Raw genomic sequence first — 57,053 nt, 5'->3', positions numbered from 1 at the left:
GCTGACAGCTGCGGTCGCGATGCCGACCACACGGGCCGCGAGGTCCAGCACGGCGCGGCGGCTGTCGGCGTCCAGTGCGGCTGCTGACCAGCTGCGTTGGGCTTGGCCTGGGTGGGCTTGGGGTTGCGTGGGGGGTGGTGGGGCTGCTGAGGTTCGTCGGGTGATTTCTTGTCTGGCGCCATCCGGTGCAGCAGGTTCGCCTGGCAGGCAGATTCGGTTACTCGGGGCGCTCCGGCCTGCGCGGAACGCGGGGGCGCTTGGCGCGCGCTCGGTTGCGGCCCGGCACACTTTAGGGGTGGGAGAGGCCTGGAGATGACTGGGACGACGAACGACTCGACGGTGCTGAAGGCGATCGCGGACCTCGCGCCGCTGTGGCTGCCGGGGTGTGTCGTCGACACCGCGGACCGGACGGTCGAGGTCGGGTGGGGACGCGGCGCGCTGCAGATGTCGGCGGTCGTCGGGCTCGGCGAGATCATCGACCGGTGCCGTCAGCTGCCGCAGCAACTCTGGGCGGAGCAGATCGAGGCGTGGCTGCGGGCGGTCGTCGCGGAGGGTGAACTGGCCACCGAGGAGCACCGCTTCGGCGACGTCGCGGTGCGGCAGCGCGCGATGCTCCTGCAGCGCGGCTGGTCCGCGCGGACGTCCGGTCCGGTGGCGGACGCGCTGATCCCGTTCGGCGACCACTTCGAGGTCGTGGTGTTCATCGGCACCGGCGCGGACTACCGGCGGTTGACCGTCGTCCGGCGGTCGATGCTCGGCCTCGGCGACCCGGACGTCCCGTCGCCGGTGCAGTTGACGCTCGAACACATCGCGGATCTGCGGCCGGTCGAGCACGACGGCTTCTCGGTGCTCACCCGCGACGACGACCCGCTGGTGTCGATGGCGATCGTCGACCGCGAGAACCTGCTGCCGGCGGCCGCGATCGGGCTCGGCGTGCTGGTCGGCGTGCCGCGGCTGAGCACCGTCGCGTTCTGCGCCGCCGACGCCGGGCAGGAGGCTGCGGACCGGCTGGCCCAGTACGTCGCCGACACCTATCGCGACGCACCGGACCAGTGCAGTCCCGACCTGTACTGGCTCCAGGGCGACCGCATGGTCCAGGTCCCGGTGACGCTGGCAACACCGCCGACAGTCATGCTGCCGGCGGCATTACTCCCAACCCCGCGGCGCACCTGGCTCCGTCACCTCTGGCAGCAACTCTTCCGCCGCTGACCAGTGGCCGGCTGATCAGCCGGCTACACGCTTCCGGGTCGTCGCCGTCTTCTTCGCCGGAGCCTTCTTGGCCGCCGTCTTCTTGGCAGCCGCCTTCTTCGCCGGGGCAGCCTTCTTCGCGACGGCCTTCTTCGCCGGCACCGACTTCGCCGCGGCCTTCCTCGCGCTCGGCTTGGCCGCCCGGCCCTCGAGGATCTCGGCGAGGAACTGCCCGGTGTACGACGCGGGGTTGGCCGCGACCTGCTCCGGGGTACCCTCCGCGACCAGCGTGCCACCGCGGCGGCCGCCGTCGGGGCCGAGGTCGATGAGCCAGTCGGCAGTCTTGATGACGTCGAGGTTGTGCTCGATGACCAGCACCGAGTTGCCCTTGTCGACCAGCCCGCTGAGGACCCCGAGCAGCTTGCGGATGTCCTCGAAGTGCAGACCCGTGGTCGGCTCGTCGAGCACATACACCGTGCGGCCCGTCGACCGCCGCTGCAGCTCGGACGCCAGCTTGACCCGCTGCGCCTCACCGCCGGACAGCGTCGGCGCCGGCTGACCGAGTCGCACATACCCCAGGCCGACCTCGACGAGCGTCTTCAGGTGCCGCGAGATCGCCGGGATCGCCGCGAAGAACTCCGACGCCTCCTCGATCGGCATGTCCAGCACGTCGGCGACCGTCTTGCCCTTGTAGTGCACCTCGAGCGTCTCGCGGTTGTACCGCGCGCCGTGGCACACCTCGCACGGGACATACACGTCCGGCAGGAAGTTCATCTCGATCTTCAGGGTGCCGTCACCCGAGCACGCCTCGCAGCGGCCGCCCTTGACGTTGAACGAGAACCGGCCCTGCTGGTACCCGCGGACCTTCGCCTCCGGCGTCTCCGCGAACAACTTGCGGACGTGGTCCCAAACCCCGGTGTACGTCGCCGGGTTGGACCGCGGCGTCCGGCCGATCGGCGACTGGTCGACGTGGATGACCTTGTCGACCAGCTCCATCCCGGAGATCTTCGTGTGCCGGCCGGGCACCGCGCGGGCGCCGTAGATCTGCCGGGCGAGCGACGTGTAGAGGATGTCGTTGACCAGCGTCGACTTGCCCGAGCCGGACACGCCGGTGACCGCGACGAACACCCCGAGCGGGATGGTCACGTCGAGGTCCTTCAGGTTGTTCTGCCGGGCGCCGTACACGGTCAGCTCGCGGCCCTCGGTCAGCGGCCGCCGGACCTCCGGGATCGGGATCTCCCGCCGGCCGGAGACATACGCGCCGGTGATCGAGTCCGGGTGGTTGCGCAGGTCCTCGACGGTGCCGGACACGACCACCTGGCCGCCGTGCTCGCCGGCGCCGGGGCCGATGTCGACGACCCAGTCCGCGTGGTCGATGGTGTCCTCGTCGTGCTCGACGACGATCAGCGTGTTGCCGAGCTCCTTGAGCCGGACCAGAGTGTCGATCAGCCGCCGGTTGTCCCGCTGGTGCAGGCCGATCGACGGCTCGTCCAGCACATACAGCACGCCGACCAGGCCGGATCCGATCTGGGTCGCCAGCCGGATCCGCTGCGCCTCACCGCCGGACAGCGAACCCGCCGGCCGGCTGAGCGCGAGGTAGTCCAGGCCGACGTCGAGCAGGAACCGCAGCCGCTCGCCGATCTCCTTGACCACCCGCTCCGCGATCTGCTTCTCCCGCGGCGACAGCTCCATCTGCGACAGGAAGCCGTGCACCTCGTCGATCGACATCGCGCTGATCTCGGCGATGTTCTTCCCGCCGAGCGTGACCGCGAGCGAGATCGGCTTCAGCCGCGCACCGTTGCAGGCCAGGCAAGGCACCTCGCGCATGTACTCCTCGAAGCGCTCCCGCCCGGTGTCGCTGGACGCCTCCGCGTGCCGGCGCTCGACGTACGGGATGACGCCTTCGAAGCTCGTGTAATACGACCGCTCGCGGCCGTAGCGGTTCTGGTACGAGACGTGGACCTGCTTGTCGTGGCCGGTGAGCAGCGCCTTCTTCGCCTTCGCCGGCAGCTCGCCGAACGGCGTGCTGGTCTTGAACTTCAGGTCCTTCGCCAACGCGTCCAGCAGCCGCTCGAAGTACTGCGAGACGTTCTGCCCCGCCCACGGCTGGATCGCGCCCTCGTCGAGGGACTTGGACGGGTCCGGCACCAGCAGCTCCGGGTCGACCTCCATCCGGGTCCCCAGACCGGTGCAGACCGGGCACGCGCCGTACGGCGAGTTGAACGAGAACGACCGCGGCTCGAGCTCGTCGATCGCGAGCGGATGATCGTTCGGGCAGGCGAGCTTCTCGGAGAACCGGCGCTCGCGGTGCGGGTCGTCCTCCGGGAGGTCGACGAAGTCCAGCACCACCAGACCGCTGGCCAGCCCGAGCGCGGTCTCGACCGAGTCGGTCAGCCGCTGCTTGGCCGACTCCTTCACCGCGAGCCGGTCGACGACCACGTCGATGCTGTGCTTCTTCTGCTTCTCCAGCTTCGGCGGGTCGGTCAGCTGGATGGTCTCGCCGTCGACCCGGGCCCGCGAGAACCCCTGACCGGTCAGCTGCCGGAAGAGGTCGACGTACTCCCCCTTGCGGCTGCGGACAACCGGCGCGAGCACCTGGAACCTGGTACCCTCCTCCAGCTCGAGCACCCGGTCGACGATCTGCTGCGGCGTCTGCCGCGCGATCGGCTCGCCGCACTCCGGACAATGCGGCCGCCCGGCGCGCGCGAACAGCAGCCGGAGGTAGTCGTACACCTCGGTGATCGTGCCGACCGTGGAGCGCGGGTTCCGTGAGGTGGACTTCTGGTCGATCGAGACGGCCGGCGACAACCCCTCGATGAAGTCGACGTCCGGCTTGTCCATCTGGCCGAGGAACTGCCGCGCATACGCCGAGAGGGACTCGACGTAGCGCCGCTGACCCTCGGCGAAGATCGTGTCGAAGGCCAGGCTGGACTTCCCGGACCCCGACAGGCCGGTGAAGACGATCATGGCGTCCCGCGGCAGGTCGACCGAGACGTCCTTCAGGTTGTGCTCACGCGCTCCGCGCACGATCAGACGGTCAGACACAAGCTCACTCTCAGCCGTTCTCGAGGGGTTCCAGGTGGTTCTCCGACTTGCCCGGTCATGCTAACGAGGCCCACCGACAAAAACTTCCGCCGCCGGATCCGGCGACCGTTTCGAAAGTATATTCGATCGCGGACCGTGCTCGATGCAACCGGGCCGGAGGTGCAAGGATCGGCGGTGACATCTGGATGTCACCGAGAGCAGGGAGAGGCGAGAGATGCCGGAGTACCACGGGAACGTGAAGGTCGGCGGGCCGGCGCAGACCCACGAGCTGGCCAAGCTGATGATCACCAAGGTCGCGGTCGGGCCGATGGACAACAACGCCTACCTGCTGCGCTGCCGACAGACCGACGAGCAGGTGCTGATCGACGCCGCGAACGAGGCGGACACGCTGCTCCGCCTGATCGGCGACGGCGGCCTGGCGCGGGTGATCACCACGCACCGCCACCAGGACCATTGGGAGGCGCTCGCCGAGGTCGTCGCCCGGACCGGCGCCACCACGGTCGCCGGCCGCCACGACGCCGAGGGCATCCCGGTCCCGACCGACCAGCTCGTCGACGACGGCGACCACATCGCGGTCGGCAGCTGCAGCCTGCGCGTCATCCACCTGGTCGGCCACACCCCCGGCTCGATCGCACTGCTGTACGACGACCCGGACGGCGCGCCGCACCTGTTCACCGGCGACTCGCTGTTCCCCGGCGGCGTCGGCAACACCCAGGGCGACGCCGAGCGCTTCACGTCGCTCATCAACGACGTCGAGACCAAGCTCTTCAACGAGCTCCCCGGCGAGACCTGGGTCTACCCCGGCCACGGGTCCGACACCAGCCTCGGCGCCGAACGCCCCCATGTCGCCGAATGGCGCGCACGCGGCTGGTAGTCGTCAGATCCGTGCGCGCGCCGCTTCGATCTGCTCGCTGATCTTCGCGGCGCCGGCCGACGCGGCCAGGGATGCGGCCTCGTCGGCCAGGGCGCGGGCGTCGTCTGGGCGGTTCTGGGCGACGGCCAGGTAGACGAGGCCGACCAGGTTGGCGGCGACGCCTGCGGTGAAGCCGAGGGTGCGGCGGAGGGCGGTGGACTCCTCCAGCAACTCGCGGGCCTCGAGGAGGTTGCCGGACATCTGCGCGGCGACGCCGAGGTGGCGGAGGGCGTAGGAGAGGGTGAGGTCGTCCCCGGTCTTGCGGGACAGCTCGACGGACGCGGTCAGGAACGGTACGGCGGTCGCGTTGTCGTCGCCGACGACCTGGTGGAAGCAGCCGATCCAGAACCGCGCCAGGGCCTCGCCGCGGTCGTCGCCGGCGCCGCGGTACAGCTCGGCCGCGCGTTCGAAGTACCCGAGCTCCTCCGGCGGTTCGACGCCGGACTCCATGAAACCGCAGTGCAGGATGCGTCCCCGCTGGAGCAGCAGCGCCGCCTCCACCCGGTCGAGCGCACGATCCGCCTCGGGCAGGTCGTCGTACTCACCGCCGAAGATCGCCCGCTCGTACAGTCCGTCGACCTGTCGCATCAGCTCGTCCACCCGCCCGATCCTAGGGTGATACGGGCTCGACGCGGTGCTCGACCTCTACCAGAGCTTGAGGTTCCGCGGGCTCATCCGTCACCTCACGTTCTCCTCGAGGTCCACCAGAGCCTGGCGGCGGCGTTAGCATCGCGTTCATGACGACCTGGCAGGACGTTTGTGCGCTGGCCGAGCGGCTGCCTGACGCGCGGCTCAGTGAGGCGCACGAGGGGTCGCCGGCCTGGTTCGCCGGCCGACACCAGTTCGCGCGGCTCCGGTGGGACGACGCCGGCCGCGAACTGCTGCAGGTGTGGACCGGCGACATGACCACCCAGGCCGCGCTGGCCGAGCGCCGGGACGTGTTCCGGTCGTCCACACCTTCCAGTACCGGGTTACGTGCTGGGGCTACCTCGACCGGATCGATCTGCGCGAGGCCGCCGAGCTGCTACTGGACTCGTACACGATCCGCGGCGGACCGAAGCGCGGGCAGGCCGTCGATCCGGCGGAGTTCCTGCCGCCGCCAAGCTAGCGGTCGGTGAGTTCGGCCGGATAGGCGATCACGTCGACGAGCGCGTTGTTGCGGATCGCGGTGATCTCGGTCCGGCGCGCGATCGCGTCCTCGAACAGCTGCCGTTGCAGCGACTGCGCGTCACGGAGCGGTACGCCGTTCACCGCCAGCACGAGATCCCCCTGACGCAGCCCCGCTGCCGCCGCCGGGCTGGCGGGGATGACCTCGACGACCCGGAGCGCCGCCCGCTGATCGAAGCGCTGCGCGAGTGCTGGGTGCAGCGGCGCGGGCGTCGTCACGAGCCCGAGGTACGCGCGCCGTACGCGGCCGTCGTGGAGCAGTGCGTAGATGATCCGCCGGGTGGTCGGGTTGACCGGGACCGCGAGCCCCAGCCCGATCCCGGCGACCGCGGTGTTGATGCCGATCACCCGCCCGTTGCCGTCGGCAAGCGCCCCGCCGGAGTTGCCCGGATTCAGCGCCGCGTCCGTCTGGATCACGTCCTCGATGATCCGGTGCGCCGAGCCGCTGCGGACCGGCAGCGACCGGCCGAGGGCGCTCACCACGCCGGCGGTCACGCTGCCGGCCAGCCCGAGCGGATTGCCGACGGCAACCACCAGGTTGCCGACCTTCAACAGGTCCGCGTCGCCGTACTCGGGCGGGTCCGGGATCTCCCGGTCGGCCCGCAGGACGGCGAGATCGGACAGCTGGTCCACGCCGACCACGCGCGCCTGCGCCGTCGTACCGTCCGCGAACTCGGCTGACGCCTCGGACCCGTCGCCGACCACATGTGCGTTCGTGAGCAGGTGCCCGTCGCCGGTCAGCACCACGGCCGAGCCTGACGAGTCGCCGCGCCGGCTGTGGATCCGCAGGCTCGCGACCCGCGGGATCAGGTGGGCCGCCACACCCGAGACCACTCGGGAGTAGGCATCCAGGACGTCGTCCCCGGCCATCTCGTCAGCCATCGCCCTCACCTCCTGAATTACATCATTACACCGAAAGCAAGAACGTGAACCCGGCCACAAAACTGACCGATCGGTTGAAAACTGGCCGATCGGTCAGTCAAGATGCGTGACATGGCAGTCACCACCCCCGCCCGGGAGCGGACCAGGCGCGAGATCGTGCGCCAGGCGATGGCTCTGTTCCAGGCCGGCGGCTACAACGCGACGTCGCTGCAGGACATCGCGACCGCGGCGGGCTGCTCGAAGGCAACCGTGCTGTACCACTTCAGCGGCAAGCCCGCCGTGCTGGCCGCCGTGCTCGAACCGGCCGCCGCGGACCTGGCCGAGCTGGTCGCCGCCGCGGCCGAGCTGCCCCGCGCGGCGGCACAGGACCTCACGATCCAGCGCTTCATCGACCTCGCCGTCGAGCACCGCGGCGTCGTGGACGTGCTCCAGGACGTGATCCCGGTGATCGAGCAGATGCCCGAGGTCGCCCCGCTGGTGGCCGACGGCCTGCGCATGACGGAGTACATGGCCGGATCCGACGACCCGCTCGAGCAGGACCTGGCCAAGTTCGCGATCAACGGCCTGCTCGGCGAGTGCCGGCACTCCGACGAGCGCACCGACGACGACCTCCGACGACTCTGCGACATCGCGCTGCGAAGACTCCTCCGCCGCGCCTGACCGCGACACCCAAACGACCCGCCGCCGCGCGGGTGGTCGACCCTGCCCTGAACGACACGGAAACGGAACCCGATGGCCAACTTCCTGTACCGGCTCGGCCGGTTCTCGTACCAGCGTCGCCGCCTCGTCGCCGCCGTCTGGGCGCTGTTCCTCGTCCTGCTGGGCGTCGGCGCGCTCACGCTCGGCGGCAAGACCGCGAACACGTTCTCGATCCCGGGCACCGAGTCGCAGCGCGCGCTCGACGCGCTGAAGCAGGAATTGCCGGCCGCCAGCGGCGCGTCCGCGACGGTCGTCGTGAAGGCGCCCGACGGCAAGACGCTCGCCGACCCGACCGTGAAGGCCGCCGTCGGCGCCACCGTCGCCAAGGTCGCGAAGGTGCCCGAGGTGATCGCGGCGATCGACCCGTTCACGAGCAAGGCGATCAGCCCGGACGGTACGACGGGGCTGATCAGCGTCCAGTTCGACAAGCCGGCCGACGAGCTGTCGCACGAGAGCAGCGACGGGTACGACGGGCTGAGCGCGCTGAGCTCGGGTGATCTCCAGGTCGTGCCCGGCGGGCAGATCAAAGCCGGGGTCCCAGAGATCGGTGCGACCGAGGTGATCGGCGTGGCGGTCGCGGCCGTCGTATTGGTCGTGACGTTCGGGTCGCTGGTCGCGGCCGGGATGACGCTAGTGACGGCGTTGCTCGGCGTGCTGGCCGGGATGGCGGGCTTGTTCATCGTGACCGCGTTCACCGATGTGTCCTCGACGGCGCCGATCCTGGCGCTGATGCTCGGCCTCGCGGTCGGTATCGACTATGCGTTGTTCATCAGCTCGCGGCACCGGTCGCAGCTCGGCGAAGGCATGGATCCGGAGGAGTCGGTGGCGCGGGCGACCGCGACGGCCGGGTCGGCGGTGCTGTTCGCGGGCGCGACTGTGGTCATCGCGCTCGCCGGGCTGTCGGTCGTCGGCGTACCGTTCCTGACCGCGATGGGCCTGGCCGCGGCGGCGACGGTGCTGACCGCCGTACTGGTGGCGTTGACGTTGCTGCCGGCGCTGCTCGGCTTCGTGGGGAACCGGGTGCTGCCGCGCAAGCTCCGGAAGGCGCCGGTCGCTGTGGCGCCGGTCGAGGGCTTTGGCTTCCGATGGGGGCGGCTGGTGACGCGGTTGCGGGTGCCGATCGTTGCTGTCGGCATCATCGGCTTGGGGTTGCTGGCGATTCCGGCGAAGGACATGCAGCTCGCGCTGCCCGACGGCGCCTCGGCGGCGGCCGGGAGCAATCAGCGGGTTGCGTACGACCTGACCGCCGCGGCATTCGGGCCGGGCGCCAACGGGCCGCTGGTGGTTGTTGTGAAGAGCAACGACGCGGCGACGTCGAACACGCTCGTACAGCAGGTGCTCGGCAAGACGCAGGGGCTCCCCGACGTGGTGGCGGCCCAGCCCGCGGCGGCGAGTCAAGACGGTACGACGCGGTTGCTGCAGGTGATCCCGCGGAGCGGGCCGGCGAGCGAGGAGACCGCCGACCTGGTGAAGAACCTGCGGTCCGCGGTGAAGCCGCTCGCCACGGGTGACGCCGGTATCTCGGTGACCGGGAACACGGCGGTCGGCATCGACGTGTCGAACAAGCTGTCCGATGCGTTGCCGACGTACCTGTTCGTGGTGATCGGGCTTTCGTTCCTGCTGTTGCTGCTCGCATTCCGGTCGGTGCTGGTGCCGTTGAAGGCGACGCTCGGGTTCGTGCTGACGATCGGGGCGACGTTCGGCATCACGGTCGCGGTGTTCCAGGAAGGGCACCTCGCGAGCTGGGTCGGGGTCGACTCCCCCGGTCCGCTGGTGAGCTTCCTGCCGATCATCATGATGGGCATCCTGTTCGGGCTGGCGATGGACTACGAGGTGTTCATCGTGTCCCGGGTGCGCGAGGAGTTCGTGCACGGCCGGCACGCGAACGACGCCACCGTCCAGGGCCTCGGCCACGGCGCCCGCGTCGTCACCGCCGCCGCCCTGATCATGGCGTCGGTCTTCGCCGGCTTCATCCTGGTCGAGGACCCGATCATCAAGGCCATCGGCTTCGGCCTCACCATCGGCGTCCTGATCGACGCCTTCGTGGTCCGCATGACCCTCGTCCCCGCCATCCTCAGCCTCCTCGGCGACCGAGCCTGGTGGTTCCCCCGCTGGCTAGACCGCCTCACCCCCCGCGTAGACATCGAAGGCGAAACCCTGCGGGTCGAAGCTCCGAAGCCCAAGGAACTCGCGGACGTACGCTGACCCGCGTGTTGGGGCGTCGGCGTCCGCCGCCGCCCCACCACGCAGCAGGCTCGACGCATCACCCACGCGGTAGGCCGTGTAGCTCTCAGCCGAGATGCTTACCCGCCCCGCCAGCACCGAGCTCGGGATGACGTAGATGCTGCCGTCACCGAGCACGATGAAGAACAGGTCGATCGTGTCGGGATCGTAAGGCATCTTGCCGGCCGTTTTGTCGAGCACATACGGCCGTCTTCCGATCCCGACATCCCAGTACCCCCGCCCGTTCCGTGAGGCGCACGACTTCACCTGCACGCGCTGGATGCCGTCCGTCGTGGTCACCAGCAGGTCGTAGACCTCCGGCTCCATCGGCAGCGCCACCGCACAGCCGTGCAACGTGAACCAGGCCATGGCAAGTGCCGGCGCCGCCGCTCGCAGCATCTCTGGACGGAGCGTCAACTGGAACGGCTCGGCGGTCGGCTGGGAAGACGGGGACGGCCGCAGCTTCGAACTGTCCAGGCCTAGCCGGACCGCGTGCCCCTTGATGCGGACGCGGGACTCGGCACCGTCGCTGACGCCCAGTCCGGCGATCACGTCGGCCCAGCAGGTCGCGTCGCGCATCACCTCACGCAACTTCCGGTCGGACCACTGCCGCTGGCCGGTGAAGTGCGCCGTGTCGAGCGCGAGCCGCTCGGCGTGCTTCTTCAGCGAGCGCACAGTGCCTGCAGATGTGCCTTTCAGTCCCAGTGCGCGGGCGACGCCACGCCATGAATGGTTCTCGGCTGCAGCCTGGCGGAGGTCGTCGTCGTTCCAGGTTCGTCTGTCACCCCAGGTCGTCATGGGGCCAACGTAACGAGGGGCACCGACAGAATCGGTGCCCCTCGAGGGGTCGGGCTGACAGGATTTGAACCTGCGATCTTTCGGCCCCCAGCCGAACGCGTTACCAAACTACGCCACAGCCCGCCGAACCGCCCCGAAGGGCGAACCGGGGTAAACCATACCCCATCAACTGGGGCAGCACTTACCGGGTCCGGTCAGCGTTTCTTGTTCTTTTGGCGGGCTCGGATCTGGACGTGGACGGGGCTGCCGACGAAGCCGAAGTCCTCGCGGAGGCGGCGTTCGATGAAGCGCTGGTAGGAGGGTTCGATCTGGCCGGAGGTGAAGATCGCGAAGGTCGGGGGCATCGTGGTGGCCTGGGTGCCGAACAGGATCTTCGGCTGCTTGCCGGAGCGGACCGGGTGCGGGTGCGCGGCGACCAGGCGGCCGAGGAAGGCGTTCAGCTGGCCGGTCGGGACGCGGGTCTGCCAGCCCTCCAGCGCCGCCTCGATCGCGGGCACCATCTTCTCCATGTGCCGGCCGGTGAGCGCGCTGATGTTGACCCGCGGCGCCCAGCGGAACTGGACCAGGTCGCGGTCGATCTCGCGCTCCAGGTAGTAGCGGCGCTCCTCGTCGACCAGGTCCCACTTGTTGTACGCGATCACGAGCGCCTTGCCGGCCTCCTCGACCGCGTTCATGATCCGCAGGTCCTGCTCGGAGATCGACTCCGAGGCGTCGATCACGACCACCACGACCTCGGCACGCTCGATCGCCGCGTTGGTCCGCAGCGAGGCGTAGTACTCGTGGCCTTGGGCGTTCTTCACCTTGCGCCGGATGCCGGCGGTGTCGATGAACCGCCACTCCTGCCCGCCGAGCGTGATCAGCTCGTCGACCGGGTCGACCGTCGTCCCGGCGACGTCGCTGACGACGACCCGGTCCTCCTTGGCGACCTTGTTGAGCAGTGACGACTTGCCCACGTTCGGTTTGCCGACGATCGCGACCCGGCGCGGGCCGCCGACCTCGTCGTCGCGCTCCGCGGGCGCCTCGGGCAGGGCGGCCAGTACGGCGTCGAGCATGTCACCGGTCCCCCGGCCGTGCATGGCCGAGATCGGGAACGGTTCGCCGATGCCGAGCGCCCACAGGTTCATCGCCTCGGACTCGATCCGCTGGTCGTCGACCTTGTTCGCGGCCAGGACCACCGGCTTGCCGGACTTGCGCAGCACCCGGACCACGGCCTCGTCCGCGTCGGTGATGCCGACCACGGCGTCGACCACGAACAGCACCGCGTCGGCGGCGTTGATCGCGACCTCGGCCTGGGCCGCGACCAGCGCGGCCATGCCGACCGCGTCCGGGTCCCAGCCGCCGGTGTCGACGACCGTGAACTCGCGGCCGGCCCAGTTGGCGTCGTACGACACGCGGTCCCGGGTGACGCCCGGGGTGTCCTCGACGACCGCCTCGCGGCGGCCGATGATGCGGTTGACCAGCGTGGACTTGCCCACGTTCGGCCGCCCGACGATCGCAAGGACGGGCAGCGGCCCGGTGTCCTCCCGGTCGTGCGTCGGTACTTCGGTGGGCAGGTCAGTCATCAGGGTCCTTCGGGTCTCGCCAGCCCGGGAGCGGGTGGCCGGTTTCTTCGACGGCCGCCTTCACATGGGCGCGCAGCACGTCCCCGATGTGGCCGGTGACCGCCTGTACGTCGGAATGTCTCCTGGGAAAGGGTACGCGCTCGACGGCGAAAGGCTCGCCGTACACCACGTCGATCCGGCTTCCGGCCGGCGGATAGCCCTCCACGTCGCCGCCCGCCAGCCGCGTCCCCATCAGCGCGACCGGCAGGATCGGCGCGCCGGTGACCATCGCCAGGTACGCCAGGCCGACCTTGATCCGGCTGAAGTCGCCGGGCCCGCGGGTGCCCTCCGGGTAGATGTTCAGCACCCGCCCGTCGCGCAGCACCTGGATCGACTTGCGGACCGCGAGCGGGTCGTACGACGAGCGGTCGACCGGGATCTGCCCGATCAGGTGCAGGAACCTGCCCTGCAGCCCGCCGAACACCTCGATCTTGCCGAGCTGGTGCAGCATCCGCGGCGCGAGCGCGCCGAGCAGCGGCGCGTCCAGCAGGCTCAGGTGGTTCGGGGCCATCAGCAGCGGCCCGGTCAGCGGGAACCGGTCCTCGTGGTGGATGGTCAGGTTGTACTTGCGCCGGAAGTACGGCGCGGCGACCTTCCGCAGCGGGACCGCGAACCGGTACGGCAGCGCGGGCAGGTCGTCGGTGCGAGGCAGATCCTTGTGCCCGGTGACTTCCGCGGTCATAGGGCTTCCCGGTCTGGACTGAGGAGCGCAGGGAGCGCAGCGACCGGAGCGACGAGGGAAGACCGGAAATCAAAGCCCCATGACCCACCGCGCCGGAGGCGCGGCATGGGTACAGTCATAGCTCCCGGCCCTGAGGAACGGTCTCCTTGGCGAGCCGGCTGATCACGTCGATGACCTCCTCAAGGGTCAGATGGGTGGAATCGACGGTGACGGCTCCGTCGGAGGCGACCAGGAACTGCGAGACCGTCGCGTCGTCGGCGTCGCGGCGGACGATCTGGTCCCGCAACTGCTCCGCGCTGACCGCACCGGACCCCAGCTCGGCGCCGCGCCGGGACAGCCGGGCGTCCTGGTCGGCGGTCAGGTGCACCTTGAGCTCGGCGTCCGGGGCGACCACGGTGGCGATGTCGCGGCCCTCGACCACGATCCCGCCGCCGTCCTGCGCGGCGTCGATGACGGCTCGCTGCCGCCGGACCAGCTCGTGGCGGACGTCCAGGTTGGTGGCGATCTTCGACACCACCTCGCTGATCCGGGGCTCCCGGATCGCGGCGGTGATGTCGGTCCCATCGGCGATCACGAACTGGCGGCCCGGGTCGGTGCTGATCTCCAGCTCCAGCTCCCGCGCGCGCTGCGCGACCGCCGCCGTGTCGTCCAGGTCCAGACCGCGGTCGACGGCCGACCAGGTCACCGCGCGGTACGTCGCCCCGGTGTCCAGGTAGCGCAGTCCGAGCCGGGTGGCCACTCCGCGCGCGGTGCTCGACTTACCGGAGCCGCTCGGCCCGTCCACAGCGATGATCATGCCCCGAAGATTACCTTCGCGCGGGGACAAGCTAGCGGTGGACTACCCACCCGCGCTCGGTGAGGACGTCGACCAGCTGGTCGACCGAGCCGGGCTTGACGGCGAGCTCGACCTCACCGGCCGGGCGGCCGGGGCTGTGGTCGATGCGCAGGTCCTCGACGTTGGCGCCGGACTCGGCGGCGTCGGCGAACAGCCGGGCCAGCTGACCCGGGCGGTCCGGGATCGTGACGAGCACCGTGACCAGGTCGATGTGCGGCGTACCGTGTTTGCCCGGCACCCGCACGGCGCCGGACACGCCCTGGCCGAGGATCGCGGTCAGCTCGTCGGCCGCCTCCTCCTTGCCGAGGGCAACGAGCAGCCGGTCGAGCTCGCCGCGGATCTGCTCCAGCAGGCCGGTCAGCGCGGTCGAGTTCGCCGACACGATCTGGGTCCACAGCCGCGGGTCGCCGGCCGCGATCCGGGTCACGTCGCGGACGCCCTGACCGGACAGCTCGAGGTGCGAGGACGGCGCGTCCGCGAGGGTGCCCGCGGCAAGCGCCGACATCAGATGCGGAAGGTGCGAGACCCGGGCGACGCCCAGGTCGTGGTCCTCGACGGACAGCTCGACCGTCCGCGCGCCGCAGGCCTCGGCGAGCCGCCGGACCAGATCGACCGCCTCCGGGGCGCTCGTCGCGTGCGGGGTGATCGCCCAGGTGGCGCCGTCGAACAGGTCCGCGCGGGCCGCCAGTGGGCCGTTGCGCTCGGAGCCCGCCATCGGGTGGCTGCCGACGTACCGGCTGACGTCGTCGATCAGGCCGCGCGCGTCGGTCAGCGGCTTCGACTTCACACTGGCCGCGTCCGTGACGATCGCCCGGGTCTGCTGCAGCTGCTCGGCGACGACGGCGCCGACATGGTCCGGCGGTACGGCGACCACGACCAGCTGCGGCTCGATGTCGACCGTCCGCGCGCCGGCGCCGATCCGCTCGGCCATCAGCGCGTTGTCCGGGTTCCCGTCGACGAGCTCGACGACCACGCCGAGCCGCGCCAAGGCGAGGCCGATCGACGTGCCGATCAGCCCGGTGCCGACGATGCGGACCGGGCCGCGAAGCTCGGTCATTGGGCGCCGGTCAGGTCCGGACGGAGCGCGACCGCGCCGTGCAGGTAGACGTGCTGGATCTTGTCCCGGGACCGGGATGTCTCGGTGTGCACCATCAGCCGGACGACCCGCGGCAGCGCGTGCGGCACCGGGATCTCCTGCATGCACATCAGCGGTACGTCGGTGAGCCCGATCTGCCGCCCCGCGACGGCGGGGAACTCCGAGCGCAGGTCCGACGTGACGGTGAACAGGATGCTGATCAGATCCTCGTTCTCCAGATCGTTCGCCTCCAGGACCGCCTTCACCAGCTCCGCGGACCGCTCGAGCAGGTGCTCGCGCTCGTCCACGTCCAGCTGGGTGGCACCCCGGATCGCCCGTACCGCCACGTGCTGCCTCCTTCTTTTCGTCTCACCCAACCCTAGGCCACGGTCGCCAAGGACTGGACAGCCGTCTCGGATCGTGCACGCTGGGTCAGCTGTTCCGGGCGGCGTCGAGGAGCCGGCGGGCCATCGGCAGCAGTCCGGCCGCGCGCACCGGCGCCAGTGGATCGGACAGCTGCCGGCGGCGACGGAACGTTCCCGGCGGGTCGCCGTACGCCAGCGAGAACCGGCGCGAGAAGTGGTACGGATTGCTGTAACCGCAGTCGGCCGCGATCTCCGCGATCGTGGCGTTGGTGCCCAGCAGCGCGGTAGCGGCCCGGGCCAGCCGGATCAGATCCAGCGCGTACGCCGGTCCGCACCCGTACTCCTGCCGGAACAGCCGGTGCAGATGCCCCGCGGACAGATTCGCCGTGCCTGCCAGCTCCGCGACGCCGACGATCCGGGGACCACCGTTGGCCCACACGGTTGCCACGTGATCGACCAGGCGCCGGACGGCGGCTGGCAGGTCGGCATGTGGCGGGCCGGCCGGAGCGCTGACGAAGACCTCGAGCATCGTCGCGACCAGCCGGTCGCTGTGGCCCCGGGCCGGCGTCGGAACGTCCAGCAAGTAGCTGCACAGCTCCGCGAGCAGGCCCGGATCAGACATCGACCGCACCCAGGGCCAATCAGCCGGATCGCCGAGGTCGCCGAGGTCCTCGATCTGGAAGTGCACGTACGCATGCCGCGATCCGCGATCACAGTCCCAGCTATAGGCGTCCCGATTCCCGCGCTTGGCGAGTGCGAGCGAGCCGGGCCGGAGCTCGCGCTCGACCGTCGCCTGCCGGACACCCGCGTCGTCGTACACCTCGGTTCGCCAGAGCGCGGAACCGTGGAGGATCCAGAGCAGTTCGAAGTTCGGCAGGCGGCGCGGCCCGTAGGTCGCTCCGGGAGCGTAGTCCGCGATCTGGATCGGCGAGTTCACGCTGATCACCGGCGATCGCAAGATCATGAACAGATAGTAGAGCGCTCGTCTGCGACATTGGCCGGCTCCGCGTGCTCCGCGACAGTGGCTGAATGCACTTCACCGAGATCACCGACGAGCTGGTCGAGTCCTACCGGCGGGACGGCTTCGTCGTCCTCGATCAGGCCCTCCCACCCGAAGAGGTCACCGCGCTCCACACTGCCGCCGAGCAGCTCTGCCGCGGCGACCTCGGCACCGTCGAGGGCGCTCCGGACACGGAGTCCACCGACGACGTCCTGCGGCAGTTCCTCTGCATCCACCACCCGCACAAGGCGTCCGACGTCGCGCTCGCCGCCCTGCACGCGCCGCGCGTGGTCGAGACGTTGACCGCGGTCATCGGGCCGAACGTCAAGGCGATGCAGTCCATGCTGTTCATCAAGGCCGAGGGCAGGCCGGGCCAGGCGTGGCATCAGGACGAGTTCTTCATCCCGACCAGGGACCGCTCGCTGACCGCGGCCTGGATCGCACTCGACGACGCCACCGTGGAGAACGGCTGCCTGTGGGTCTTGCCGGGCTCGCACCGGCGTGGGGTCATCTATCCCGATCGGGAGCAGGACGATCTCCGCTTCGACTGCACGGTGGAGGCATTCGACTTCCCGTACTCCGACGACGACGCCGTACCGGTCGAGGTGCCGGCCGGCTCGGCGGTGATCTTCAACGGCTACCTCCTGCACCGATCACTGCCGAACACCGGCCGCCGCGGTCTCCGCCGCGCGCTCGCCAACCACTACATGAGCGCCGAGTCGCTGCTCCCCTGGCACTCCGTGCCGGACGGCGTTCACGTCGCCAAGCACGACTACCGCGACATCGTCATGGTCGCCGGCACCGACCCGTACGCCTACAAAGGCCTCGACGACATCGCCCGGCCGCACTCCCGCCCGGACAAGGACGGCGGCTGCGACCGCTAGGACACGCCCTACCGCAGCTGGGCCTCGGCGGCGTCGGCGGTTTGCTCCAGGAGGAGGGCGATCGTCATCGGCCCGACGCCGCCCGGGACCGGCGTGATCAGCCGGGCGACCTCGGCCGCCTCCGCGAAGTGCACGTCACCGACGTTGCCCTCGTTGTAGCCGGCGTCGACCACCACGGCGCCGGGCTTCAGCCAGTCACCGCGGACGAAGTTCGCCTTGCCGACGGCGGCGATCACGACGTCCGCGGTCCGGACCAGTTCCGGCAGGTCGCGCGTCCGGGAGTGCGCGTACGTGACGGTCGCATTCGATGCCAGCAGCAACATGCCGGCCGGCTTGCCGAGGATCGGGCTGCGGCCGATCACCACCGCGTGCGCCCCTTCGAGCGGGACGTCGTACGCCGCGAGCAGTCGCATGATCCCGCCGGGCGTCGCGGACCGGAACCCCGGGTCCTTGGTGTCGTTGAACGCCATCGCCGCGAACGAGCGCATGGTCACGCCGTCGACGTCCTTCGCCGGGTCGATCGCCTCGAACGCGGCCCGCTCGTCGATCTGCGCCGGCACCGGGTGCTGCAGCAGGATCCCGTGCACCGCCGGGTCGCCGGACAGCTTGGTGATCTCCGCGACGAGTTCGGCGGTGGTCGTCGTGGCCGGCAGTACGACGCTGCGCGACGCGATCCCGGCCTTCTTCGACCGGTTCTGCTTCATCCGCACGTACGTCGCCGACGCCGGGTCGTCACCCACCAGAACGGTCGCCAGGCACGGCTGGACGCCGTACTGCTCCTGCAGGGCGCGGGCGCGCTCTGCAGTCTTGGCGACCATCTCGGCCGCGAGATCGGTCCCGATCATGAGATCAGCGGTCATCTGGAGCACTCCTGTGTCGCAGAAGGTGCCCAGGCGCGCGGCGAAGCCGGATGGCAGACCGTTCCCCGGTGGTCGTCCACCTCAGCGCCAGTCGCGGTCCGCCGCCAGGATACCGGCCCCTTACGCGCGCTTCAGCGCGAGGACGGGGATGGTCCGGACACCGGCGGTCCGGCGTTCGTAGTCGGCGAAGCCCGGGTAGCGGCGCGCCTGCTCGGCGTAGATGCGGTCGCGCTCGCCGCCGGTCACGTCGGTGACCGTGACGTCGTGCTTCTCGGTGCCGATCTCGACGGTGCCCTTACCGGCGGCGACGAGGTTGCGGTACCACTCCGGGTCGGTGGGCGCGCCGCCCTTGCTGGCGAAGACGTAGATCACGTCCGGGTCGGTCTCGTCGGCGAGATACATCGTCGGAGCGACGTACTCCTGCCCGCTCTTGCGGCCGTAGTGGTGCAGCAACACCATCGGTGCACCCTCGAACTGGCCTCCGACCTTGCCTTCGTTGGCCCGGAACTCCTCGATGACGTTCGCGTTCCAGTCGCTCATATCGATCCTCCGCAGTGTGTCAAAGCAATCCTGCGTGGTCCAACGCCAGATAGGCCGCGTCGATTCCGGTCATCGCACCGGGAGTGCGCAGCTCGGCGCGGAACGCGTCCACGGTCAGCTCGACCGGGACACAGTCCTCGGTCTCGTCCAGCTGCTGCTTCCCGTCCGGGCGGCAGCCGCGCGCGATCCCGACGTACTTGCGGTACGTCGAGGACGCCGACGACCACTGCCAGCCGACGATGTCGAGCGACTCACAGAGGTAGCCGGTCTCCTCCTCGAGCTCCCGGGCGCCGGCGAGCGCGGGGTCTTCGCCCGGCTCGACGTAGCCGCCCGGCAGGTTGGTGACGACCCGGTCCGGACCGGCCCGGAACATCCGCACCGTCACGATCCGGCCTTCGGGGGTCAACGGCAGCACCGTCACACCGGACGTGATCCCGGCCGCGGACCTCGGGCCGAATACGTCCCAGTCGACCTCGCGACCGTCCGGCATCCGGTAGCGGCGCAGGTTCACCGTCAGGAACCGGTGGAAGCCGGGCTCCTCCCCCAGCAGCTCCCACGGCTCCGGATCCCCGACCCGGGCGACAGTCAACTGGCCCGAGAACTGCTCAGCCGCCACCTCGTCGGTAGCGGCTGAGCTCTCGTTCCGGTCCGTCACAGCGGACGGTCGGTGTCGGGATCCTCCGGCGGCGCGACCGGCGCGTCGTCCTCCGCCGGGGCCACCGGAGCCTCGTCGGCCGGCGACTCGCCCGATGCCTCAGACTCCTCCTCGGCCGGCTCCGTGGGAGCCTCGGCCGGGCGGGACTCGCTCAGGATGCCGGCGAGCGTCTCCTCGGACATCCGCTTGAACTTGCGCACCTGCGACCGGGTCCGGTCCAGAACCGCGACCTCGAGCTGGTCCGGCGTCAGCTCCCGGACCTCGGTGCCGTCGTGGCCGAGCGCGTCCACGGCGAGCCGGAGCGCGCCGGCCAGCGAGATGCCCTCGCTGTAGTGCTCGCCGACGTAGTCCGCGACCTGCTCGGCCGGGCCGCCCATCACGGCGTACCCCCGGACGTCGGCGATCGAGCCGTCGTACGTCAGCCGGTAGATCTGGTCCTCGGCCGGGCTCGCGCCGATCTCGGCGACCAGGATCTCGACCTCGAGCGGCTTCTCACCGCCGGAGGAGAAGATCGCGCCGAGGGTCTGCGCGTAGGCGTTGGCCAGCGCCCGGCCGGTGACGTCGCGGCGGTCGTAGGAGTACCCGCGCATGTCGGCGAGCCGGACGCCGGCGATCCGCAGGTTCTCGAACTCGTTGTACCGCCCGACAGCGGCGAACGCCATCCGGTCGTAGATCTCCGCGACCTTGTGCAGTGCAGGCGAGCGGTTCTCCGCGACGAACAGGATGCCGTCGGCATATTGCAGCGCGATCGCGCTGCGGCCCTTGGCGATGCCTTTGCGGGCGAAGTCCGCCCGGTCCCGCATCAGCTGCTCGGGCGAGACGTAGAAGGGAACGCTCATCGAAGGTGTCGTCCTCGTCAGTCGATCGAGATCTTGGTCAGGTCAGGGACGCCGAGGCCGGGCCGTCGGGACGCTGGTGCCGCTGGCTCCAGGCCGCGTCGACGAGCGTCGCGACCTCGTCCTCCGGCAGCCGCCGGTACCCGTCCGCGGTGACCACGCCGACCACCGGGAAGATCCGCCGGAGCATGTCCGGGCCGCCGGTCGCAGAGTCGTCGTCGGCCGCGTCGATCAGCGACTGGATCGCCACCGTCGCGCAGTCGGTCTCGGACAGGTCCTCGCGGTACAGCTTCTTCAGCGCGCCGCGGGCGAACAGCGAGCCCGAGCCGACGCTGTAGAAGTGGGTCTCCTCGTACCGACCGCCGGTCGGGTCGTAGGAGAAGATCCGGCCGCCCTTGATGTCCTCGTCGTAGCCCGCGAACAGCGGCACCACGGTGAGGCCCTGCATGGCCATCGGCAGATTGCCGCGGATCAGCGCGCTCAGCCGGTTGGCCTTGCCGTCGAGGCTGAGCGTGGCGCCCTCGAGCTTCTCGTAGTGCTCCAGCTCGACCTGGAACAACCGGACCATCTCGATCCCGAAGCCGGCCGAGCCGGCGAACGCGACCGCCGAGTACTCGTCGGCGGGGAAGACCTTCTCGATGTCACGCTGGGCGATGATGTTGCCCATCGTGGCCCGCCGGTCGCCGGCCATGATCACGCCACCGGGAAAGGTGGCCGCCACGATCGTCGTGCCGTGCGGGACTTCGCTGGACAGGTCACCCTGGCCCAGGGACCGTCGTCCGGGCAACAGGTCGGGCGCGTGCCCGGCCAGGAAGTCCATGAACGACGAGCCGCCTGGGGTCAGGAAGGCTTCCGGCAGCCGGCCGGAGGCATCAGATGTCATCGAGCGGTTCACTCCCCACCCTTTTGCACGAAACCGCGGACGAACTCCTCGGCGTTCTCCTCGAGCACCTCGTCGATCTCGTCCAGGATCGAGTCGACGTCCTCGTCGAGTCGCTCTTTGCGCTCCTGGACGTCCTCCGACGCCTCGACCTGCTCGACCTCTTCCTCGGTCGACGAACGCTTCGGCTGCTTGTGCTGCTGACCGCCGTCCTTCGCCATGGCACACCTCCTAGAACCGCTGGGAGGGCCGCCCAACCGACCCTCAAGAGCGACCCTACCCGGCGGCACCCCCAGTAATGGTGCGAACCAGGTCACTTGCGGTGTCGCATTGGTCAAGAAGTGCCCCGACATGCGCTTTCGTGCCCCGCAGCGGGTCCAGCGTCGGGATCCGCTGCAGCGACTCCTTGCCCGGCAGATCGAAGATCACCGAGTCCCAGGAGGCGGCCGCGACCTGCGGCGCGTACTGCTGCATGCAGCGGCCGCGGAAGTACGCCCGGGTGTCGGTCGGCGGGTGCGCGACGGCCATCCGGATCTCCTCGTCGGTGACGAGCCGCTGCATCCGCCCGGACTTCACCAACTTGTAATACAGGCCCTTGTCCGGGCGGAGGTCGGCGTACTGCAGGTCGACGAGGTGCAGCTTCGGGTCGTCCCACTCCAGGCCGTCCCGGTCACGGTAGGACTGGAGCAGTTTGTACTTCGCGACCCAGTCGAGCTGGTCGGACAGCTTCATCGGGTCGGTCGCGAGCTGGTCGAGCACCTGCTCCCAGCGGTGCAGCACGTCCTTGGTCTGCCGGTCCGCATCGTCGCCGTACTTGTCCTCGACGTACTTGCGGGCCTGCTCCAGGTATTCCGTCTGGAGCTGCACCGCGGTGAGCTTGCGGCCGTCCTTCATCGTCAGCAGATGCGTGCAGGTCGGGTCGTGGCTGACCTCGTGCAGCGCGGTCACCGGGCGGTCGACGCCCAGGTCGTCGGTCAGCCAGCCGTCCTCGATCATCGCCAGCACCAGCGACGTCGTGCCGACCTTGAGGTACGTCGAGATCTCGGACAGGTTCGCGTCGCCGATGATGACGTGCAGCCGGCGGTAACGGTCCGGATTCGCGTGCGGCTCGTCGCGGGTGTTGATGATCGGCCGCTTCAGCGTCGTCTCCAGGCCGACCTCGACCTCGAAGTAGTCCGCCCGCTGGCTGATCTGAAACCCGTGCGCGGCGCCGTCCTGGCCGATCCCGACCCGCCCGGCGCCGGTGACCACCTGACGGCTCACGAAGAACGGCGTCAGGTGCCGCACGATCGACGCGAACGGCGTCGAGCGGCGCATCAGGTAGTTCTCGTGCGAGCCGTACGACGCGCCCTTGTTGTCGGTGTTGTTCTTGTAGAGGTTCAGCTGCGGCGCCCCGGGGATCAGGCGCGCCTGCCGCGCGCCCTCCATGATCACCAGCTCCCCGGCCTTGTCCCACACCACCGCGTCGCGTGGGTTCGTGGTCTCGGGTGCGGAGTACTCCGGGTGGGCGTGGTCGACGTACAGCCGGGCGCCGTTGGTGAGGATCACGTTCGCCAGGCCGGTCTCTTCGTCGGTGAGCTGGCTGGAGTCGGCCACCTCCCGGCTCAGGTCGAAGCCGCGCGCGTCCCGCAGGGGGTGCTCCTCGTCGAAGTCCCACCGGGTCTTGCGCGCGAGCGGCTGCGTCTGGGCGTAGCCGTTCACCACCTGGCTCGAGGTCAGCATCGGGTTGGCCCCGGGCTGACCCGGGACCGAGATCCCGAACTCGGTCTCGGTTCCCATGATCCGCCGAACACTCATGGAGTTGAGCCTACGCGGTACCGGCGACGAAATGGGGTTGCTGTGTCCACAGGGTTACCTGTGAGACTGCGCCCATGGACGAATTGGTGGCGATTCTCGACGACGACAACCACGTCACCGGATCGGCGCCCCGATCGGTCATGCGCCGCGACAACCTGCGACACTCCGCGACCGGCGTGGTCGTCCGGAATCCGGCCGGCGACATCTACGTGCACCGGCGGACCACCACGAAGGACGTCTACCCGGGCCGGTACGACTTCGCCGCGGGTGGTGTCGTCGCGGCGGGTGAGGACCCGTTCCACGCCGTCGTCCGGGAGCTGGAGGAAGAGCTCGGGATCTCCGGCGTCGAGCTGACCCGGCTTCCGGAGGGCGACTACGCGGACGAGAACACGCGGTACCACGCGTACCTGTACACGTGTGTCTGGGACGGCCCGGTGCGGCACCAGCCGGAAGAGGTCGAGTGGGGCGACTGGATGTCCCCCGCGGAGCTGGTGGCGAAGTTCGACGAGTGGCCGTTCATGCCGGACACCGTCGGGCTGCTCGGTTCCTACGTCCGCGACCTGGTGTGACGCTCATCGAGGGCTGGGACAGCCACGCCTGGATCGACGGCCCGTGGATCCACCGGTCCCCGCGCCGCCCGGAGGTCCGGCCGCGGTTGCTCGCCGAGGTCAGCCTCCTCCCCTGGCTCGCCCCTCAGCTGCCGCTGCCGGTGCCTGTCCCCGAGCGGACCGCGGACGGCGTACGTCACCTCCTGCTGCCCGGCTCGCCGCTCACGGGCGGCGACGAGGCACTCGGGCGCGAGCTGGGGGCATTCCTGAAGGCGTTGCACGCTGTTGACCCGGCAGAAGCTGTCGCGTACAGCGCCCTGGACGCCGAGACCGCGTCGGCGGCGAAGGCTGTCGAGCTGCACGAGTTCCGGACGCAGATCGTGCCGTTGCTGCCGACAGAGGCCCAGACCGCCGCCCACGAGCTGCTCGATCGCGTCGCCGCCGTCCGCAACTGCTTGATCCATTGCGACTTCGGGCCGGACCACATCCTGATCACCGACGGCAGGGTCACCGGCATCATCGACTGGACGGACGCGGTCATCGGCGACCCCGCGCTGGACCTCTGCTGGGTCCTCAACGGCGCCCCGAAGGCTGTTGCCGCCGGCGCGGCCGAGGTCTATCGACCAGGCCCTGAGCTGGTCGAACGCGCCGAGGACTGGGCCCGGCTGTCGCCGTGGTACGGCGTCCACCGCGGACTGCGCCTGAACCTGCCCGACGACGTGGCGAACGGCCTGCGCGGCATCGTCTCGCTGTTGTGATGCAACCATTTGGCCGGCGACCGGTCACTAGCCGGTGTGAAGATCACCCTGACTGACGATACGGAGCCGTTCATGGCCACCGGCCCCGGAGGCCTCGATCCAGGACCGGACGAGGAGCTGTGGCAGCGTCTGCGCGTCGGCGACCACTTCGCGCTCGGCGAACTGTTCGACCGGTACGCGGACGAGGTCCGTGCCTTCGCGTTCCGGCGGACCGCCTCCTGGAGCGCCGCCGACGACGTGGTCCAGGCGACGTTCCTGAACACCTGGCGACGCTTCCAGCGCAACCCACCGGGACCGCTCACCGCGCCGACCGCCCGCGGCTGGCTGCTCCGGGTGGCCGGGCACGAGTGCAACTCGCTGTTCCGTACGGCGAACCGGCTGCGCAAGCTCGTCGATCGCCTGCCCGAGCCGCCCCCTGACGACGACCACGCCGCCGACGTCGCGCGCCGCCTCGACGACGAGCGCCGGATGTCCGTGATCCGTCGCGCCGTGGCCAAACTCCCCCGGCACGAACGCGAGACCCTCGAGCTCGTCGTCTGGTCCGGACTCACCACCGCCGAGGCCGCGGACGCGCTCGGCGTACCGGTCGGAACCGTCAAGGCCCGGCTCCACCGCACCCGTCGTCGCTTCCCCGACCTGCTGACCCGGGTCGACCTCACCGAGGAGCTGTCATGAACACCGATCTCGAACCGCCGCGCGTTCCGCCGCTGACCGCCGCCGAGCACGCCCGCCTGCGCAACCAGTTGATGGACAAGACGCAGCCCGCCATGCGTCGCCCGGCCCGGCATTGGGCCGCCCCCATGGTCGCCGTCGGAGCGGTCGCGGCCGTCGTCGCCGGCACGCTGGTCGTCACCAACGGTTCACCCGACGACGCCGGCGTGGCCGGCACGTCGACTCCGCAGGCCTCAGCCGGGGCGAAGGTCGGTGTCGATCTCGGCGCGGTGCCGCAGCGCGACCTGGCCAAGGTCGTCACCGAATGCCAGTTCCCGGAAGAGGGCGGTCCAGCCCAGATCATCTGGAGCCGCCACGTCCGCGGCATCACCAGGGACAGCACCGCGCTGGTGGCAGTGGCGCTGAACACGAAGAAGGCTCCGACCCCGAAGACCACTGTGACCCGCGGCGGTCGCAAGCCGGGAACGGGAGGCGCGCCCTCCGGCGCCAAGCTCGGGTACCGGTACTGCCTGACACGCACACCGGCGAGCGCGAAGCTCGGATCGGTCGGATCGGTCGGACGGGTCCCCGACAAGAATTGGCAGACTCAGCCAACGGATCAGCGCGCTCTGGTGACCCTCGGCAGTGAGGACGCCAACTTGACGTACGCACGCACGACCTTGCAGGCGTGGGCCGTCTACCGGGCGCTGCCGAGCGTCGCCACGGTCGAAGTCCGCTACGTGCTGGACGGACGGCGCGGCCCGTGGACCAAGGGCGTCGTCGAAGGCGGCTTCGCCTACACGGAGGTCCAAGCCAACGGGAAGTTCACGGTCGGCCAGCGCCTCAAGACCGAGGTCCGCGCCTTCGACGCCCGGGGCAAGCAGATCCCGGTCGGCTAGCGGCGGCGCGCCATCGTCCGGGCGAAGTTGATCCCGAGCAGGCCCAGCCAGCCGATCACGACCCCGAACGGGCCGATCATGCCGGCCATGATCGCGGTGATCGGGATCGCGGCCACCACGGACACGATCGCGAGCGCCAGGCCGCCCGGGTCCGGCTCCCGGCTCGGGCGGCCCGGTCGCGCCGGCTCCGGCAAGCCGGGCTGGGCGTACGGCCCGTAGGACCCCGCACGGCGCTGGACGTCGCGCTGGTCGAGCTTCTCGAGGAAGCTGTCGATGATCTCGGCCTCGTACTCCGGGCCCAGCTCCTGCCGCGCCGCGACCGCGGCCCGCAGGTCCTTCCGCACCTCATCCGTCGCCATACGAGCAAATTAGCCCCGCCCACCCACCCCACCAATCAGGGAAACCCCCCGATCCCACCGGGTGTTAGACCTACCCCGTGCCCGACACAGCTCCGCCGGCCGTTCGCCGACTCGTGGCAATCGGCTGGGCCGAACGACCACGATCCACGACTCGGCGAACCCGACGCGAACCGATCGCCACGACTCGACGGCAACCCGGCCCCGGAGGATGCCGCGGGCCCGGCCGGGACGCCGAAACGCCCGGCTGCCGGGGCAGCCGGGCGTTTCGGGTGCGGCCTTACAGGTACTGACCCGTGTTGGTCGCGGTGTCGATCGAGCGACCCGGCTCGGTGCCCTGCTTGCCGGAGATGAGGGTACGGATGTAGACGATCCGCTCGCCCTTCTTTCCGGAGATCCGGGCCCAGTCGTCCGGGTTCGTGGTGTTCGGGAGGTCCTCGTTCTCCTTGAACTCGTCCACGCACGCCTGCAGCAGGTGCTGCACCCGCAGGCCCTTCTGGTTCTCGTCGAGGAAGGCCTTGATCGCCATCTTCTTCGCCCGGTCGACGATGTTCTGGATCATCGCGCCCGAGTTGAAGTCCTTGAAGTACAGGATCTCCTTGTCGCCGTTGGCGTAGGTGACCTCGAGGAACCGGTTCTCCTCGGCCTCGGTGTACATCCGCTCGACGGTGCGCTGGATCATCCCGTCCACGCAGCCCTGCCGGTCGCCGCCGAACTCGTTCAGGTCGTCGGCGTGCAGCGGGAGCCCGGCGGTCAGGTACTTCGAGAAGATGTCCCGGGCAGCTTCCGCGTCCGGGCGCTCGATCTTGATCTTCACGTCCAGCCGGCCGGGCCGCAGGATCGCCGGGTCGATCATGTCCTCACGGTTCGAGGCACCGATCACGAGGACGTTCTCCAGGCCCTCGACACCGTCGATCTCGCTCAGCAACTGCGGGACGATGGTGTTCTCGACGTCGGAGGACACACCGGAGCCGCGGGTGCGGAACAGCGAGTCCATCTCGTCGAAGAACACGATCACCGGCATCCCCTCGGACGCCTTCTCCCGGGCCCGCTGGAAGACCAGGCGGATGTGCCGCTCGGTCTCGCCGACGTACTTGTTCAGCAGCTCCGGACCCTTGATGTTCAGGAAGAACGACTTCTGCTCGGCGATCCCGGTGCGCTCGGCGACCTTCTTGGCCAGCGAGTTCGCGACCGCCTTCGCGATCAGCGTCTTGCCGCAGCCCGGCGGGCCGTAGAGCAGCACGCCCTTCGGCGGCTTGAGCTCGTGCTCCAGGAACAGGTCCTTGTGCAGGTACGGCAGCTCGACGGCGTCCCGGATCTGCTCGATCTGGCCGGACAGGCCACCGATCTGGGTGTAGTCGATGTCCGGGACCTCTTCGAGCACCAGCTCCTCGACCTCGGACTTCGGGATCTTCTCGTAGACGTAGCCGGAGCGGGGCTCCAGCAGCAGCGAGTCGCCCGACCGCAACGCAGCGTCGAGCAGCGGCGACGCGAGCCGCACCACGCGCTCCTCGTCGGCCTGCGCGATCACCAGCGCCCGCTCGCCGTCGGCGAGCAGTTCCTTCAGCATCACCACGTCGCCGACGACCTCGAAGTCGCAGGCCTCGACGACGTTGAGTGCCTCGTTCAGCATCAGTTCCTGGCCGAGCTTGAGCGCGTCCAGGTCCACCGACGGGCTCGCCGCGACCCGGAGTTTCCGGCCGCCGGTGAACACGTCGAGCGTGTCGTCTTCGTTCCGTCCGAGGAAGGTGCCGAATCCGGACGGCGGTTGTGCCAGCCGGTCGACCTCCTCCTTCAGGGCGATGATCTTCTCTCGCGCCTCCCGCAGCGTGTCCGCCAGCCGCTCGTTCTGAGCGGTGACACTCGCCAAGGAGGCCTGGGTTTCGGACAGTCTGCTCTCGAGCGACCGGCTGTCAGCCGGGTGCTCGAGCAGCCGACGTCGCAACGCCGCGACCTCGGCTTCCAGGTACCGGACCTGGTTACGCAGTTCTGCCGCGGTAGGACTCTCGTCTCCAGCCACGATCATCACCTCACCATGTGGGGCTCGACCCTATGGACCTTACCCAGAAAACCTCGCCGGGCAAGCTGAATCCCATCACGTGTCGGTTGCGGATGAGTCCGTTGCCTACGGCATGTCGTCAGAAGTTTCGGACGACGGCTCGGCGCGGCGCGGGCCGGAGTAGTCGTCGCCGTACGCACCCGGTGCCGGACGGCGCTTCTTGCGGGGTGCCTGTACCCCGTGCGCCATCCTCCGGGCGGTGACCAGGAAGGCTGTGTGTCCTTGCATCCGGTGGCCCGGACGGACGGCGAGACCCTCTACGTGCCAGTCTCGCACGAGCGACTCCCACGCGCGCGGCTCGGTGAACTCCCCGTGTGCCCTCAGCGTCTCCACGACGCGGCTCAGCTGCGTCGTGGTGGCGACGTAGGCACAGAACACCCCACCGGGCGAAAGGGCCTCAGCGACCACGTCGACGCACTCCCAGGGCGCGAGCATGTCGAGCACGACGCGGTCCACGTCCTGCTCGTTCAGCTTCTCGACCAGGTCGCCCACCTCGAGCCGCCAGGCCGGGTGCTCGCCGCCGAAGAAACCCGTCACGTTCTTGCGCGCGACCTCGGCGAAGTCCTCGCGGCGCTCGAACGAGATCACCTGGCCGTGGATCCCGACCGCGCGCAGCAGCGCGGTGGTCAGCGCGCCGGAACCGGCGCCCGCCTCGACCACCTTCGCGCCCGGGAAGATGTCGGCCATCGTGACGATCTGCGCGGTGTCCTTCGGGTAGATCACCGCGGCGCCGCGCGGCATCGAGACCGAGTAGTCGGCCATCAGCGGCCGCAGCGCCAGGTACTCGACGTTGCCCTTGGAACGGATCGTGACCGCGTCCGGGCCGTCGATCAGGTCGTCGTGCGCGATCCCGCCCTTGGTGGTGTGGAAGATCTTCCCGCGCTCCAGCTTGACCGAGTGCCGGCGGCCCTTGGAGTCCTGCAGGGTGATCCACTCGCCCTCCTGCAGCGGTCCGTGGTGGACGCCGGAGAACGCCTGGTCGGGAAAGTCACGCAAGTCAGCCATAAGGCGCTCACCTTAACTTTCGGTCACCGCAACCCTGTAATCAGCGGCCGCGGAAGGCGCGTTCCACGTCCGACGTCGCGAGGACGCCGTACACGCCGCCGTCGGCGTCGAGCACCAGGTACTCCGACGCGGGGTGTTCACGCAGTGTGGCGAGGATCTCCTCGCCGGTGTCGTTGACGCCGATGATGTGGCCCGCGGCGATCCGGCTGGAGACCTCGGAGACCGTGGTCCACGGGCGCTGGTTCGGGGCCACCGCGGCGACCGCGGTCTCCGACACCAGCGCGTGCGGCTTGCCGTCGCCGTCGATCACCACGACCGCTCCGGCGTGCGCCTCGGACGCCATCCGGACCGCCTCCGACACCGGCGTGCCGGAGTGGACGGCGATGGCGCGCCGGGCCATCGTGCGGACCTGGAGCGCGGGCAGCTTGCGCCGCAGCCGGGCCTGCATCAGCGAGGCCGTCGATCCGGACCAGAGGAAGAACCCGACCAGCAGCGCGATGACGAAGTCGATCATCGATGGTCGCCGGCCCCAGATCTCCTCCAGCAGGACCGGGAGCACCAGCACGCCCATCGCGAGCAGCCGGCCCGCCCAGGCAGCCGCGATGGTGCCGGTGTGCATGTTGCCGGTGAGCTTCCAGACGATCGCCCGCAGCACCCAGCCGCCGTCCAGCGGCAGGCCGGGCAGCAGGTTCGTGACGCCGACGATCAGGTTCGCGATGCCGAGCTCCCACAGCGCGACGTACCCGACGCCCTCGTCGACCGCGCGGGAGCCGAGGTAGGCCAGCCCGCCGACGATCAGGGACGCGATCGGCCCGACGACCGAGACGGCGAACTCCTCCAGCGGCGACTTCCGCTCGCCCTCGATGTGCGTACCGGCCGCGAAGAAGCCGAGGTTGATCTCGGACACCGGAATGCCGAACTTCATGGCCATCAGCGCGTGCGCCAGTTCGTGGATCAGGATCGAGACCGTGAACGCGACGACGAACGCGAACGCGGCCACGTACCGCCAGCCGCCGAGCTCCGGGAACTGCTGGCCGATGATTGCGGCGAAGCCGATCGCGAGCAGCATCGCCACCGGCAGCCAGGTGAAGCGCATGGTCAGCCGGATGCCGCGGACGCGACCCAGTACCCACGTTCCGGGCGGCGGCGGACCGGCCGGCTGGGCGGGGTTCTGGGATTCGCGCGAGCCTGGCATCACCCCAACGCTACTTGGCCGGTGTCAACGCTGCGCTACACACCCACCGTCAGCGTGGCGACGTACCCGCCGGAGACGTCTCCGGTGACGGTCGCGAGCTGGTGTACGCCGTCGTCGTCGCCGAACACGTTGTCGTTCTCCAGCGAGGTCCGGCTGAGGTTCTCCGCGCTGCCGTCGTACCCGTCGGTGGCGTAGACCGTGCTGCAGACGTCCTTCGGGAGGGCGAGCTGGGAGGTGCGGGTGATCTGGCCGGCCTTGGTCGCCTCGTCGGCGCTCGCGTAGACCTCGAAGTGGATGTGCGGCCAGCGGCCCATGTACGCGGCCGGGAAGATCGTGGTGAAGGTGACCTTGCCCGATGCGTCGGCCGACTGGACGCCGCGGAGGTAGTTCTCCTCGGTCACGCCGTCGGAGTACAGCGAGTACCGGCCCTGGGCGTCGCAGTGCCACAGGTAGACGGCCGCACCTTCGAGAGCCTTGTCCTGGCCGGCGTCGACGACGGCGAGTTCGACGGACAGCGGTACGCCGGTGGCCACGCCGGACGCGGAGCCGAACGACTTGGTGATGTCGCTGCGCACGATGCCGGACTGGGTGAGGACGTTCGGGCCGTTGGAGCCGTCGCCCGGGTACGGTCCGCCGGTCTCCTGCGGGATCTCGTCGACGTCGGTGGCGGCGCTCGTCGTCGTACCGGAGGTGGCGGACGACGAGGCGGACGGTGAGGCACTCGTCGATGCGCTGGTCGATGTGCCGGTCTGTGTGCCGGCCGTCTGTTCGTCGGCCGAGCAGCCGGCGACGGCGGCGAGGCCGGCCGCGGTGAACAGGCCGAGGAAACGGCGGCGGTGCAGGGTCGCGAGGTCGTACTCGAGACCGCGGTCGTGGTTCGGAGGCGGCTGCGTCGGTGGCGTCATGTTTCGAGCATGGCAACGCCCGCCGCAGGCCGGCCGTGAGTTCGCTGGGAGTTCGCTGGGAGGCGGTTTTCCACAGGCACGGAGTGGGGTGCGGGCGAACTGTCCGTGGTTGTGCCTAGGGTTTGAGGCATGAGCGTTGCAGCTGCTGCCGATCCGCATGAGCACCCGCGGGGCGCCTTGTCGCCCTCTCGAGCCGCGGACTTCATGAGCTGCCCGCTGAAGTACCGGTTCCGGGTCGTCGACCGGCTGCCGGAGAAGCCGTCGTCGGCCGCGGTCCGCGGGACGGTCGTGCACGCGGTGCTGGAGCGGCTGTTCGACCTGCCGCGCGGCGAGCGGACGCTGGAGCAGGCGGCGCAGATGCTCGAGCCACAGTGGCAGCGCCTGCTGGAGGCCGAGCCGGAGGTCGCGGAGCTGTTCGCCGAGGATGCGAGCGGCGAGGAGCTGGCCACCTGGCTGGCCGAGGCGCACGACCTCCTCGGGAAGTACTTCACGCTCGAGGATCCGAATGCGCTGGAGCCCGCCGAGCGCGAGCTCTATGTCGAGACCGCGCTGGACTCCGGGCTGGTGCTGCGGGGGTATGTGGACCGCCTCGACGTGGCTCCGACCGGGGAGATCCGGGTGGTCGACTACAAGACCGGTCGCTCGCCGTCGGAGTTCTTCGAGGCGAAGGCGCTGTTCCAGATGAAGTTCTACGCGCTGGTGCTGTGGAAGCTGCGCGGTGTGGTGCCGGCGATGCTGCAGTTGGTCTACCTGGGCAACGGCGAGATCGTCCGCTACGTCCCGGACGAGGCCGATCTGCGGGCCTGCGAGCGCAAGGTCTCCGCGCTGTGGGTCGCCATCACCCGCGCCCTCGACTCCGGCGACTGGCGCCCCAGCCCTGGCCCGCTGTGCGACTGGTGCGACCACAAGCCGCTCTGTCCGGCGTGGGGCGGCACACCGCCGCCGCTGCCGACCCGCTCCGTCGAAGAGGTCGCGGCCGAGTCGGCAGGCATAGACCTGATCACAGTCGACGGTTAGGTCCCACCTGCACCCGGGCGGAGGAACCCTGGGTGGATACGGTTCGTCGCATGAGCGTGGGTGATGTCGCGGTGCGGGCGGCCGATGTCTGGAAGCGGTACGGCGGTGGGCTGACGCAGGTGGACGCGCTGGCCGGTGTGAGCGCGGACTTCGGGAAGGGCCGGTTCACCGCGATCATGGGCCCGTCCGGCTCCGGCAAGTCGACCCTGCTGCACTGTCTGGCCGGCCTCGACAAGCCCACCGACGGGAAGGTGTTCCTCGGTGACGTCGACCTGACCACGCTGCCGGAGAAAAAGCTCACCCATCTGCGCCGCGACCGGATCGGGTTCGTGTTCCAGGCGTTCAACCTGGTGCCGACGCTGTCCGCGCTGGAGAACATCACGCTCCCCCTCGATCTCGCCGGTCGCAAACCCGACCAGGACTGGCTGACCACGGTCGTCGACACGGTCGGTCTGATGGACCGCCTCCGGCACAAGCCGTCGGAGCTGTCCGGGGGTCAGCAGCAGCGGGTCGCCTGCGCCCGGGCGCTCGTCTCCCGGCCGGACGTGGTGTTCGCGGACGAGCCGACCGGCAACCTCGACTCGCGGGCGTCCGGTGACGTCCTCGGGTTCCTGCACCGCTCCGTGCGGGACTTCCAGCAGACCGTCGTGATGGTCACCCACGACCCGACCGCGGCGTCGTACGCCGATCGCGTGCTGTTCCTGGCCGACGGCCGGCTGCGGTCCGAGCTGGTCGACCCGACCGCGGAGTCGGTGCTCGACACCATGAAGGAACTCGACCTCGAGCAGGAACACGGCGACACGACCGACCGGGCCGGCAGCGCCGCCGGTGAGCTGGCCGGCTGATGTTCAAGCTCGGCCTCCGCTCGGTCCTCGCGCACCGGCTCCGCTTCGTGCTGTGCACGCTCGCCGTCACGCTCGGCGTCGCGTTCGCGGGCGGCGCGATGGTGTTCACCGACACCCTCTCGACCGCGCTGAAGAAGAACTTCCAGGTCAGTACGGCGGACATCACCGTCACGCCCGCGTCGCCGATCGAGACCGGCACGGACCGCCCAGCGACCTTCCAGTCCGACGTCGTCGACCGCGTCCGTACCGTGCCCGGGGTCCAGGACGCGGCCCCGCAGCTGATGATCAGCAACGTCCAGATCCTCGGCCCGGACGGCAAGCTGCTGCAGAACTACGGCCTGTCGTCCTTCGGCGCGAACTGGCCGCGGGACCCGCAGAACGCGCCGTTCAAGCTACTCACCGGCGTACCGCCGTCCGGCAGCGGCCAGCTCGCACTCGACGAGTCCACCGCGGACCGCGCGGGCTATTCGCTCGGCGACCAGGTCCGGATCGTCACGCCGACCCGGGCCGTCACCGCGACGCTCACCGCGACCACCACGCCGGCCCAGGCCGGCGCGGCGGCCGGTGCCCCGCTGGTCAGCTTCGACGGCGCGACGGCCCAGCTCCTGCTGCTCGGGAAGCCGGGCTGGACGTCGGTCACCGTCTCGGTCCAGCCCGGGGCCGACCCCGGCACGGTCAGCCAGGCGATCGCCAAGGCCGTCGGCGACTCGGTGCAGGTCCGGACGGCGAAGCAGGTCACCGCCGACGGCGAGCACGACCTCGACAACACCTTCGGCGGGTTCGGCACCGTCCTGCTGCTGTTCGCCTTCCTCGCGCTGTTCGTCGGCACGTTCCTGATCGTCAACACGTTCGCGATGGTGGTCGCGCAGCGCTCCCGGGAGCTCGCGATGCTGCGCGCGATCGGCGCGTCCCGCGGCCAGATCACCGGCACGATCCTGGCCGAGAGCGCCGTCATCGGGTTCGTCGGCGCCACGCTCGGGCTGCTGATCGGGATCGGCGTGGCGGTCGGGATCCGGTTCTTCTACGAGCGGCTCGAGCTGCGGATCCCGACGGCGGCGCTGCAGGTCACCCCGACCACGATCATCGCCTGTTACGTGATCGGCATCGGCGTCACGATGGCGGCCGCCGCACCCGCCGCGCGCCGGGCGGGCAAGCTGCCGCCGGTCGCGGCGATGCGCGACGACATCCGGGTCCCGGAGCGCTCGCTGCTCGTCCGGGTCCTGATCGGCGCGTTCATGCTCCTGATGGCCGTCATGTTCTACGCCATCGGCGTGAACGCCGGCGGCGTCCCCGGAGCCGTCCTGATCACGCTCGGCACCGGCACCGCGGTGCTCGCGATCGTGATGCTCAGCCCGCTGGTCAGCCGGTACGTCGTCCGCGCGCTGATGTACCCGTTCGGCCGCAAGGCGCCGATCACGCTCGGGCGCCGCAACGCCGAGCGGAACCCGCGCCGTACGTCGGCGACCGCGGCGGCGCTGATGATCTCGGTGTCGCTGATCTCCGGCCTGCTGGTGATCGGGGCCTCGGTGAAGGCCTCGATCGACCGGAGCATCGTCGAGGCGCTCGGCACTGCCGACATCCTGGTCAGCAACGACGGCGCGCCCAGCTTCAGCACCGAGGTCGGCGACCGGGCCGCGAAGGTCCCGGGGGTCAGCTCCGTGCACCGTGTCCGCCAGCAGACGGGCGAGGTCGGCAAGGCGAGCGTCCGGATCAGCGGGGTCAGCGACGGCACCCTGGCCGGGTCTGTCACCACGCACTTCGACGCCGGCTCCGCCGCGGCGCTCGATTCCGGCCAGGTGCTCCTCCCCCGCAACCTCGCCAAGACCCTCGCGCTCACGGTGGGCAAGACCTTCGCCCTGAAGACCACGAGCGGCACCCACACCCTGACCGTCGGCGGCATCCTGGCGCCGAACCGGCAACTGAACGCGGTCGTCGTGTCACTGTCCACGTACGAGACGCTGGGCGGCTCGCCGAGCGACAACCTCCTGTACGTCGGGGTTGCCGACGGCAATCAGGTCGCGCAGGTCCGGACCGCGATCCTCGACCAGCTGCGGACGGACTACCCGGCGCTCCAGGTCCGCGACCAGCAGGCGTACGCCGCGGTCGCGCGGGAGCCCGTGAACGGCGTCCTGGCCGCGGTCGGGTTCCTGCTCGCGATGGCGATCCTGATCGCGCTGCTCGGCATCGTGAACACGCTCGCGCTCGGCGTCGTCGAGCGGACCCGGGAGATCGGGCTGCTGCGCGCGATCGGGATGGACCGGCCGCAGCTCGGCCGGATGCTCCGGGTCGAGTCGATCGCGATCACGCTGTTCGGGGCGCTGCTCGGGCTGGCGATCGGCGTCACGTTCGCGGCCTCGGTGCAGGCGGCGATGGTCGACGACGGGCTCGCCGTCCGCGACATCCCGGTGCTGCAGCTCGTGATCGCGGCCGTGGTCGCGATGGTGTTCGGCGTACTCGCCGCTGTCTGGCCGTCACGCCGTGCTGCGCGCCTCGACGTCCTGCGGGCCATCGCGTCGGAATGACCGCAGGATGACACGTGGCGTGACGCCTGAGGTGGAGCCAGACCAGTGATTCACAGGTAGCCTGCCGGTGTGCCGGGGACCGTACAGTCGATCGAGCGGGCCGCGGCGGTGCTGCGACTGCTCGCCGCCGCGCCTGACGGGCTGGGGGTCGCCGATCTGGGCAACGCGCTCGGGCTCGCGAAGCCGACCGTGCACGGGATCCTCCGGACGCTGCACCAGGTCGGCTTCGTCGACCAGGACCACAGCGGCGCGCACTACCACCTGAGCGACGCCTTCGGGCGCCTCGGTGAGAGCTACCTGGACCCGAACGAGCTGCGCAGCCGCGCGATCAACTGGGCCGACTCGCTGGCGTCGCGCAGCGGTGAGGTGGTCCGGGTCGGCCGCCTCGTCGAGGGCAAGGTCGAGGTCGTGCACCACGTGTTCCGCCCCGACGACAGCGACCAGGACCTCGACGTCGGTACGACGCTGCCGCCGCACGCGACCGCGCTCGGGAAGGCGGTGCTGGCCTTCGACGCGAGCGGCGCGACAAGGCCGCGCAAACTCGAGGCGTTCACCACCCGGACGATCACCGACCCGGCGCGGCTGGCCGAGGAGCTGGCGACGGTCCGGGCGCGTGGCTGGGCGACCGAGTTCGAGGAGCACACCGTCGAGCTGGCGAGTATCGCGGCGCCGATCCGGGGTCTCGGCGGGCTGGTCGTCGGCGCGGTCGGCCTGGCCGGCCGGGTGGAACGGATCTGCGACAGCCGGCTGCGGCACCGCGGCGACCTGATCAGCATGGTCCGCGCCACCGCCGATGCGATCGCCCGCGATCTCCGCGACGACACATGACCGGGGGCGGCCGGGTGAATGAGGGGTGGGGGGATGGCTGAGCAATATGTGGCGGCAGTGGACCAGGGGACGAACTCGAGCCGGTGCATCCTGTTCGACCGGCGCGGGCGGCTGGTGTCGGTGGCGCAGCGGGAACACCGGCAGCTGTTCCCGCGGCCGGGCTGGGTCGAGCACGACGCCGAGGAGATCTGGCGGAACGTGACCCGCGTGGTGCCGGCGGCGATCCGGCAGATCGGCGCGGCGCCGTCCCAGGTCGTTGCCATCGGCATCACCAACCAGCGCGAGACCAGCCTGCTCTGGGACCGCCGGACCGGGCAGCCGATCGGTCACGCCGTGGTCTGGCAGGACACCCGGACCGACCGGCTCGTCACCGAACTGGCGGGCGAGGAGGGCCCGGACCGGTTCGCGGACCTGTGCGGCCTGCCGTTGACGACGTACTTCTCCGCCCCGCGGATCCGGTGGATGCTCGACCACACCCCCGGGCTGCGGCAACGGGCCGAGCGCGGCGAGATCCTGTTCGGCACCATGGAGACCTGGCTGATCTGGAACTTCACCGGCGGCCCGGACGGCGACGCCCAGCACGTCACCGACGTCACCAACGCCAGCCGCACGATGCTGATGAACATCGAGACCCTCGACTGGGACGACCAGCTGCTCGAGGCGTTCGACGTACCGCGGGCGATCCTGCCGGAGATCCGCCCGTCGTCCGGGGTGCTCGCGACCGCGACCGAAGTCCTGCCCGGGGTCCGGATCGGCGCCGCGCTCGGGGACCAGCAGGCGGCGCTGTTCGGTCAGACCTGCTTCAGCGCCGGCGAGGCGAAGTGCACGTACGGCACGGGGTCCTTCCTGCTGATGAACACCGGGCAGGAGATCGTCCGGTCCAAGCACGGGATGCTGACGACCGTGGCGTACCGGATCGGCGACCAGCCCGCGTCGTACGCGCTCGAGGGCTCGATGGCGGTCACCGGGTCGCTCGTGCAGTGGTTCCGCGACGGGCTCGGCATGATCCACACCGCGGCCGAGATCGAGACGCTGGCGCGCACGGTCGAGGACAACGGCGGCGCGTACATCGTGCCCGCGTTCTCCGGGCTGTTCGCACCGCACTGGCGCAGCGAGGCGCGCGGGGTGATCGCCGGGCTGACGGGCTACATCACCAAGGGGCATCTGGCCCGGGCGGTCCTCGAGGCGACCGGGTTCCAGACCCTCGAGGTGGTCGACGCGATGAACGCGGACTCCGGGATCGCGCTGACCGCGTTGAAGGTCGACGGCGGGATGACGGCCAACAACCTGCTGATGCAGTTCCTGGCCGACCTGCTCGATGTCCGCGTGGTCCGGCCGATGGTGACCGAGACGGTGTCGCTGGGAGCGGCGTACGCCGCCGGGCTCGCGGTCGGGTACTGGCCCGATCTGGAGGGGCTGCGCAGCAACTGGCACCGCGCCGGCCAGTGGGTGCCGCACATGGATCCGGCCCGCCGCGCGACGGAGTACGCGAACTGGCAGGCCGCCGTCCAGCGCACCTTCAACTGGATCCGCACCGAGGACCACGAGCTGTAGCAACCCCTTCGTGCACCGCCGAAGAGCGTCAGCCGGACCGCTCCGGCAGCCGGCCGCGGAACAGCTGGATGCTGACAGCAACGACCCAGATCCAGAAGATCGAGTACGGGATCAGCCACACCGGTGTGGTCCGAACGCGTACCGGGCGATCTGCGGGTCAACGCCCTCGCCGGTCCGGTACCCGGCCAGCTCCCAGCCCGGGCTCATCAGCAGGACGACGAAGGCGACGCCCGACGTGAGCGCGATCGCCGATCGCCAGGCCGGCTGCCCCTCCGCTTCGCGAAGGACCACCCGGCTGTGCCGTCTCCCCCATGTGTCGTCCCTCCCGCTCCGAGTAAGGCACGGGAGGGACGACGGCGTCCAGACGTCAGGCGGGCGAGACGATGTCCGGGGCCTCGAGGCGGACCTTGTCGGCGGACTCGTCGTCGGGCTGGTCCTGGGAGTCGCGCTCGGACTGGACACGCTGGAGGTAGAACGACACCTCGCGGTCGATCGTCGCCTCGTCCCAGCCGAGGATCGGCGCGACCAGCCGGGCGGCAGCCTCGGCGGCGCCGACCCCGCGGTCCCAGGCCTCGATCGAGATCCGGGTCCGCCGGGCCAGGATGTCGTCGAGATGACGCGCCCCCTCGGCCTTGGCGCCGTACACGATCTCGGCCTTCAGGTAGTCCTGGGTGCCCGGCAGTTGCTCGCCGAGCGACGGGTCCTCGGCGACCAGTTCGAGCACCTCTTCGATCAGGGCGCCGTACCGGTTCAGCAGGTGCTCGATCCGGGCCACGTGCAACCCGGACCGGTGCGCGATCAGCTGCCGCTGGTTCCACAGCGCCTGGTAGCCGTCGGCGCCGACCAGCGGGATGTTCTTCGTGACACTGCGCGGCACCCGCCCGTCGAGCGCGTCCGCGGCCGCGTCGATCGCGTCCTTGGCCATCACCCGGTACGTCGTGTACTTGCCACCGGCAACCACCACGAGGCCCGGCGCCGCGTGTGCGACGACGTGCTCGCGGGACAGCTTCGACGTACTCTCCGACTCGCCCGCGAGCAGCGGCCGCAGACCGGCGTACACGCCCTCCACGTCCTCGCGGGTCAGCGGCGTGGTGAGCACCGCGTTCACGTGGTCCAGCAGGTACTCGATGTCCTTGCTGGTCGCGGCCGGGTGCGCCTTGTCCAGGTGCCAGTCGGTGTCCGTGGTGCCGATCAGCCAGTGCCGGCCCCACGGGATGATGAACAGCACGGACTTCTCGGTCCGCAGGATCATCCCGGTGCTGGACTGGATCCGGTCCTTGGGTACGACCAGGTGGATGCCCTTCGACGCGCGGACGTGGTACTGCCCGCGCTCCCCCACCAACGCCTGCGTGTCGTCGGTCCAGACACCGGTCGCGTTCACGACCTGCTTCGCCCGGACCTCGAACTCGCGGCCGCTCTCCAGATCCTTCGCCTGGACCCCGGTCACCCGCTCGCCCTGCCGCAGGAAACCGGTCACCTTCACCCGGTTCGCGACCAGCGCGCCGTACGACGCCGCGGTCCGGGCGAGCTCCATCGTGTGCCGCGCGTCGTCGACCTGCGCGTCGTAGTACTGCAACGCGCCGACCAGCGCGGACTTCTTCAGCGACGGGACGAGCCGCATCGCACCGCGCCGGGTCAGGTGCCGGTGGATCGGCAGCCCGGCCCCGAGACCGGAGCTGACCGCCATCCCGTCGTACAGCGCGACGCCGGCGCCGGCGTAGAACCGCTCCCACCAGCGGTGCTGCAGCGGGTACAGGAACGGAACCGGCTTCACCAGGTGCGGCGCCAGGCGCTGCAGGAGCAGACCGCGCTCCTGCAGCGCCTCGTGCACGAGCCGGAAGTCGAGCATCTCCAGGTAGCGCAGGCCGCCGTGGATCAGCTTGCTGGACCTGCTGGAGGTGCCGCTCGCGAAGTCGCGGGCCTCCAGCAGTCCGGTGGTCAGGCCGCGGGTGGCGGCGTCGAGCGCCGAGCCGGTGCCGACCACCCCGCCACCGATCACCAGGACGTCCAGTTCCCGTCCGTCGGCCAGCGCGTCGATCGCGTCGGCCCTTGCTTGCGGTGACAGAGCCACTACAGCCACTGTGTTCGTCCTTCCGATTTCGTTGGTCGTGCTCAATCAGTCGACGTCGACCCAGTCAAGGGTGCGCTGGACGGCCTTCTGCCAACCGGCGTACCCCTGAGTGCGCTGTTCGTCGTTCCACTGCGGCTCCCACCGCTTGGCCTCGTTCCAGTTCTGCACCAGCTCGTCCTTGGACTTCCAGAAGCCCACGGCGAGCCCGGCCGCGTACGCCGCGCCGAGCGCGGTGGTCTCCGCGACGACCGGCTTGCTCACCGGTACGCCGAGGATGTCGGCCTGCATCTGCATGCAGAGCTCGTTCGCCGTGACACCGCCGTCCACCTTCAGCACGTCGAGCTTCACGCCGGAGTCCTTCTCCATCGCGTCCGCGACGTCCTTGCTCTGGTAGCAGATCGCTTCCAGTGTTGCGCGCGCCAGATGTGCGTTGGTGTTGAAGCGGGACAGGCCGACGATCGCGCCGCGGGCGTCCGAGCGCCAGTACGGCGCGAACAGGCCGGAGAACGCCGGGACGAAGTACACCCCGCCGTTGTCCTCGACCTGCCGGGCCAGCGTCTCGGTCTCGCTCGCACCGGAGATGATGCCGAGCTGGTCACGCAGCCACTGCACCGCCGAGCCGGTGACCGCGATCGAGCCCTCGAGCGCGTACACCGGGGCTTCGTCGCCGAACTTGTAGCACATCGTGCTGAGCAGGCCCGCCTTCGAGCGGACCAGCTCGGTGCCGGTGTTCAGCAGCATGAAGTTGCCGGTGCCGTAGGTGTTCTTCGCCTCGCCCGGGTTGAAGCAGACCTGGCCGACGGTCGCGGCCTGCTGGTCACCGAGGTCGCCGGTGAGCGGTACGACGCCGCCGAGCGGACCGTTGGCGAGCGTCTCGCCGTACTTGTTCGGGTCCGACGACGGACGGATCTCCGGCAGCATCTGCCGCGGGATGTTGAAGAAGCTGATCAGCTCGTCGTCCCAGTCGAGGGTCTCGAGGTTCATCAGCATCGTGCGGCTGGCGTTCGTGACGTCGGTGATGTGCACGCCGCCGTCCGTCCCGCCGGTCAAGTTCCACAGCAGCCAGGTGTCGGTGTTGCCGAACACCGCGTCCCCGGCCTCGGCCGCCTCCCGGACCCCGTCGACGTTCTCCAGGATCCACTGCACCTTGCCGGCCGAGAAGTACGTCGCCGGCGGCAGACCGGCCTTCTGGCGGATCACGTCGCCCTTGCCCTCGCGCTCGAGGGCGGACGCGATCCGGTCGGTCCGGGTGTCCTGCCAGACGATCGCGTTGTAGTACGGCCGGCCGGTCTTCCGGTTCCACACCACCGCGGTCTCGCGCTGGTTGGTGATGCCGAGCGCGGCCAGGTCGCTCGACTGCAGGCCTTGGGCGTTCATCGCGGTCCGGATCACCGCGCTGGTGCGCTCCCAGATCTCCACCGGGTTGTGCTCGACCCAGCCTGCCTGCGGCAGGATCTGCTCGTGCTCCAACTGGTGGATGCCCACCTCGTTGCCCGAATGGTCGAAGATCATGAAACGGGTGCTCGTGGTGCCCTGGTCGACGGCGCCGACGAAGTCAGCCATGGAAAGTCCTCTCCTCACAAGTCCTGATGCTCATGCGGTCTTCTCCTGCTCGGGCTCCGGGACCCGGCCAGGTTCCTCGTCCGCGTCACCGACCGGCAGGTACCGGCCGACCAGCAGGTCGTAGAGCAGGGCGCCGACGAGCGCGCCGATGATGGGTCCCACGATCGGGACCCAGAAATAGGGATCCCCGAACTGGTCCTTGAAGGCTCCTCCGTAACCGGTCAGGTAGGAGGCCAGCCGCGGGCCGAAGTCACGCGCGGGGTTGATCGCGTAGCCGGCCAGGGTGCCCCAGGCCATCCCGATGCCGACGACCAGCAGGCCGATGATGAACGGGCCGAGGTTCGCCGCCGGCGCGGTGTTGCGCAGGTCGACGATGGCCAGGATGACCAGCATCAGGATCGCGGTGCCGATGATCTGGTCCAGGAAGCCGCTCCACATGCCGGCCCCGAGCTCGGTGTTGCCGTTGCCCGGGAGGGTGGAGAACACACCCTGGCTCTTGATCGTCAGTCCGGGGTCGAAGTGGTGCAGCACCTTCGAGTAGTTCCAGCGGACCACCAGCGCCGCCGCGAACGCGCCCAGGAACTGTGCGCCGATGTACGGCAGCACCTTCCGCCAGGCGAACCCGCGGAAGACCGCCAGCGCGATCGTCACCGCGGGATTGATGTGGCCACCGCTGAGCCGGGCGGAAACGTAGACGCCCATGATCACGCCGATACCCCAGGCCCACGCGATGGAGTCGTGATTCCCGATGCCGCCCGCCACCACTTGGGCGACCACCCCGACACCGAACAGGATCAGGATGAACGTTCCGGCGAATTCCGCCGAACACTCCCCCAGAAGGGTTCTTTGTTTGACCGCTTCGGTCGTAGCCATGCTTGGCCTCCCTTCAAGCCGTGACGACCACGGCTGGCTGGAATGTAAGATCCAACCCCCCTCGGTACAACGCCCGCCGTTCGACATTGTCGAACGATGCCCACCGACCGCCCAGCTACGACACTCAGTAAGCGCCTGATTGCTCACAGACAGCGGTAGAGACCACCCGGCCCGGCTTCGGGTCCAGCGGTTCCGGCATGAGTCGACCGTACGACGCTAGGTTGTTCTTCCGCGTCCGATCCGCGTCCGATCCGCCTCCGGGAGCTCCGTCTATGGCTCTGTCGCCGTACACCTTTCAAGGTGCGCTGTCCGTCCTCGACATCGACGACCGGAACCGATCGGCACTTGAGCGGTTGTTCGGTACGGCGGTCTTCGCCGGCGCCGCCACCGCGACGCTTGCGGGCGGACCGGTCGCCGGGCTCACCGCCGCCGCCTGGCTGTCGCTGATCGACCCGAAGAACGAGGCCGTGAGTCTGCTGGACGCCCTCGTCAGCAAGGTGTCCAAGAGGCTGCGCGGCACGAAGGACAAGACCCAGCTCGAGCTCGTCGTGGCCGCCCACACCATCACCGCCGTCGCCTCGTTCTTCGACGCGCTGCCGCACATCATCGGCCCGAACTACCGCGACCTCGGCCTCACCGACAGCGAGCGGCGCCGACTCCTCGCCGTCCCCGGAAGCGATCACGACGAGCTGTTCGATGTCGTCGTACCCCTGTCGTCGCCGGAGCTCGGCCTCGAGGCGAACCTCCAACGCAACCTCGAGCCGTACTACGAGGCCCTCGGACGCCGGTGCCTCGACTTCTTCACCGGACTGGAGGCGTGGAGCCGGCTCGAACCCGTGCCGGTGGCCGGGCTCCTCGACGCGATCGTCGAACGGGCCGCATTCCTGTACCGCAGCCGGATGCTGGAGCTCAGCGCGTCCGCGCCGTTCGGCCTGTGGGTGACACTGAACGAGTTCGCAGGCACCCGCGAGCTGATCCGGGCACAGACCGCGGCGCTGGGTGAGCTCACGACGATGCTCTCGATGGTGATGCCCGGTACTCCCGCGCCCCGGAACGGCTACCGCGAGAAGCTGGCGCTCGCGGCCCGGGAAGTGCTCGACGAGCCGCTGCTGCGGTCCCGTACCCAGTCGATCGCTTCCCCCACGGTCCGGGACGGGTTCGTCGAACCGTCCTTCCACTACGCCGTCGCGGACGATCGGTCACGGCCGTCCGACGAGGGCTGGTGGTCGGAGCAGCCGAAGCACTCGTCCCTGGTCGAGTACCTCGCAAGCTACCTGGCCGGCCCGGACGGCGCGCGCCGCCCGCTTCTCCTGCTCGGCCATCCGGGCGCCGGCAAGTCGTTGCTGACCGAGGTGCTCGCTGCCCAGCTGCCCGAGGACGCGTTCGCGGTCGTCCGCGTGCCACTGCGCTCGGTCAATCCGGACGACGATCTGACGCTTCAGGTCACCAAGGAACTGCAGCGCGCCCTTCAACGACCGAATGCGGATCTGGACGAGCTGCGCCAGGAGTGCGGCGCCTGCGGGTCCTGCCCCGATCCGGGCAGCTGTCCGCACCGCTGCCACCTCGTGGTCCTCTTGGACGGCTTCGACGAGCTCGTGCAGGCGACCGGCGTGACGCAATCGGCGTACCTGTCGAAGGTCGAGGAGTTCCAGAAGCGGGCCCGAACCCTGGGTACGCCGACGTCGGTGATCGTCACGTCCCGAACCGTCGTCGCCGACCGCGCCGAGATCGCGACCGACACGCCGATGATCAAGCTCCGCGAGTTCGACCGGCCGCGGATCGAGCGGTGGCTCGGAGCCTGGAACGCCGCCCATGCCGGGATCGCGTCGTTCGTCCCGCTCGAGATCGACGAGATGACCGCCTCGGACGAGATCGCCGAGCTGACCGGCCAGCCGTTGCTGTTGCTGATGCTCGCGGTCTACCTCGCCGAGCTCGGCACGAACCAGCTGGGCGGCGCCGATCTGACGCAGAGCGAGCTGTACCAGCGGATCCTGGACCGCTTCATCACCCGCCAGATCACCGAGAAGACCGCGCCCGGCGCCTCGGAGGCCGAGCAGAAGCTGCTGCAGCGTCAGCGACGGCGGCAACTCCAGTACGCCGCCATCGGCATGTTCAACCGCGGCCGCCAGCACATCACCGACACCGAACTGAACGCCGACCTCGCCGCACTCGACCCACCCGCCGCCACCTCGGCCGCCATCCAGCCCCTGAGCGCAGCCGACCGGGTCCTCGGCGAGTTCATGTTCGTCCACAACCCCCGGGCCGACCGCGAACAACGCAGCGCCTACGAGTTCCTCCACGCCACCTTCGGCGAGTTCCTGGTCGCCGAACTCGTCCTCGAACTCCTCGTACAGCTCACGCGCCACCGCGAACTGGAAGCCACGTCGCTCGATCTGCAGCCGAGCGGCCTCGACGACACCCTGTTGCGCCGCCTCCTGAGCCACCAACCGGTCAGCACCCGCACACCAGTCCGCCTCTTCATCGTCGAACTCGCCGAGCGGCTGCCCGACGAACAACAGGCATCACTGCGCGCCACGATCGTCGACCTCCTGCGCCGGGAACTCATCAGACCGGACACCGGTGACCAGCTCTACCACCCGATACCGTACGACCCGGTCCGCCGCCGAGCGTGCTACACCGCGAACCTGACGCTCCTCCGCGTGCTCCTCGACGACGAACCGGTCCCGATGGGTGACCTGCTCGACCTCGACGGACATGACCGCTGGAGCCCGATGGTGCGCCTCTGGCACGCCGGCATGGACACGCTTGCCTGGTACACGGTCATGCAGGCTCTGGCCGTCGAGGCTTCTGAAGAGCGACGCCACTGGTGGGAGCTTCGGGTGTGTCTGCGCCTCGAGCTGAGCAGCAACCCGATGCTCAACGAGGCAGAGCTTCTCGGCGACCTCGAGGCACAGGCCGTGCTGATGGTCGGCGAATACATTGCAGGAGTCAGCCGCGACCCTTGGGTGCCTGCCGATCTGAACGCCATCGCCGAGATCGCGAGGATTCACTTCGACACCACCGGGACCCCGCATTTCGGCCGGCCTCTGCCGTATGACCTGAACTGGTACGCAAGCCTGCTCGCCATGGTGTCAGCTCGGCCGGGCATCAGCGGGAGTGTCAAGCGATCGATCTTGATCCTGCTCTCCCAGGCAGCCGTGGATCTCCCGACCGACCTCGTTTCCGACCTCCTGGCTCACGCGTTCCCGCCGCCCGACGGCGCCGACTACGAGGTCGAACTCGCGGCCATCGCCGCCTGTCATCCCGCAGTCTTCGATCGCCTACCTGGGCTGCGGGAGCACCTCGGCGCCGCCCCGGGACTCTATGCGCCGACAGTCGTTGCCTTGCTCTGGTACGCCGAGCAGCAAGCCTCCGGCACCGAGCGAGATCAGCTCGAGCAAGTCCGGCTCGATCTCGACCGACGGCTGGCGGAGGGGAGGCTGGATCCCCTGGACACCACCTACTTCGCGCCGGAGTTCGTCACCTACCTGAGGATGGCGCGGCCGTCACATTGGACGCCGGACGTTCCCCTCCCGTGGATCTTCGACGCACTCGCCGGTCCGATGCTTGCGACGATCGCGCCGGAGGACGCGCTGTACGTCGCCGAGACCTGGGGGAATCACCACGGCGACTTCGCCCAGAGATACCTGGCGAGCCGGGACGTGCCTCTCCATGCTCGGCAGGATCCGCTCGACGTGTTGCGGGCGTACGTCGCTTCCTGAGACGGGGCTGAGTGTCGCGGGGTGCTTGCCAACCAGTTGGGCCCGGTGGGCGTCTCGCCTGTGGGTCTGCTCGGTTGGAGGGTCGGATGGGTGTGTCGTTGCTCCAGGGATGGTTTCCGGTGGTGCTGCAGGTGGTGGCCGGCATTGTCGTGATGGCTGCGGTGGGGTGGCGGGATTCGCGGTGGCGGCGGGTGGTGCCGTTGGTGGGGGTGGGGGCGGCGTTGGTCACGTTGGTGGCGGCTTATCCGGGGGCGAAGCTGGTGGGGCTGACGGATCCGTTGCCGTTCGTCGTGTGGTTGTGGTTCGGGGTCGCGGTCGGGGCCCTGATCGTGCTGGGGGCCGGGTGGCGGTCGGCGCGGTGGTGGCGGCGGGGGGCCGCGGTGGTGGCGGCGGTGCTGGCGGGAGTGGTATGTGCGAACGGGATCAACCAGTTCGTGGGCTACTACCCGACGATCGACTCCGCGGTGAACGACTGGACGAACACGCCGCTGCCGGGTCAGGTGTCGATGTCCGGCATCGCGCGCGACGCCGGTACGACGAAGATGCCGGCGGCGGGGCGGCTGGTCGCGGTGGACATTCCGGCGACGTACAGCCATTTCAAGCACCGCCAGGAGCTGGTCTACCTGCCGCCGATCTCGTTCCGCGGCGCGCACCGGCCCGCGCTGCCGGTCGTCGAGCTGATCGGGGGCGAGCGGGGCGGCCCGGGCGACTGGGTCCGGCTGGGCAACGCCGTCCAGGTGTCCGACGCGTACGCCCACCGCCACCACGGGTACGCGCCGATCCTGGTGTTCGCCGACGCGACCGAGCGGTTCGACAACGACACCGAATGCGTGAACGGTCCGCGCGGGAACTCCGCCGACCACCTTGACCAGGACATCCCGCGGTACGTCGAGAAGACGTTCGGCGCGTCCCGGGATCCGCGGCAATGGGCGGTCGCCGGGTTCTCGATGGGCGGCACCTGTGCCATCGACCTGGTCGTCGAGCACCCGGACGTCTTCGACCACTTCGTCGACATCTCCGGCGACCTCGTGCCGTACACGAGCACACCGGCCGCCAGCCTGCACGACCTGTACGGCGGCAACGTGGCCCTCGAGAAGGCCAACGAGCCGCTGCTCGTGATGCGGGCCCATGGCAAGTACACGAACGTCGACGGCCTGTTCCTGACCAGCACCCAGGAGCTGCGCCACCAGCACGAGGCCGAGGAACTGTCCAGGGCCGCGGCCAAGGCCGGCATCTGGTCGCGGGTCGAGATCTCCCCCGGCACCCACGTCTGGCAGTTCGCCGCGCCGGCCTTCGCGTCGGCCTACCCGTGGCTGGTCAACCAGCTCGCCCTCCCCCAGCACGAAGGGAGCCACCCGAGGCCGGCGTGATCGAGAATCTGCGACGGCTCGCCGCCGGTCTGCTGGTGGTCGCGCTCCTCAGCGTGATCTCCGGCGCGGACACGGTCGGCGAGATGCGAACCGGCGGCGACGTCCGGGTGGTTGCCCTCGGCGACTCGGTCACGTCCGGCTCCAACTGCGACTGCACGCCGTTCCCCCAGCTGTACGGCGACCTGCTCGAGGACCGCTCCGGCGCGGCGGTGACCGTCGACAACCTCGGCGTCGGCGGCCTCGACTCCACCGGGCTGCTGCAGCAACTGGGTCAGCGCGGCGTCGCGCAGGCCGTCGGCGCGGCGAACGTCGTTCTCCTCACGATCGGCGCGAACGACTTCGGCGACCACCACGACGACGTCACCAGCGGACAGTGCACGGGCGACTGCGTCGCGGACGAGTTCGAGCAGCTGACCGCCAACCTCGGCCGGATCCTGAGCCGCGTGCGCACACTCCGGGCCGGCCGGCCCACCACCGTTCTGATGACCGGCTACTGGAACGTCTTCAAGGACGGCGAGGTGGCCGAACGGCAGTACACCCCGGGCGGCCGGATCGCCAGCGACCAGCTCACCGTTCGTACGAACGCCGCGATCGCCGCCGCGGCCCGCGCCGGCGACGCGACGTACGCCGACATCTACACACCCTTCGAGGACAACCCCGACGTCACCGCGCTGCTCGCCTCCGACGGCGATCATCCGGACGCGGCCGGTCATGCGCTGATCGCGCGGGTTCTGCTGGCCGCAACGCCCAACCCTTTGCCCGCGTCCCCACGTCAGGGAGGTTAGAGACCGAGGGGGAACCAGATGGCCGACGCGTTCGCCGAGTTTGCGACCAGCAGGCATGGTGCGCTGTTCCGGTACGCGTACCTGCTCACCGGCGACCGCGGCCTGGCCGAGGATCTCGTCCAGGAAGCGCTGGTCAAGACGTACGTCGGCTGGCACCGCCTGCGCGACCCGAGCAATGCCGAGGCCTACACCCGGCGCGCGATCACCACCACCGCGATCGGCTGGTGGCGCCGGAAATCCTGGCGCGCGGAACGGCCGAACGACGACGTACCCGATCGCGCCGCGGCCGGGGACGACGCGACCGCGCGGATCTGGTTGTGGCGGGAGCTGCAGAAGCTCCCACCGCGGCAACGAGCCGCCCTGGTCCTGCGGTACTACGAGGACCTCACCGAACCGCAGACCGCCGAGATCCTCGGCTGCAGCGTCGGGACCGTGAAGAGCCAGGTCTCCGACGCGCTCAAGAAACTCCGGACCCGCCTGGGCTCCGACGTCGTGCTGAAGGCAGGGATGACCGAATGAACGACCTCCTCAGGGACACCCTCCACGAACGGGCCGACGCCAGTGCGCCGCCGCCGCTCGATCTGGACGGCATCGTGGCGGCCGGCAACCATCGGATCACCCGCCGGCGCGCACTCGGCGTCCTCGGCGGGGCGGTCGCCGCGGCCGCCGTCACGATCGGCACCGCGACCGTCGTCCGTCCCCGCGACACCCAGCCCCAACCGGCCAAGCCCGCGCCGTTCACACAGCGCCAGGCGACATACGCGCTGGGCGACACCATCCACTACGGCGACGAGACCATCTCGGTGGCGCCGCACGAGGTCACCGCGTTCGTCCAGACCGATGCCGGTTTCGTGTTCCTGAACGCCGACAACGCGATCCACGTCGTCGACCGGTCCGGCGTCCGCGCCCTGGGCAAGAGCGCGTGGCGACTCACAGCCGATGTCCGCGGCTCCCTGGTCGGGTGGGTCGAGACCTTCAGCGATCACGGCGAGTCGGTGGTGTACGACGTCGCCGCGCACCGCGAGCTCGTCCGCACCCCGATCGGCAACAAGATCCCGAAGTACGCCAGCGTCGCGGTCGGCCCGCAGATCGTGGCGCTCGACGGGAACCTCGCGTACTTCGGCACGCTGGACGGTCTGTACCGCTGGGACGTGACCACGGACAACGGTGAGCGGATCGCCAAGGTGGGCCCGACCGCGGTCCGCACCGTAGCTGCCGGGCTCTTCGTGTACCAGCAGCCGCTCGACCGGTTCGGCGGCACCAGCCTGGCGATCGCGAAGACCGTCTCTCCGGACGAGCCGGCCAGGTTCACCGGCGAGCTGGCGTTCCTCTCCCCCGAAGGGAAACATCTCGTCACGGAACCGGAGGACGCCAAGCCGGGCATCCAGCCGCTCTGGGCCGATCTGCTGATGTACGACGTGCCGACCGGCGGACTGAAGCGTGCGCCGCGTACGTACGTCAGCACCTACTTCGGTCAATGGCTCGACGACAAGACGTTCACCGCTGTGGGAGAACGGACGACCTCGCGGGCGGCCGACCTGCTGCTCGTCGACGCCGCGACCGGCACGGTGCAGGTCGCCGCACCGAGCTTCTCCGAGGTCGCGTTCCGCACGAGGGCGCCGCGGACGGCGCCGTTCGCACTGCCGACCGGCCGGCCGATCATCGACCGGGGCTGACCGGGAGGATTCCGGCTAACCTGTCCGGCGTGGAACAGTCGTTTGCCGCGACCCTGCGTGCAGCGCGAGTCGCCCGTGGACTGACGCAGGAAGGGCTGGCGGAGCGTGCCGGGCTCAGTGCTCAGGCGATCGGACTGCTGGAGCGCGGAGTACGGCGCTTCCCGCAGCTCACGACCCTCGACAAGCTCGATCGCGCGCTCGGCCTGAGCCACTCCGAACGCCGTCTCTTCCGGCGGCTCGCGGCACGCGGCGCGGTGAGCGCACCGGCCACTCCGGCCGCGGGCAGCGATCCGTCCTGGATCGTCGCCCGGCAGGCGCAGCGGGCAGCGCACCAGCGGTTCGTCGGCCGGCGCCGCGAGCTCGACCTGTTGGTCGAGCTCCTGACCACGTCACCGGACCGCATCGCACCGAACATCGTGACGATCCGCGGCATGGCGGGTGTGGGCAAGACGGCGCTCGCGACCGAGGCGGCGCAGGCCAGCGCCGACCACTTTCCGGACGGAACGCTGTTCGTCAACCTGCGCGGGTTCGGTCAGCCGATGAGCCAGTTGCAGACGGCCGGTCAGCTCCTCAGGGCGACCGGAGTGCCGCCTGAGGTAGTGCCCGGTGACCGGGCGGAAGCTGTCGCAGCACTCCGCTCGCGCTTGATGAACCGTCGGGTCCTCCTGGTGCTGGACAACGCTCGGGACGTCCAGCAGGTGACTGACCTGATTCCTGCGTCCGCGGGGGCGGCGGTGCTGATCACCAGCCGCGACACCCTCGCCACGATGCCTGCCGCGGTGCACCTCCAGGTCGATCCGCTCGCTGCGAGCGAGTCGGCCGCTCTGCTCACCTCCATCGCCGCGGACGGCCGCCTGACCGAAGCGGCCGACCGGATCGCCGAGCTGTGTGGTCACCTCCCCTTGGCACTCAGCATCGTCGCCGCCTGGTCACTCACGCACCCGGCGGCCGCACCTGCCGAGCTCGTGGACCGGCTCGCCGACCAGTCTCACCGCCTCGACCTGCTGCACGGCGACGACCGTGGCGTTCGAGCCGGGTTCTCCTCGTCGGTCGAGCAGCTCCGCCGGATCGATCCACCAGCGGCCGAGGCCTTGCCGATCCTCGGCCTGAGCGACGCCCAGGACTTCACCGCGCGGACCGCCGCCCCGCTCCTCGCCGCCACCCCGGTCGAGACGAACCGCATCCTGGAACGGCTGACCGACCTTCACCTCGTCGAATCCTGGACCCCTGGCCGCTACCAGTTCCACGATCTCGTCCGCGCCTACGCCCGCGAGCTGGCCGCTCGGCTCCCACCCGCGACGCAGGAGGCATCTCTCGACCGCCTCCTCACCTTCTACCTGTCCGTGGCATGGCGTGCGGTCGTCCTGAACGGCCCGACAGCCCTGCGGACGGCGTGGCCTCATCAGCCGCCCCCGCCCTCCGGTGCCGACTTCGCGACGCATGACGCGGTGTTGAGCTGGATCGACCGCGAACTGCCCAACTACATCGCCTTGATCGAACAGTTCGGCGCCGGTGGCGAGCGCGACGAGCGCGTCGCCGGCCTGGTGATCGGCCTCTACGAGTACTTCGTCAAGCGCGGAAATCTCGTCGACTGGCTCCCGTCGATCGATCGCGTCGTCACCGGCGACATCACCGAGTGGACCCGCGCACAGCTGCACGCCGACGCCGCGATCGCGCTGGCGGAGCTCGCTCGGTACGACGAGTCGGCGGACCGGTTCCGCCTCGCGCAGCGAGGCTTCGAGGCCGCCGGGAGCCTGCGCGGCATGTCCCTCGCGGCCAACAACAGCGCGCGCCTGCTCATCAGGATGCATCGGCACCGGGACGCCCTCCCGTTGGTGGAATCCGCTCTCGCGGTCAACCGGGAGCTCGGTGACATCCGCGGGCTCGCGGCCGCCTACGGGACGCGCTGCGAGGTTCTCCTCGAACTGGGCGATCCGGTCGCCGCGGAGGCGGACGCCAGGGCTGCGTTGCAGCAGTGGGAGGTCCTCGGTGACGCGGACGGGGTTGCCAACGCCAGAATCGAGGCAGCCTGGGCACGGGTGAAGTCCGGCCACCCCGAACTCGCCGTCGACGACCTGCGTCTGTCACTCCTGGAGCTCGAAGGACTGGGGCACAGCAAGGGCGTCAGCGACGCGCACTGGGTGCTGGCACTCACCTTCAAGGAGCTGCGCGACCACGACCGCGCCATCCAGCATGTCGAGTCCGCACTGGAGATCGCCAAGGCAGTCGGCGACGAGCGCCGGGAAGCGCAGAGCCGGCTGACCCTGGGCGAGGTGCTCACCGAGATTCGCGAGTACGACGACGCACTCGCGAACCTCCGGTTCGCACTCGACTTCTACCGCGGGCACCACCCGGGCCATGCCGAACAGGCCCGGCGACTGCTCGAGACGGCCGAAGCCGGCTCACGCGTCTGACCACGCAGACACGTGTTGCTCAGCTCTTGGCGGCGGCGTCCCGGGCCGTTTTCTCCTGCTCCGGGGTGGCGTTCTCCGGGAAGTGGCAGGCGGTCTGGTGGCCCGGGCCCAGCTGGATCAGCGGGGGCTCGACCGTCTTGCAGATCTCCTGGGCCTTCCAGCAGCGGGTGTGGAAGCGGCACGCGGGCGGCGGGTTGATCGGGCTCGGGACGTCGCCCTGCAGCCGGATCCGCTCCTGCTTGCCCTTCCGCTTGGTGTCCGGCACCGGTACGGCGGACAGCAGCGCGACGGTGTACGGATGCATCGGCTTCTCGTACAGGCTGACCCGGTCGGCCAGCTCGACGATCTTGCCGAGGTACATGACCGCGACCCGGTCCGACACGTGCCGGACGACGGACAGGTCGTGCGCGATCATCACGTACGTCAGGTCGAACTCGTCCTGCAGGTCCTCGAGCAGGTTCACCACCTGCGCCTGGATCGACACGTCCAGCGCGGACACCGGCTCGTCGGCGACGATCAGCTTCGGCCGCAGCGCCAGCGTGCGCGCGATCCCGATGCGCTGCCGCTGGCCGCCGGAGAACTCGTGCGGGTATCGGTTGTAGTGCTCCGGGCTCAGGCCGACCAGCTCGAGCAGCTCCTGCACGGCCTTCTTCACGCCGTGCTCGGTCTTCACGTTCTGCAACTTGAACGGCGCGCCGACGATCTTGCCAACCGTGTGCCGCGGGTTCAGCGAACCGTACGGGTCCTGGAAGATCATCTGGATGTCACGACGCAGCGGACGCATCGCCCCGTCACGGAGATGGCTGATGTCCCGCCCCTCGAGCACGATCTTTCCGTCGGTCGGCTCCAGCAGCCGGGTCAGCAGCCGGCCGGTGGTGGTCTTGCCGCAGCCCGACTCCCCTACCAGCGACAATGTCTCGCCCCGAGTGACGGTGAAGTCCAAGCCGTCGACCGCCCGGACCGCACCGGTCTCGCGCTGCAGCAGGCCGTGACGGATCGGGAAGTGCTTCTTCAGATTGGTGACGGCCAGCAGCTCTTCACCCACCGCGGGTGGCGTGATGGATGTATCGGTCTCAGTCGCGCTCACAGTTGCTCCGTCGTTCACAGCTTCGGCTTGATGTCGGTTTCCCAGCTCTTCCGGCGTTGCTCCGCCGTCAGGTGGCAGGCGACCCGATGGCCGTCGCCGACGTCGAGCAGTTCCGGCACCTCGGACTCGCTGGCGCCACCGGTCAGGCTCGCGTAGTTGCAGCGCGGATGGAACGCGCAACCGGACGGCACGTTGATCAGACTGGGCGGCGTGCCCTTGATCGGGACCAGCCGCTCGGTGCGCTCCTGGTCGATCCGCGGCATCGACCCGAGCAGACCCCAGGTGTACGGGTGCTGCGGGCGGTCGAAGATGTCCTCCGCGGTGCCGTACTCGATCGCGCGGCCGGCGTACATCACCTGGATGTCGTCGGCGAGCTCGGCGACCACGCCGAGGTCATGGGTGATGATGATGACGGCGGAGTTGAACTCGCGCTGCAGGTCCCGGATCAGGTCCAGGATCTGCGCCTGCACGGTGACGTCGAGCGCCGTGGTCGGCTCGTCGGCGATCAGCAGGTCCGGGTCGCAGGACAGCGCCATCGCGATCATCGCGCGCTGCCGCATACCGCCGGAGAACTGGTGCGGGTACGCGTCCACGCGTCGGTCGGGCTGCGGGATGCCGACCCGGTCCAGCATCTCGATCGCGTGCTTGCGCGCGACCTGCTTGCTGACCTGGTTGTGCACCCGGTACGCCTCGATGATCTGGTGCCCGACGGTGTAGAACGGGTGCATCGCGGACAGCGGGTCCTGGAAGATCATCGCCATCCGCTTGCCGCGCAGGACCCGCACCTCGTCCGGCGTGGCCCCGACCAGCTCCTGACCGTCGAGGAAGATCTCACCGGAGATCCGGGCAGTACCGGCCTTGTGCAGGCCCATGATCGACAGGCTCGTCACACTCTTGCCGGAGCCCGACTCGCCGACGATCCCGAGCGTCTTGCCGCGGTCGAGGTGGAAGGACAGGCCGTCCACCGACTTGACCAGCCCGTCGTCGGTCGGGAAATGGACCCTGAGGTCCTTGACTTCGAGGAAGCTCACGCACGTCCTGCCTTCGGTTCGAGATCCGTCACTTCAGCCGCACTCTCGGGTCCACGAAGGCATACAGCAGGTCGACCACCAGGTTCGAGAGCACGATGAAGAATGCGGCCACCAGCGTGACACCCATGATCTTGGGCATGTCCTGATCGGAGATGCCGATCACCGCGTACTTCCCGAGACCGTTGAGACTGAACACGTTCTCGGTCAGTACGGCGCCGCCGATCAGCAGGCCGAAGTCCAGGCCGAAGATCGTCAGGATCGGGGTCAACGCCGCCCGGAGCCCGTGCTTGACGACGACGTCCCGTTCGACCAGGCCCTTGGCCCGCGCGGTCCGGATGAAGTCCTCGTTCATCGTCTCCAGCATGCCCGCGCGGGTGAGCCGCGCGTACTGTGCCGAGAACAGGAACGCCAGCGTGATCCAGGGCAGCATCAGCGCATAGGCCCAGCGGATCGGATTCTCCGTGAACGCCACGTACGAGCCGCCGCCGGGGAAGAGGCCCCACCTGTAGCTGAAGAACGACAACGCCATCAGGCCGGTCCAGAAGATCGGCATCGACACGCCGGCCAGCGCCACCATCATCGCCGTCCGGTCCAGCACCGTCCCGCGCCGCAGCGCCGACAGCACACCGACCGCCAGACCGCCGGCCAGCCACAGCACCGACGCGCCGATCGCCAGCGAGAGGGTCACCGGGAAGCGGTCGAGCAGATCCGGCCACACCGGCGTCCGGCTGATGAAGGAATAGCCCAGGCAGGGCGCCGGGCAATGCTCCACGCCGGTGCCCAGGTTGTAGTCCGCGCCGACGAAGATGCCCTTCGCCCAATGCCAGTACTGCACCGTGACCGGGTCGTAGAAACCCAGGGCGTTCGCGGTCGCCTTCACGGTCTCCGCGGTGGCGGAACGGCCGACGTACCGGCTGGCGAGCGTCTCCGGTGTCGCACCGGCCAGCCGCGGGAACATATAGAAGATGCCGAAGGTGAGCACGCTGACGACGAACAACGTGCCGGCGGCGGCGAGCAGGCGCCTGATGATGTATGCGATCACGGATCCTGGCCTCGGTGGCCGGCCGGGGAAGCTGTCCCCGGCCGGTCACCTGCAGCCTTACCTTCCTACTTGAGCGAGAAGCGTTACGGCTTGCCGAGCGAGAGATAGTCGTACATGCCGTACTGGTCGTTGACGAACACGTTCGTCAGGTTCTGCCCGCGCACCATCAGGGTCTTCGCCCACAGGCCCGGGTAGATGACCGCCTGCTCCATCACCTTCTTGTCGATCTCGACCCACAGGGCCTCGCGCTTGGACTTGTCCAGCTCGACGCTGGCCTGGTCGAGCAGCTTGTCGACCTCCGGGATCCGGACGCTGGTGTTCGACGAGCCACCGGTGTCCCGGATGACCCGCGAGTCGACGATCTGCGACAGGAAGCCGAAGCCGTCGTTCCAGTCCGCGCCCCAGCTGTTGACGACCAGTCCGAGGTTGTTCTTCACCACGTACGGCGGGTTGCCGGCGTAGGTGGAGAAGTAGTCCTTGCGCGGGAAGCCCTTCGGCGTCAGCTTGATGCCGATCTTGGCGAGCGACTGCTGGAACGCCTCGGCCGCTGCCTTCTCCTTCGGCCGCTCGGTCCGGAAGGTGATGTTGGTGGAGAACCCGTTCGGGAACCCGCACTTGGTCAGCGCGTCCTTCGCCTTGGCCTCGTCGCCCTTGCTGTCCGGCGTCTCGTACATGTTGAACTTCTGCTGCCCCGGGATGACCGGCGGCATCAGGTTGCTGGCCAGCTCGCCACCGGCGAACTCGCCGCCGTACGCAGTCTGGTAGGCGGTCTTGTCCATGCCGTACATGACGGCCTTGCGGCACTCGATGTTGTCGAACGGCTTCACCGTCGGGTTGATGCTGACGTACTGGAAGCGGCCCAGCGTCGGGTTGTCCGCGCGCGACTTGAGGTTCGGGTCGCTCAGCACCCGGGTCTGCGTCGCGGGCGTGACGCCGACGCCGGTCACGGCGACGTCGAGGTCACCGGCGATGATCCGGTTGTCGATGTCCTCGGCGTTGACGTTCATCGACATCTCGATGCGGTCCGGCAGCGCCTTGCGGTTCGCGTCGGTCGACTGGTCCCACTGGTCGTTCCGCACCAGGACGTAGCCCTTGGCGTCCTGGTAGGAGTCGAACTTGTACGGGCCGGACGAGATCACGTGTTCCTTGTACTTCGCACCGGTGTCCTTGGCCTGCGGGACCGGGATCGTCTGCGGCGTCATGGCCAGGTAGTCGAACCCGGCGAACGGCGCCTTCAGGTGGAACACGATCGTCAGGTCGTCGGGCGTGGTGATGGCCGAGTCGGTGTTCATCCCCTTCGACAGGTACGCACCCTTCCAGCCGGCCGGCCAGTTGAGCATCGTGTCGAAGTA

51 protein-coding genes, 1 tRNA gene and 1 riboswitch (1 of these 53 running past the window's edge) are annotated in these 57,053 nt (G+C 69.6%); of the genes, 21 read left to right on the top strand and 31 right to left on the bottom strand.

The window, feature by feature from the left end; all coding sequences use genetic code 11:
* Positions 1-312: 312 nt before the first annotated feature.
* Positions 313-1,209 carry a hypothetical protein gene (locus tag AB0I12_RS05735; protein WP_359925030.1) on the top strand — a complete coding sequence of 299 codons (897 nt, stop codon included), beginning with the start codon at positions 313-315 and terminating at the stop codon, positions 1,207-1,209.
* 15 nt (positions 1,210-1,224) lie between these two features.
* Here AB0I12_RS05735 and uvrA read toward each other — a convergent pair whose 3' ends face one another.
* The gene (gene uvrA, locus AB0I12_RS05730; protein ID WP_359925028.1) at positions 1,225-4,233 is read right to left on the bottom strand and encodes an excinuclease ABC subunit UvrA; all 3,009 of its coding nucleotides are present in this window, start codon (positions 4,231-4,233) and stop codon (positions 1,225-1,227) included.
* Between the two features lie 280 nt (positions 4,234-4,513).
* Here uvrA and AB0I12_RS05725 point away from each other — a divergent pair, with 280 nt between their 5' ends.
* Positions 4,514-5,107 carry an MBL fold metallo-hydrolase gene (locus tag AB0I12_RS05725; RefSeq protein ID WP_359925134.1) on the top strand — a complete coding sequence of 198 codons (594 nt, stop codon included), beginning with the start codon at positions 4,514-4,516 and terminating at the stop codon, positions 5,105-5,107.
* A gap of 3 nt (positions 5,108-5,110) precedes the next feature.
* Here the strand turns inward: AB0I12_RS05725 and AB0I12_RS05720 are convergent, their stop codons facing one another.
* Positions 5,111-5,746 (bottom strand): tetratricopeptide repeat protein, encoded by a 636-nt coding sequence (locus AB0I12_RS05720; RefSeq protein WP_359925025.1) that lies wholly within the window; start codon positions 5,744-5,746, stop codon positions 5,111-5,113.
* Positions 5,747-5,883: 137 nt separating this feature from the next.
* Between AB0I12_RS05720 and AB0I12_RS05715 the strand changes: the two genes are divergently transcribed.
* Entirely contained in the window at positions 5,884-6,264 is a 381-nt protein-coding gene (locus AB0I12_RS05715) for a hypothetical protein (RefSeq protein ID WP_359925022.1), read from the top strand.
* Here the strand turns inward: AB0I12_RS05715 and AB0I12_RS05710 are convergent.
* Positions 6,251-7,195 carry a trypsin-like peptidase domain-containing protein gene (locus AB0I12_RS05710; protein ID WP_359925019.1) on the bottom strand — a complete coding sequence of 315 codons (945 nt, stop codon included), beginning with the start codon at positions 7,193-7,195 and terminating at the stop codon, positions 6,251-6,253. The two genes, AB0I12_RS05715 and AB0I12_RS05710, sit on opposite strands and share 14 nt — an antisense overlap.
* Positions 7,196-7,306: 111 nt before the next feature.
* Between AB0I12_RS05710 and AB0I12_RS05705 the strand changes: the two genes are divergently transcribed.
* Both AB0I12_RS05705 and AB0I12_RS05700 read left to right on the top strand, forming a co-directional pair.
* The gene (locus tag AB0I12_RS05705; protein WP_359925017.1) at positions 7,307-7,855 is read left to right on the top strand and encodes a helix-turn-helix domain-containing protein; all 549 of its coding nucleotides are present in this window, start codon (positions 7,307-7,309) and stop codon (positions 7,853-7,855) included.
* Positions 7,856-7,927: 72 nt separating this feature from the next.
* Entirely contained in the window at positions 7,928-10,099 is a 2,172-nt protein-coding gene (locus tag AB0I12_RS05700; protein WP_359925014.1) for an MMPL family transporter, read from the top strand.
* Here the strand turns inward: AB0I12_RS05700 and AB0I12_RS05695 are convergent.
* The 8 genes from AB0I12_RS05695 to AB0I12_RS05660 all read right to left on the bottom strand — a co-directional run bounded on the left by AB0I12_RS05695 (position 10,010) and on the right by AB0I12_RS05660 (position 16,437).
* Positions 10,010-10,915 carry a hypothetical protein gene (locus AB0I12_RS05695; RefSeq protein ID WP_359925011.1) on the bottom strand — a complete coding sequence of 302 codons (906 nt, stop codon included), beginning with the start codon at positions 10,913-10,915 and terminating at the stop codon, positions 10,010-10,012. The genes AB0I12_RS05700 and AB0I12_RS05695 overlap by 90 nt on opposite strands.
* A gap of 49 nt (positions 10,916-10,964) precedes the next feature.
* Positions 10,965-11,038 (bottom strand) — tRNA-Pro (locus AB0I12_RS05690).
* 71 nt (positions 11,039-11,109) lie between these two features.
* Positions 11,110-12,477, bottom strand: a complete 1,368-nt coding sequence (gene der / locus AB0I12_RS05685) for a ribosome biogenesis GTPase Der (protein ID WP_359925008.1) — start codon at positions 12,475-12,477, stop codon at positions 11,110-11,112.
* The gene (locus AB0I12_RS05680; RefSeq protein ID WP_359925006.1) at positions 12,470-13,198 is read right to left on the bottom strand and encodes a lysophospholipid acyltransferase family protein; all 729 of its coding nucleotides are present in this window, start codon (positions 13,196-13,198) and stop codon (positions 12,470-12,472) included. The genes der and AB0I12_RS05680 overlap by 8 nt, the downstream gene beginning before the upstream one ends.
* A gap of 115 nt (positions 13,199-13,313) precedes the next feature.
* Positions 13,314-13,994, bottom strand: coding sequence for a (d)CMP kinase (gene cmk, locus AB0I12_RS05675; protein ID WP_359925004.1), 681 nt, complete (start codon positions 13,992-13,994; stop codon positions 13,314-13,316).
* A 31-nt stretch (positions 13,995-14,025) separates the two neighbouring features.
* Positions 14,026-15,090, bottom strand: coding sequence for a prephenate dehydrogenase (locus AB0I12_RS05670; protein ID WP_359925001.1), 1,065 nt, complete (start codon positions 15,088-15,090; stop codon positions 14,026-14,028).
* A complete protein-coding gene (gene aroH, locus AB0I12_RS05665; RefSeq protein ID WP_134100823.1) occupies positions 15,087-15,455 on the bottom strand; it encodes a chorismate mutase in 369 nt (122 codons plus the stop codon). The genes AB0I12_RS05670 and aroH overlap by 4 nt, the downstream gene beginning before the upstream one ends.
* 85 nt (positions 15,456-15,540) lie before the next feature.
* Entirely contained in the window at positions 15,541-16,437 is an 897-nt protein-coding gene (locus AB0I12_RS05660; protein ID WP_359924998.1) for a helix-turn-helix domain-containing protein, read from the bottom strand.
* A 65-nt stretch (positions 16,438-16,502) separates the two neighbouring features.
* On the opposite strand from AB0I12_RS05660, the gene AB0I12_RS05655 reads away from it, so the two are divergent.
* Positions 16,503-17,357, top strand: coding sequence for a phytanoyl-CoA dioxygenase family protein (locus tag AB0I12_RS05655; RefSeq protein ID WP_359924995.1), 855 nt, complete (start codon positions 16,503-16,505; stop codon positions 17,355-17,357).
* An 8-nt stretch (positions 17,358-17,365) separates the two neighbouring features.
* On the opposite strand, the gene AB0I12_RS05650 is transcribed toward AB0I12_RS05655, so the two are convergent.
* From AB0I12_RS05650 to dop, 7 genes are all read right to left on the bottom strand, one after another.
* Entirely contained in the window at positions 17,366-18,217 is an 852-nt protein-coding gene (locus AB0I12_RS05650) for a bifunctional 5,10-methylenetetrahydrofolate dehydrogenase/5,10-methenyltetrahydrofolate cyclohydrolase (protein ID WP_359924992.1), read from the bottom strand.
* Positions 18,218-18,237: 20 nt separating this feature from the next.
* A riboswitch (ZMP/ZTP riboswitch) is annotated at positions 18,238-18,322 on the bottom strand.
* 15 nt (positions 18,323-18,337) lie between these two features.
* A complete protein-coding gene (locus tag AB0I12_RS05645) occupies positions 18,338-18,757 on the bottom strand; it encodes a nitroreductase family deazaflavin-dependent oxidoreductase (RefSeq protein ID WP_359924990.1) in 420 nt (139 codons plus the stop codon).
* A 19-nt stretch (positions 18,758-18,776) separates the two neighbouring features.
* The gene (locus AB0I12_RS05640; protein WP_359924987.1) at positions 18,777-19,412 is read right to left on the bottom strand and encodes an NUDIX hydrolase; all 636 of its coding nucleotides are present in this window, start codon (positions 19,410-19,412) and stop codon (positions 18,777-18,779) included.
* Positions 19,409-20,251 carry a proteasome subunit alpha gene (gene prcA, locus AB0I12_RS05635; protein ID WP_359924984.1) on the bottom strand — a complete coding sequence of 281 codons (843 nt, stop codon included), beginning with the start codon at positions 20,249-20,251 and terminating at the stop codon, positions 19,409-19,411. The genes AB0I12_RS05640 and prcA overlap by 4 nt, the downstream gene beginning before the upstream one ends.
* A 37-nt stretch (positions 20,252-20,288) precedes the next feature.
* On the bottom strand, positions 20,289-21,131 hold the full coding sequence (gene prcB / locus AB0I12_RS05630; RefSeq protein ID WP_359924981.1) for a proteasome subunit beta: 843 nt from the start codon (positions 21,129-21,131) through the stop codon (positions 20,289-20,291).
* Positions 21,132-21,139: 8 nt separating this feature from the next.
* Positions 21,140-21,349, bottom strand: a complete 210-nt coding sequence (locus AB0I12_RS05625; protein ID WP_130448384.1) for a ubiquitin-like protein Pup — start codon at positions 21,347-21,349, stop codon at positions 21,140-21,142.
* 55 nt (positions 21,350-21,404) lie between these two features.
* Positions 21,405-22,925, bottom strand: coding sequence for a depupylase/deamidase Dop (gene dop / locus AB0I12_RS05620; protein WP_355692465.1), 1,521 nt, complete (start codon positions 22,923-22,925; stop codon positions 21,405-21,407).
* Between the two features lie 74 nt (positions 22,926-22,999).
* Between dop and AB0I12_RS05615 the strand changes: the two genes are divergently transcribed.
* The 4 genes from AB0I12_RS05615 to AB0I12_RS05600 all read left to right on the top strand — a co-directional run bounded on the left by AB0I12_RS05615 (position 23,000) and on the right by AB0I12_RS05600 (position 25,781).
* Positions 23,000-23,494, top strand: coding sequence for an NUDIX domain-containing protein (locus tag AB0I12_RS05615; protein WP_359924978.1), 495 nt, complete (start codon positions 23,000-23,002; stop codon positions 23,492-23,494).
* Positions 23,491-24,231, top strand: coding sequence for a phosphotransferase (locus AB0I12_RS05610; RefSeq protein ID WP_359924975.1), 741 nt, complete (start codon positions 23,491-23,493; stop codon positions 24,229-24,231). Before AB0I12_RS05615 ends, AB0I12_RS05610 begins: the two co-directional genes overlap by 4 nt.
* A gap of 72 nt (positions 24,232-24,303) precedes the next feature.
* Positions 24,304-24,906 (top strand): RNA polymerase sigma factor, encoded by a 603-nt coding sequence (locus AB0I12_RS05605; protein ID WP_359924973.1) that lies wholly within the window; start codon positions 24,304-24,306, stop codon positions 24,904-24,906.
* Positions 24,903-25,781, top strand: a complete 879-nt coding sequence (locus AB0I12_RS05600) for a hypothetical protein (RefSeq protein WP_359924970.1) — start codon at positions 24,903-24,905, stop codon at positions 25,779-25,781. Before AB0I12_RS05605 ends, AB0I12_RS05600 begins: the two co-directional genes overlap by 4 nt.
* On the opposite strand, the gene AB0I12_RS05595 is transcribed toward AB0I12_RS05600, so the two are convergent.
* The 5 genes from AB0I12_RS05595 to AB0I12_RS05575 form a co-directional block, all read right to left on the bottom strand.
* Positions 25,778-26,140: a hypothetical protein gene (locus AB0I12_RS05595; RefSeq protein WP_359924968.1), complete on the bottom strand. Its 363-nt coding sequence runs from the start codon at positions 26,138-26,140 to the stop codon at positions 25,778-25,780. The two genes, AB0I12_RS05600 and AB0I12_RS05595, sit on opposite strands and share 4 nt — an antisense overlap.
* Positions 26,141-26,417: 277 nt before the next feature.
* Entirely contained in the window at positions 26,418-28,163 is a 1,746-nt protein-coding gene (gene arc / locus AB0I12_RS05590) for a proteasome ATPase (protein ID WP_359924965.1), read from the bottom strand.
* Between the two features lie 99 nt (positions 28,164-28,262).
* A complete protein-coding gene (locus AB0I12_RS05585) occupies positions 28,263-29,201 on the bottom strand; it encodes a tRNA (adenine-N1)-methyltransferase (RefSeq protein WP_359924962.1) in 939 nt (312 codons plus the stop codon).
* A gap of 40 nt (positions 29,202-29,241) precedes the next feature.
* Positions 29,242-30,396: a M50 family metallopeptidase gene (locus tag AB0I12_RS05580; RefSeq protein ID WP_359924959.1), complete on the bottom strand. Its 1,155-nt coding sequence runs from the start codon at positions 30,394-30,396 to the stop codon at positions 29,242-29,244.
* A gap of 35 nt (positions 30,397-30,431) precedes the next feature.
* Entirely contained in the window at positions 30,432-31,301 is an 870-nt protein-coding gene (locus tag AB0I12_RS05575) for an intradiol ring-cleavage dioxygenase (protein WP_359924956.1), read from the bottom strand.
* Between the two features lie 129 nt (positions 31,302-31,430).
* On the opposite strand from AB0I12_RS05575, the gene AB0I12_RS05570 reads away from it, so the two are divergent.
* The 5 genes from AB0I12_RS05570 (at position 31,431) to glpK (AB0I12_RS05550) (ending at position 38,067) form a co-directional block, all read left to right on the top strand.
* Positions 31,431-32,318, top strand: coding sequence for a PD-(D/E)XK nuclease family protein (locus tag AB0I12_RS05570; RefSeq protein ID WP_359924953.1), 888 nt, complete (start codon positions 31,431-31,433; stop codon positions 32,316-32,318).
* Positions 32,319-32,368: 50 nt separating this feature from the next.
* Positions 32,369-33,163, top strand: coding sequence for an ABC transporter ATP-binding protein (locus AB0I12_RS05565; RefSeq protein WP_359924951.1), 795 nt, complete (start codon positions 32,369-32,371; stop codon positions 33,161-33,163).
* Positions 33,163-35,685 (top strand): FtsX-like permease family protein, encoded by a 2,523-nt coding sequence (locus AB0I12_RS05560; protein ID WP_359924948.1) that lies wholly within the window; start codon positions 33,163-33,165, stop codon positions 35,683-35,685. The genes AB0I12_RS05565 and AB0I12_RS05560 overlap by 1 nt, the downstream gene beginning before the upstream one ends.
* 69 nt (positions 35,686-35,754) lie before the next feature.
* On the top strand, positions 35,755-36,513 hold the full coding sequence (locus AB0I12_RS05555) for an IclR family transcriptional regulator (protein WP_359924945.1): 759 nt from the start codon (positions 35,755-35,757) through the stop codon (positions 36,511-36,513).
* Positions 36,514-36,546: 33 nt separating this feature from the next.
* Positions 36,547-38,067, top strand: a complete 1,521-nt coding sequence (gene glpK / locus AB0I12_RS05550) for a glycerol kinase GlpK (protein ID WP_359924942.1) — start codon at positions 36,547-36,549, stop codon at positions 38,065-38,067.
* A gap of 111 nt (positions 38,068-38,178) precedes the next feature.
* Here glpK (AB0I12_RS05550) and AB0I12_RS05545 read toward each other — a convergent pair whose 3' ends face one another.
* From AB0I12_RS05545 to AB0I12_RS05530, 4 genes are all read right to left on the bottom strand, one after another.
* Positions 38,179-38,358, bottom strand: a complete 180-nt coding sequence (locus tag AB0I12_RS05545) for a hypothetical protein (protein ID WP_359924939.1) — start codon at positions 38,356-38,358, stop codon at positions 38,179-38,181.
* A 76-nt stretch (positions 38,359-38,434) separates the two neighbouring features.
* Positions 38,435-40,147, bottom strand: a complete 1,713-nt coding sequence (locus AB0I12_RS05540; RefSeq protein ID WP_359924936.1) for a glycerol-3-phosphate dehydrogenase/oxidase — start codon at positions 40,145-40,147, stop codon at positions 38,435-38,437.
* Positions 40,148-40,183: 36 nt separating this feature from the next.
* Positions 40,184-41,701 (bottom strand): glycerol kinase GlpK, encoded by a 1,518-nt coding sequence (gene glpK, locus AB0I12_RS05535; protein ID WP_359924933.1) that lies wholly within the window; start codon positions 41,699-41,701, stop codon positions 40,184-40,186.
* Between the two features lie 30 nt (positions 41,702-41,731).
* Positions 41,732-42,574: an MIP/aquaporin family protein gene (locus AB0I12_RS05530; protein ID WP_359924930.1), complete on the bottom strand. Its 843-nt coding sequence runs from the start codon at positions 42,572-42,574 to the stop codon at positions 41,732-41,734.
* 272 nt (positions 42,575-42,846) lie between these two features.
* Between AB0I12_RS05530 and AB0I12_RS05525 the strand changes: the two genes are divergently transcribed.
* The 6 genes from AB0I12_RS05525 (at position 42,847) to AB0I12_RS05500 (ending at position 52,541) form a co-directional block, all read left to right on the top strand.
* Entirely contained in the window at positions 42,847-46,296 is a 3,450-nt protein-coding gene (locus tag AB0I12_RS05525; protein WP_359924927.1) for a hypothetical protein, read from the top strand.
* A gap of 86 nt (positions 46,297-46,382) precedes the next feature.
* On the top strand, positions 46,383-47,666 hold the full coding sequence (locus AB0I12_RS05520; RefSeq protein WP_359924924.1) for an alpha/beta hydrolase-fold protein: 1,284 nt from the start codon (positions 46,383-46,385) through the stop codon (positions 47,664-47,666).
* Complete coding sequence (locus AB0I12_RS05515; protein WP_359924923.1) at positions 47,663-48,451, top strand: SGNH/GDSL hydrolase family protein; 789 nt, start codon at positions 47,663-47,665, stop codon at positions 48,449-48,451. Before AB0I12_RS05520 ends, AB0I12_RS05515 begins: the two co-directional genes overlap by 4 nt.
* An 18-nt stretch (positions 48,452-48,469) precedes the next feature.
* On the top strand, positions 48,470-48,970 hold the full coding sequence (locus tag AB0I12_RS05510) for a SigE family RNA polymerase sigma factor (RefSeq protein WP_359924920.1): 501 nt from the start codon (positions 48,470-48,472) through the stop codon (positions 48,968-48,970).
* Positions 48,967-50,127 (top strand): hypothetical protein, encoded by a 1,161-nt coding sequence (locus tag AB0I12_RS05505; RefSeq protein ID WP_359924917.1) that lies wholly within the window; start codon positions 48,967-48,969, stop codon positions 50,125-50,127. Before AB0I12_RS05510 ends, AB0I12_RS05505 begins: the two co-directional genes overlap by 4 nt.
* Positions 50,128-50,156: 29 nt before the next feature.
* The gene (locus AB0I12_RS05500) at positions 50,157-52,541 is read left to right on the top strand and encodes a tetratricopeptide repeat protein (protein WP_359924914.1); all 2,385 of its coding nucleotides are present in this window, start codon (positions 50,157-50,159) and stop codon (positions 52,539-52,541) included.
* A gap of 19 nt (positions 52,542-52,560) precedes the next feature.
* On the opposite strand, the gene AB0I12_RS05495 is transcribed toward AB0I12_RS05500, so the two are convergent.
* From AB0I12_RS05495 to AB0I12_RS05480, 4 genes are all read right to left on the bottom strand, one after another.
* Complete coding sequence (locus AB0I12_RS05495; RefSeq protein WP_359924912.1) at positions 52,561-53,628, bottom strand: dipeptide ABC transporter ATP-binding protein; 1,068 nt, start codon at positions 53,626-53,628, stop codon at positions 52,561-52,563.
* 14 nt (positions 53,629-53,642) lie between these two features.
* On the bottom strand, positions 53,643-54,659 hold the full coding sequence (locus tag AB0I12_RS05490; RefSeq protein ID WP_359924910.1) for an ABC transporter ATP-binding protein: 1,017 nt from the start codon (positions 54,657-54,659) through the stop codon (positions 53,643-53,645).
* A 28-nt stretch (positions 54,660-54,687) separates the two neighbouring features.
* Positions 54,688-55,701, bottom strand: a complete 1,014-nt coding sequence (locus AB0I12_RS05485) for an ABC transporter permease (RefSeq protein ID WP_359924907.1) — start codon at positions 55,699-55,701, stop codon at positions 54,688-54,690.
* 83 nt (positions 55,702-55,784) lie between these two features.
* Positions 55,785-57,053, bottom strand: the 3' portion of a protein-coding gene (locus tag AB0I12_RS05480) for an ABC transporter substrate-binding protein (RefSeq protein ID WP_359924904.1). 483 nt of this gene lie beyond the right edge of the window; 1,269 of the gene's 1,752 nt are visible here — the last part of the coding sequence; its start codon lies off the right edge, out of view; its stop codon occupies positions 55,785-55,787.

It is taken from the genome of Kribbella sp. NPDC050459 (genome assembly GCF_040655315.1).
Classification (GTDB): domain Bacteria; phylum Actinomycetota; class Actinomycetes; order Propionibacteriales; family Kribbellaceae; genus Kribbella.
Note: the sequence above shows the minus strand (reverse complement) of the source record. Positions and strands in the feature narration are given on the sequence as shown.

Bases quoted from the DNA above. Each gene is read 5' to 3' on its own strand.
- arc (WP_359924965.1), bottom strand. From the start codon at position 28,163: ATGATCGTGGCTGGAGACGAGAGTCCTACCGCGGCAGAACTGCGTAAC.
- AB0I12_RS05655 (WP_359924995.1), top strand. From the start codon at position 16,503: ATGCACTTCACCGAGATCACCGACGAGCTGGTCGAGTCCTACCGGCGG.
- AB0I12_RS05560 (WP_359924948.1), top strand. From the start codon at position 33,163: ATGTTCAAGCTCGGCCTCCGCTCGGTCCTCGCGCACCGGCTCCGCTTC.
- AB0I12_RS05575 (WP_359924956.1), bottom strand. From the start codon at position 31,301: ATGACGCCACCGACGCAGCCGCCTCCGAACCACGACCGCGGTCTCGAG.
- AB0I12_RS05595 (WP_359924968.1), bottom strand. From the start codon at position 26,140: ATGGCGACGGATGAGGTGCGGAAGGACCTGCGGGCCGCGGTCGCGGCG.
- der (WP_359925008.1), bottom strand. From the start codon at position 12,477: ATGACTGACCTGCCCACCGAAGTACCGACGCACGACCGGGAGGACACC.
- glpK (WP_359924942.1), top strand. From the start codon at position 36,547: ATGGCTGAGCAATATGTGGCGGCAGTGGACCAGGGGACGAACTCGAGC.
- AB0I12_RS05715 (WP_359925022.1), top strand. From the start codon at position 5,884: ATGACGACCTGGCAGGACGTTTGTGCGCTGGCCGAGCGGCTGCCTGAC.
- AB0I12_RS05670 (WP_359925001.1), bottom strand. From the start codon at position 15,090: ATGACCGAGCTTCGCGGCCCGGTCCGCATCGTCGGCACCGGGCTGATC.
- AB0I12_RS05695 (WP_359925011.1), bottom strand. From the start codon at position 10,915: ATGACGACCTGGGGTGACAGACGAACCTGGAACGACGACGACCTCCGC.
- dop (WP_355692465.1), bottom strand. From the start codon at position 22,925: ATGAGTGTTCGGCGGATCATGGGAACCGAGACCGAGTTCGGGATCTCG.
- AB0I12_RS05505 (WP_359924917.1), top strand. From the start codon at position 48,967: ATGAACGACCTCCTCAGGGACACCCTCCACGAACGGGCCGACGCCAGT.
- AB0I12_RS05660 (WP_359924998.1), bottom strand. From the start codon at position 16,437: ATGATCTTGCGATCGCCGGTGATCAGCGTGAACTCGCCGATCCAGATC.
- prcB (WP_359924981.1), bottom strand. From the start codon at position 21,131: ATGACATCTGATGCCTCCGGCCGGCTGCCGGAAGCCTTCCTGACCCCA.
- cmk (WP_359925004.1), bottom strand. From the start codon at position 13,994: ATGATCATCGCTGTGGACGGGCCGAGCGGCTCCGGTAAGTCGAGCACC.
- AB0I12_RS05710 (WP_359925019.1), bottom strand. From the start codon at position 7,195: ATGGCTGACGAGATGGCCGGGGACGACGTCCTGGATGCCTACTCCCGA.
- AB0I12_RS05510 (WP_359924920.1), top strand. From the start codon at position 48,470: ATGGCCGACGCGTTCGCCGAGTTTGCGACCAGCAGGCATGGTGCGCTG.
- AB0I12_RS05580 (WP_359924959.1), bottom strand. From the start codon at position 30,396: ATGCCAGGCTCGCGCGAATCCCAGAACCCCGCCCAGCCGGCCGGTCCG.
- AB0I12_RS05600 (WP_359924970.1), top strand. From the start codon at position 24,903: ATGAACACCGATCTCGAACCGCCGCGCGTTCCGCCGCTGACCGCCGCC.
- AB0I12_RS05735 (WP_359925030.1), top strand. From the start codon at position 313: ATGACTGGGACGACGAACGACTCGACGGTGCTGAAGGCGATCGCGGAC.
- AB0I12_RS05520 (WP_359924924.1), top strand. From the start codon at position 46,383: ATGGGTGTGTCGTTGCTCCAGGGATGGTTTCCGGTGGTGCTGCAGGTG.
- AB0I12_RS05650 (WP_359924992.1), bottom strand. From the start codon at position 18,217: ATGACCGCTGATCTCATGATCGGGACCGATCTCGCGGCCGAGATGGTC.
- AB0I12_RS05570 (WP_359924953.1), top strand. From the start codon at position 31,431: ATGAGCGTTGCAGCTGCTGCCGATCCGCATGAGCACCCGCGGGGCGCC.
- glpK (WP_359924933.1), bottom strand. From the start codon at position 41,701: ATGGCTGACTTCGTCGGCGCCGTCGACCAGGGCACCACGAGCACCCGT.
- AB0I12_RS05725 (WP_359925134.1), top strand. From the start codon at position 4,514: ATGATCACCAAGGTCGCGGTCGGGCCGATGGACAACAACGCCTACCTG.
- AB0I12_RS05625 (WP_130448384.1), bottom strand. From the start codon at position 21,349: ATGGCGAAGGACGGCGGTCAGCAGCACAAGCAGCCGAAGCGTTCGTCG.
- AB0I12_RS05700 (WP_359925014.1), top strand. From the start codon at position 7,928: ATGGCCAACTTCCTGTACCGGCTCGGCCGGTTCTCGTACCAGCGTCGC.
- AB0I12_RS05565 (WP_359924951.1), top strand. From the start codon at position 32,369: ATGAGCGTGGGTGATGTCGCGGTGCGGGCGGCCGATGTCTGGAAGCGG.
- AB0I12_RS05525 (WP_359924927.1), top strand. From the start codon at position 42,847: ATGGCTCTGTCGCCGTACACCTTTCAAGGTGCGCTGTCCGTCCTCGAC.
- AB0I12_RS05615 (WP_359924978.1), top strand. From the start codon at position 23,000: ATGGACGAATTGGTGGCGATTCTCGACGACGACAACCACGTCACCGGA.
- AB0I12_RS05585 (WP_359924962.1), bottom strand. From the start codon at position 29,201: ATGGCTGACTTGCGTGACTTTCCCGACCAGGCGTTCTCCGGCGTCCAC.
- AB0I12_RS05705 (WP_359925017.1), top strand. From the start codon at position 7,307: ATGGCAGTCACCACCCCCGCCCGGGAGCGGACCAGGCGCGAGATCGTG.
- AB0I12_RS05530 (WP_359924930.1), bottom strand. From the start codon at position 42,574: ATGGCTACGACCGAAGCGGTCAAACAAAGAACCCTTCTGGGGGAGTGT.
- AB0I12_RS05645 (WP_359924990.1), bottom strand. From the start codon at position 18,757: ATGAGCGACTGGAACGCGAACGTCATCGAGGAGTTCCGGGCCAACGAA.
- AB0I12_RS05605 (WP_359924973.1), top strand. From the start codon at position 24,304: ATGGCCACCGGCCCCGGAGGCCTCGATCCAGGACCGGACGAGGAGCTG.
- prcA (WP_359924984.1), bottom strand. From the start codon at position 20,251: ATGAGCGTTCCCTTCTACGTCTCGCCCGAGCAGCTGATGCGGGACCGG.
- AB0I12_RS05680 (WP_359925006.1), bottom strand. From the start codon at position 13,198: ATGACCGCGGAAGTCACCGGGCACAAGGATCTGCCTCGCACCGACGAC.